This is a genomic window from Xenorhabdus aichiensis (assembly GCF_028598775.1).
Taxonomy (GTDB): domain Bacteria; phylum Pseudomonadota; class Gammaproteobacteria; order Enterobacterales; family Enterobacteriaceae; genus Xenorhabdus; species Xenorhabdus bovienii.
Map to the genome: position 1 here is coordinate 230,686 of NZ_JAQRFO010000001.1, position 50,004 is coordinate 280,689.

The window sequence follows — 50,004 nt, forward strand, 5'->3', positions numbered from 1 at the left end:
AAACAGCGGCGTAAAATAAATTTAAACATTGCCCGTTCCTATTGTTTGACCAAACCATGGCCTTTAATAATTTTACAGTCGGGTGACCTGATTCAGGCCACCCGACTGTTCCTAGTGTTTTATAATGTAAAAATCCTTGGTATGGATGTTATCCAATGGGTCTTTACCGGTATAACCCCCCACATAAGGTTTCACTAAACGGGTACTTACATAGTAATAAAGCGGAACAACGGCGGAATCTTTATCTATCAGAGCATTCGCTTGTTTGTAGATTTCTGCTCGCTCTGCATCGCTCTTCACTTTTAGTGCTTCTTTCATCAAAGCATCAAATGCTTCACTCTTGTAGTGAGCCGTGTTATTGCTGCTATAAGATAATTTAACATTCAGGAAAGTCGTGGGTTCGTTATAATCAGCGCACCAGCCTGCACGAGCGATGTCATAATTGCCTTGATGGCGGGTATCAAGGAAAGTTTTCCATTCCTGATTCTCTAAAGAAACCTCAACACCGATATTTTTCTTCCAGATGGCGGCCGCCGCAATCGCCATTTTTTTATGCAGATCAGAAGTGTTATACAATAAACTGATTTTCAGAGGGTTGTCTTTGCTAAATCCCGCCTCTACCAAGAGTTTTTTGGCTTCTTCATTACGTTGCTGCTGGTTTAATTTGGTGTACCAATCTGGTTTTTCATCTTTAAAATCGGCAATGTAAGGCGGCACCCAACCGTAAGCGGGCGTATCACCCTGATTTTTAACTTTGTTAGTAATCAGATCGCGATCCATACCCAATTTCAATGCAGTACGGACGCGAGGATCATTGAAGGGTGGCTTCTGGTTGTTAATTTCATAAAAGTAAGTACACAAATAAGGATTAACACGTAACTGATCGGGAATTTCTTTTTTTAGTTTTTGGAATAGCTCGATCGGTAGATTGCTATAAGTTATGTCAATTTCACCGCTGCGATAGCGGTTGACATCAGTCACTTCAGACGAAATAGGCAGGAAGGTAACTTGGTCAATGATAGTATTTTTGTTATCCCAATATGTTGGGCTACGCTCGAAAACAAGGCGTTCATTGATACTCCAGCTTTTCAGTTTATAAGCGCCATTACCTACGAAATTTTGCGGCTGAGTCCATCTATCTCCATATTTTTCAACTGTTGCACGGTGCACTGGTGACATTGTCGAATGAATTAATAGTCTGACCAGATAGGGAACGGGTTCGCTGAGTGTTACCTGAAAGGTATGGTCATCCAACGCCTTAACACCCAGTGACTCCGGCTTTTGTTTTCCCTTGATGACATCATCAACATTAATAATATGAGCATATTGGAGATAACTTGCGTAAGGCGATGCCGTATTTGGATCAGCCAGTCGGCGCCAACTGTAAACAAAATCCTGCGCAGTAACCGGGTCACCATTCGACCACTTCGCATCTTTACGCAGATGGAATGTCCAAACCTTGAAATCCTGATTTTCCCAATGAGTCGCTACGCCGGGTAAAATTTCGCCATTAGGGCCATTAATCACAATCCCTTCAAATAAATCACGAGCTATATTGGATTCTGGTACTCCTTCAATTTTATGAGGATCTAAAGATTGCGGCTCAGAGCCATTATTACGCACCAAAACTTGTTTTTCAGCCAACTGCACTCCCGCAGGAACCTGTGCAGCCAATGCCTGCCAACCCATCATCATGCCTAGCGCCGCCGTAATGCCAGCAGCTAACTTTTTCTTTGTTGTGTTTATCATCTTATTATTACTCCAATTGATATCATCCGACTTTTAAAAGCCATATCCACTTTTTGGAATGGTTGTTTTCCGTATCCAAAAGGAACGATTTTGTTTGTAGTAAGACAATCCTTTGCAATAACGATCAGTTATTCACTTTTCTAATATAGAGATTCTTAAAATCGATATAATCAAGGGGATCTTTCCCTGTCAGCCCCCCCACCGTCGGGCGAATCAGACGCACACTGACACGGTAATAAACCGGTATCAGACCTGAGTCTTTATCAAGCTGAGCTTCGGCCTGCTGGTAAAATACTTTACGTGCGGCTTCATCTTTCGCGGCCAGAGCCTGACTAAGATAGTTATCAAAGGCAGCACTTTGATAGAAGCCTGTATTGTTACTGCTATCGGACAACAAAATATTCAGGAAGGAAGAAGGTTCGTTATAATCACCGCACCATGTTGCCCTTGCCACATCATAATTTCCTTGATGGCGGCTCTCCAGTGAGGTTTTCCATTCTTGATTCTGCAACGTCACTTGTGCACCAATGTTCTTCTGCCACATTGATGCTGCGGCAATAGCTTGTTGTTTGTTTTGATCTGACGTGTTGTACAACAAAGTGAATTTGAGAGGATTACGGGCATCAAAACCGACTTCTTTCAATAGATCCTTTGCCCGTTGGTTACGTTGTTTTTGAGTCCAGCTTGCCCATTCTGGGCTGGTAGTAAAGCTACCATCACCAATGTAAATAGGGGTGAAGCCATAAGCCGGAATCTGTCCCTGCCCCATAATCCTTTCAGCGATAATATTTCTGTCAAGGCTCAATTTAATCGCTTCACGCACCCGTTTATCTTTGAACAGTGGATTTCTGTTATTGATTTCATAGTAGAACGTGCACAGGAAAGGTGAAACTTGTAGTTGGTCTGGAATATCCCGCTTCATCTTTTGGTACAGATAAGGCGTAATAGCACTGTTGGTAATGTCTATTTCACCACTGCGGTAACGGTTAATATCACTGACTTCTGAGACGATGGGCAGGAAGGTGCCTTTTTCAATGATGGTTTCTTTATTATTCCAATATTGCGGGTTACGTATTAAGACGATGCGTTCGTTGACAACCCAATCTTTCAGTACATAAGCCCCATTGCCAATATAATTTTCTGGTAACGTCCATTTTTTATCGAATGCCTCAACCACATCTTGCCTGACGGGTTTCATTGCTGTGTGGCTCAACATGTCTACCAGATAGGGAACCGGATGGCTGAGAGTCACTTGAAAACGGTGATCATCCAGCGCTTTGACGCCTAATTGATCAGGCGATTTTTTCCCTTTTAAGATATCCTCAGCATTCTGGACATAAGTATATTGCAGATAACTGGTATAAGGTGACCCCACTTTAGGATCAGCAAGGCGACGCCAGCTATAGACAAAATCATGGGCTGTTACTGGCTTACCATCACTCCATTTGGCATTATCACGTAAATAAAACGTCCATACCTTATAATCTTGATTTTCCCACTTTTCTGCTACCCCGGGTACAGTCTCACCATCAGGCCCTGTCGTAACCAATCCTTCCAGTAGATTGCGAATAATTGCCGTCTCAGGTGCACCCTCGACCTTATGAGGATCAAGTGAAGCGACTTCAACACCATTATTAACGGTCACTTCCTGCTTTTCAGCCAATGCCACTCCTGGAGGAACAGTTGCAGCCATTCCCTGCGCTACAGGAAACGATAATAAAGCAATAGTCGATATTAACTGACTCAACTTTGATGGTGTTTTCCTCATTTTCCGCTCCAAGTTATCAACAGTAAATTAATTGTTTTTTAATTGACCAATCCCAACATCTTACTCATTTTGTTAATAAATGGTAATTCGTCTATTAAAAATCCACATTCGAATAATAATTGTTATAATATTTTTATAAATGGTTTATTAAATAGTTAAAGTAACTTGCCATTTTCGTGCAAAATACATTCACGAAACAAATACAACTAATTGATAATCATTGATTTTATTTTTATTTTTATCGTCTTGGATCCACACAATTCTACCAAAAAAGAAAATAAACATTATTTTAACAAAATGCAATCATCACAGAGTAAAAGTCCACATCCATCACAAAATAGAGAATCAAGACACCCGTTAGTGGAATAATGGAAAGAAAATAGTGTAGAAAATTACAGTATGATTTTGCAGCAATAGCCGATAAGAAAGGAATAAAATATAAATAATTGTTTTTAAAAAATGATGCAGAAACGACGCCATTGATTAATCATGCTTCTCATTGGTTGTTTATTAACTCATTTTTGGTTAATTCATTACCTATTTCAGTAAAAAGTTTCTATTTTTTATATTAACTTTCTAAATCAGTACAAACGTTATCATTACCTGTGCAATATCACAGTAATCCAGGAAACACGGCTTTTGTTCCCGTAACAATAAGCTCAATTCCCAGCGACATTAACAATAGCCCCATAATTCGGGTAATCACATTAATACCTGTTTGCCCCAAAAATTTGACCAGTAAGGTCGCTGAACGAAATAATAACCAGCAACAAAACGTAAATAGCAGGCAGGTTAATGCAAGTCCCAAATAATTTTGCCATCCTTGATAACGTGCACTCCATACAATACAGGAACTGATAGCTCCCGGCCCTGCCATAAGAGGCAATGCCAATGGAACAACCGCAATACTTACCCTAACCGCTGTTTCTGATTTTTCCTGCTTATTTTGTTTATCCTCACCCAGTTTGCCGTTAATCATTGACATCGCAATTGTCACTATCAACACCCCACCTGCAATACGAAATGAATCGATAGAAATGCCAAACATCTGCAGGATAGAATCACCTATCAGCAATGAAATACACAAAATAATGGCAACAGATAAATTTGCGATAAGGTTTGTTTTATTGCTCCCCGCTGGGGTCTGATAATTCGTCATACTAATGAAGACAGGTAAAATTCCGATGGGGTTCACCAAGGCAAACAACCCCATCAAAAATTTAATATACCCAGAAAAACCCAGCAATGATTCGCTCACACATAACCTCTCTTTATATAAATAAACAAAACTTTTAACAACACTTAAGAAAATACCGTAAAAGAAATATTTTTTCGTTACGTTAAATCAATAAACCCAGCGTTCTGATTCAATCAAAGCAACGTCCTACGTAAGACATACTATAAAGATTTAGTTAATCAATTGTGCCATTAAAGTTAAATAGATATTTAAATTCACACTCACCTTTCAATTGATAATTATTCTCAAAGGAATATTAGCTGAATGGAATCAGCTAATATTTTAGTGATCTAAATCACTAAAAAAAAGCTAGCAAGTGATAAGCTGTGCTCAACATTAAATATCAGGCAAGGTGCATAATTAATATATCAACTCATTAATTTAGATAATTTTTTAAGGTAATTAGCGGTGTTCATGATTGAATTTCGAACGATGAATCTCGCTATATTGTTTAATAAATGAATAATCTCACAGCTAATTTCCTTAAAAAATTTAACGTTTATCAGGAGTAATTTTATGGCTGTAACTCAGATTGCCGAACTCAATGAATTAGTTGCTCGTGTAAAAAAAGCCCAGAGAGAATTTGCCCATTTTTCCCAAGAACAAATTGACCGAATTTTCCGTGCGGCTGCTCTCGCGGCAGCAGATGCCCGTATTCCATTGGCAAAGTTAGCTGTAGCTGAATCTGGTATGGGTATTGTGGAAGATAAAGTGATCAAAAATCACTTCGCTTCTGAATATATTTATAACGCCTATAAAGATGATAAAACCTGTGGGATTTTATCTGAAGATAATACTTTCGGTACGATAACCATCGCTGAACCTATTGGCTTGATTTGCGGTATTGTTCCAACCACAAATCCAACATCAACCGCGATTTTCAAGGCACTTATCAGTCTGAAAACCCGTAATGGTATTATTTTTTCACCTCATCCACGCGCCAAAAAAGCAACCAATAGGGCGGCAGAAATCGTTCTTCAAGCTGCTGTTGCAGCCGGGGCGCCAAAAGATATCATCGGTTGGATAGATGAACCTTCTGTTGAGCTATCCAATGCTTTAATGCATCACCCTAATATTAATCTTATTTTGGCAACGGGTGGGCCCGGCATGGTAAAAGCAGCCTATAGCTCAGGCAAGCCCGCAATTGGTGTTGGTGCGGGTAATACGCCAGTGGTGATCGATGAATCTGCGGATATCAAACGTGCCGTAGCATCGATTCTAATGTCCAAAACTTTCGATAACGGCGTCATTTGTGCTTCTGAGCAATCTGTGATTGTCGTCGATAGCGTTTATGATCAAGTCCGTAAACGTTTCTCGACCCACGGTGGTTATCTCCTGCAAGGAGAGGAGCTTGAAGCCGTTCAAGATATCATTTTGAAAAATGGCAGTCTGAATGCTGCCATTGTCGGTCAACCTGCAACCAAGATTGCTGAAATGGCAGGTATTTGCGTTCCTGAAGAAACTAAAATTCTTATCGGTGAAGTCACTCTGGTGGACGAAACAGAACCTTTTGCCCATGAAAAACTTTCGCCACTGCTTGCTATGTACCGTGGTAAAAACTTTGAAGATGCCGTTGAAAAAGCAGAAAAACTGGTTGAAATGGGTGGCATTGGTCACACCTCCTCTCTCTATACTGATCAGGATAATCAAGCCGAACGTATCAAATATTTCGGCGACAAGATGAAGACTGCCCGCATTCTGATAAATACACCGGCATCTCAGGGTGGAATCGGCGATCTTTACAATTTCAAACTCTCCCCTTCTCTAACACTAGGTTGTGGCTCTTGGGGAGGAAACTCCATTTCCGAAAACGTGGGGCCAAAACACCTGATCAATACGAAAACTGTCGCCAAAAGAGCCGAGAATATGTTGTGGCATAAACTTCCCAAATCAATCTATTTTCGCCGTGGCTCCCTGCCCGTAGCACTGGAAGAAGTTGCTACAGATGGCGCAAAACGTGCCTTCATCGTGACAGACCGTTTCTTGTTTAATAACGGCTACACCGATCAAGTTATCAACGTATTGAAATCTCACGGAATAGAAACCGAAGTTTTCTTCGAAGTTGAAGCCGATCCGACTTTAGGCATCGTCCGCAAGGGCGCCGAACAAATGCATCTGTTTAAACCTGATGTCATCATTGCCCTCGGAGGGGGTTCACCTATGGATGCAGCCAAAATTATGTGGGTTATGTATGAGCATCCAGAAACTCACTTTGAAGAATTGGCACTGCGTTTTATGGATATCCGCAAACGCATCTATAAATTCCCCAAAATGGGCGTGAAAGCAAAAATGGTAGCTATTACAACCACCTCTGGAACAGGTTCAGAAGTAACACCTTTTGCGGTTGTTACCGATGATATCACTGGACAGAAATATCCATTGGCAGACTATGCATTAACACCTGATATGGCGATTGTCGATGCAAACCTTGTCATGGATATGCCAAAGTCACTGTGTGCCTTTGGTGGATTGGATGCCGTTACCCATGCACTCGAAGCTTATGTTTCTGTTTTGGCTAATGAATATTCTGATGGTCAAGCATTGCAAGCGCTGAAGCTACTGAAGGATTTTCTGCCTGCCAGTTACCATGAAGGCGCTAAAAATCCAGTTGCCCGCGAACGCGTCCATAATGCAGCAACCATTGCCGGAATAGCCTTTGCTAATGCTTTTCTGGGAGTCTGTCATTCCATGGCTCATAAGTTGGGTTCTGAGTTCCATATCCCACATGGATTGGCGAATGCGTTGTTGATCTGTAACGTTATTCGCTACAACGCTAACGACAACCCAACAAAACAAACTGCATTCAGTCAATATGATCGTCCACAGGCACGACGCCGCTATGCTGAAATTGCAGAACATCTGGGGTTGACGGCATCAGGGGATCGCACTGCCGCCAAGATTGAAAAATTACTGGCTTGGCTGGAAGAGCTAAAATCTCAGTTAGGTATTCCAGTATCAATTCGTGAAACAGGCGTTCAGGAAACCGATTTTCTGGCGAAAATCGATAAACTCGCAGAAGACGCTTTTGATGATCAATGCACAGGCGCCAACCCGCGTTATCCACTAATTTCTGAGTTGAAGCAATTGATGCTGGATTCTTTCTATGGTCGTGAATTCACAGAATATGCCATATCTCAGGAGGCAGAAAAACCAAGCAGAAAAAATAATAAAAAACAGTAGTCAATGATGATGTGATGTAATTTAAAAGGTGCAGAGACCATCCTCTGCGCCTTTTTATTATTTCATTTTCTGGCTTCATGATAATGCAAACATAAAGACGCCAGGTTCATGGAATTTTTTTTGTCTGAGCTTCACGAATAACGTCAGTATAGTGCCTACGACACACGGAGACGTATTTTTCATTGCCTCCAATATCAACCTGTGCACCATCATAAACAACGTTTCCATCGCTGCCAAAACGCAGTACACGGCTGGCTTTTCTTCCACAATGACAAATGGTTTTCAGTTCAACCAATTTATCTGACCAAGCGAGAAGATATTGGCTTCCACTGAATAATTCACCTTGAAAATCGGTTCGTAATCCGTAACAAAGGACAGGGATATCGTCATAATCAACAATTTCGCACAGCTGTTCGACGTGCTCTTTCGTTAAAAACTGACATTCATCAATCAAGACACAATGGACTTTTTCCACCTCGTTTTCACGCCTGATGAGTTCAGCAATATTTATCTCCGGTGAAAACAATAAGGCATCTGCAGATAGACCAATACGGGAGCTGACCCTTCCTTTACCAAATCGAGTATCGATTTCTGCTGTAAAAATCAGCGTTCTCATTCCCCTTTCGTTATAGTTATAGGAAGACTGCAATAAAGAAGTTGATTTCCCTGCATTCATAGCAGAATGATAAAAATAAAGCTGAGCCATTGGCCCGTCCATCCTTTTGTCAAATTTAATCAGGTGATATATCCCCGCAAGTTTACCACAAATTCCGCCTGAAATTATCCCCGGTTATTGACAAATGCGACCTAGCAGAAAGAAATTAGAACAAATAAGAAAAGATTATTTTCATGATAATCATCACATTTGTGCATATAAAATCAACTCCATAAGCACATTCGGCATGATAAACGAACGAATTTAACATCAAAAAGAAATAGTTATTTTCCCTTCCATTCTTTGCATATTAATAATCAAAGTGGTTTACTTTTGTTCAATTCAATCACTATAATCATAACTAATGGATTACCCACAAAAAAACTTTCATCTCATCCTTGTCTTTCACCTTATTTTGAGAAGAACAGTTAACATTCCTTACGGATTGACTATAAATTAGTTTTATACGTAGAAGTTTATCTCCCACTCAGCTTTGTAGTAATCTACCTCAAACGGTTATTGAGAAATGATAAACCCAATAGCAGGATTAAAACGCAATATATCGATTGCTAAAAGAATTGCATTTTAAAATGATATGTTTTAGCCTGAGAAAGTAAATTCGCTATTGCAGAAAATAAAATAGCATTCTATTATTATCCGTACATCAGCCATCATCATCATTATAATTTGAGACCAGGACAATGAGCGAAAATTTAAAATCCTTAAATAACATCCGTACCTTGCGCGCACAAGCAAGAGAATGTGAACTTACTACCTTAGAAGAAATGCTGGAAAAACTAACGATTGTTGTTGAAGAACGTCGTGACGAAGATAGCCAAGCTCGCGCACAAATAGAAGAGCGCAGCCGTAAGCTTCAAGAATACCGTGAAATGCTGGAGAAAGACGGCATTGAATTAAGCGATTTAGTAGATGCTTTAAGCGGTAAAGCCACTAGCAAATCTAAGCGTGCTACACGTCCAGCCAAATATTCATACTTTGACGAAGGTGAAACTAAAACTTGGACTGGCCAAGGCCGTACACCAGCTGTAATCAAAAAAGCAATTGATGAAGAAGGCAAAAAGCTGGACGATTTCTTGATCTAATCAGTTTTTTTGTAAACTTAATAACAAAAATACCCTCTCAAGGGTATTTTTGTTTTATGATTAATATATCTAACTAAGTTATTTATTGGCTGATGTAAGAGCACAGAGGGTTATATTAACGGCCAAATCGCCTGCATATTCACGATGTGCTAAAAACAAATTTAACACTAACTTAGTTTTTTATTAACATAGAATTATAAAAAAGGAGCGAACCGCTCCTTTTTACTGCCTTTTCATTGTTCCGATTTCTGGTAAAAATCCAAATACCAATCGACAAACCGTTTCACCCCTTCCTTCACTGGGGTATCAGGTGAAAAGCCGATCTTATCATAAAGTGTGCTGGAGTCCGCACAAGTTGATAACACATCGCCATCCTGAATTTCCATAAAGTTCTTCTTGGCGTTAATCCCTAATGACGCTTCAATAGCTTCAATAAAATCACCCAATTTTGTCGGCTGACCGTTACCAATATTGTAAATACGATACGGAGCAGAACTGGAAGATATCGACCCATCTTCAACTGACCAGTCTTTATTAGGAGTAGGAATGATATCTTGCAATCTGATTATAGATTCGACAATATCATCAATATATGTGAAATCCCTCACCATATTACCATGATTATAAACATCAATTGACTGGCCCTCTAACATGGCTTTAGTGAACTTAAATAAAGCCATATCAGGGCGTCCCCACGGCCCGTATACAGTGAAAAAACGCAATCCCGTTGTTGGTAGTTGATAGAGATGCGAATAGCTGTGAGACATTAACTCATCAGCTTTTTTCGTCGCCGCATATAAAGAAACAGGATGATCAACCGAATCATTGGTGGAAAACGGTTGCTTTTTATTTAATCCATACACTGAACTTGAAGATGCATATAATAAGTGTTCAACACGATTATGACGACACCCTTCAAGAATATTGATATGACCAACGATATTGGCGTCAATATATGCCATTGGGTTTTGTATTGAATAACGAACACCCGGCTGAGCGCCCAAATGGATGACTCGCTGAAATTGGTGTTCAGCAAACAATTCCGAGATTGCAATTCTGTCGGCCAGATCTAATTTTTCAAATTGAAAACGCGGATGAGGGAGTAATAAATTTAATCTCGCCTGCTTCAAATTAACATCATAATAATCATTGATGTTATCGATACCAACAACTTCATGCCCCATATCCAATAATCGCTGGCTAACATGAAAACCAATAAAACCAGCAGAACCTGTCACTAAAAATTTCATATCATAACTCAAATAACGGGATTGATAGAGGCGCCACGACCAATGCCATAGTAAGTGAATCCACGCGATTGCAGTCGTTCTGGATCATAAAGATTGCGCCCATCAAAAATTATTGACGACTTCATTGAGTCCTTCATTATATCGAAATCAGGCGCTCTGAAGTTCTGCCATTCCGTACAGATAATCAAAGCATCCGCACCTTTTAATGCCGCTTCTTTTGTTCCCATCAAAGAAAGATCATCACGTTGGCCATAAATACGCTGAGCTTCCTGCATGGCTTCTGGATCATATGCCTGCACTTTAGCACCGCTTTCCCACAATGCTTCCATTAATACGCGACTTGATGCCTCACGCATATCATCCGTATTAGGTTTAAATGATAATCCCCAAATTGCGAATGTTTTACCTGATAAATCATCACCAAAATGGCGTTTAACAAAAGTAGGCAGCTTACTCTTTTGTTTTTCGTTAACCAGTTCCACTGCCTGAAGTATTTTAGGTGTATATCCAATTTGCTCGGAAGTCCGTATTAATGCCTGAACATCTTTCGGGAAACATGAGCCGCCATATCCGCATCCTGGATAAATGAAATGATAGCCAATACGCGAATCAGAACCTATTCCCTGACGTACATGCTCAATATCAGCCCCTAACATTTCTGCCAAGTTTGCAATTTCATTCATGAAACTGATCTTAGTTGCCAACATGCAGTTAGCTGCGTATTTAGTCAACTCTGCACTGCGGATGTCCATGACAATCATACGATCATGATTACGATTAAATGGCTCATACAGTTCACGCATCACATCAATCACATTGTCATTATCACAGCCAATAATAATACGCTCAGGCCGCATACAGTCAGAAATCGCTGCTCCTTCCTTCAAAAATTCAGGGTTGGAGACAACATCAAATGGAAAATCTGCGCTGCGTTGAGTTAGTGCCGTTTGCATAACTGCTCTGACTTTATCAGCCGTACCCACAGGTACCGTTGATTTATCAACAACGACTTTGTAGCCATCCATGTTTTCTGCAATGGTACGGGCTACGGCAGTGACATATTGGAGATCTGCTGATCCATCTTCATCAGGAGGCGTTCCTACTGCAATAAACTGTAATTTGCCATGTGCAACACCGGCTTTAGCATCCGTTGTAAAATTCAGGCGCCCTTCCATATAATTTTTCTTCACAAGCGGCACTAAACCTGGCTCAAAAATAGGGATCTGGCCATTTTTCAGGTTTTCGACTTTTTTTGCATCAACATCAACACAAAGTACATCATGCCCGACTTCGGCAAATACAGTTGCTTGAACCAAGCCCACGTAGCCAATACCAAATACAGTAACTTTCATATCACACCTTAAATTACCAATAGATTATTTTTCGATCTGATTCTGCAATGTCATGATCCAATCCTTGAATGCTGTACCTAAGTCCTTATGCTTCATACCATATTCGACGAATGCCTGCATATAACCCAATTTATTACCACAATCATGACTGCGGCCTTGTAAGTGATAAGCTTCAACGGGTTCTTTTTCCATCAGCATAGCAATGGCATCTGTCAGCTGAATTTCATCTCCTGCACCAGGTGCAGTCTTCGCCAATAATGGCCAGATTTTTTCAGACAACACATAGCGACCAACGATGGAAAGATTCGATGGGGCTTCTTCCGGCTTGGGTTTTTCAACGACACGAACAATAGGTTTGCTGTCACCGGGTTGCAAATTTTCGCCAAGGCAATCAACAACGCCATAATTTGCGACGCTTTCCAAAGGAACGGGTTCGACCAAAATCTGGCTCGCTCCACTGCTATTAAAGCGTGACAACATTTCACTCAAATTATATTTCGACAGATCTGTACTGTATTCATCCAAAATGACATCTGGCAGAATGACAGCAAATGGTTCATCACCAATCAGGGGCTTAGCACATAACACCGCATGGCCCAATCCTTTTGCGATCCCCTGACGGGTTTGCATAATTGTCACATGATTTGGGCAAATCGACTGTACTTCATCTAGCAACTGACGCTTGACCCTTCTTTCAAGGATCGCTTCCAGCTCAAAACTGGTATCAAAATGGTTTTCTATAGAGTTTTTGGATGAATGCGTAACCAGAATAATTTCATTAATACCCGCCTTAATACATTCATTAACGACATACTGAATAAGTGGTTTATCAACCAGCGGGAGCATTTCTTTAGGAATGGCTTTAGTAGCCGGTAACATCCTTGTTCCCAAACCAGCAACAGGAATAACAGCTTTTTTTACCTTTTTGTTTATAACTGACATTACATTGTCTCCTACGGCTTTGTTGTCGCTGAAAAAACTCCTTTTGCAGCTTAAACAATAACACTAACTTTCTGAAAAAACGTATGTGTGAAGAAAATCGCCCGCGTAAAACAGACGTAAAAAATGATGCGCTCAAGTATACCAGCTAACTCAGCTAGATATACAGCACGCTGGCGTTTAATTACATTCCCATAATTCAATGTTTAATATCGCCTGAGAATGATGCATAAATGTTATAGGATCACTGATAAAATGGTGGAGAAAACATCAGTTTTATTTGATTTTTGTTATTCCATATGCGGCATTGCCAAAGAGAACTATGTTCACATACCTGATGTGAATGAATTATCTTCAACGTACCAAGAGGAATCCCGCTACCCAGCTGCTGTTGATGATTACCAGATTGAATACGCGCACTTAATCCTGCTGATGACATTAAGATGGTTTTATTATGCGTATTGTAATAGCCCAATAATAATGGAAGTGGTTCCGAAATCTCCGTATCATTTAATATCTGGTTCACCCAGTTCATGATCTCTTGCATATCTGGCAGACCACTTTTTTTATGAAACTTTCGTTTTTTCAATAAATTATTGAAAACCACTCTCAATAGCAGGGCAGATACAGCACCATTATCTTTCGAACGGCCAATATCCAGACAATAGAAAATCATTTCATTATCAGAAAGTGCTGTGATGTCAAAAACCAAACCCATTTTACCTACTGTATTTAATAAGCGGTAATTTACCCTACAGTTAGCAATAATTTGGGAGACAGGTGGCTGTAGTTGTTTTAATAAACACCAGACTGATTCCGTATTTTGTTTTAGTCTCGACAGTTCCTGAATCAGGCGGTTTTGCTCTATCGCATCAGACATAAATACCTTCGGATGTAAATAATCCAAAGCCATTTTCTTTACCTCATTGAGATTGGCTATCGGCTTTAACAGAATGTCTTTAGCTCCAAGGCGCAGCGCATCATCTATCTCCGTCATCTTATTTGTTGCTGAAACAATAATGATGGGAATAGTCAACCCCTTCATCGCCATATGGCCCATAAATTCAATGCCACCCATAATAGGCATGCTTAAATCGCAGAAAATGAGTTCAGGTTTTATCTCTCTATCAACCGTCTGTAATGCCATTTTTCCATTTGATGCACACATCGTTATCGCACCCAGAGAGTTTAGGTAATCTGTTAATAAGGAGCAAAAAACGGGTTCATCCTCTACAACTAATATCCTCTTACCCTGCAATACCTTTTCCACAACAGTAGCCCCTTACCAAGCATTGCGGCTATTACCCATATTCGGGTATCATCAGCCAATGATAGTCCAATAGGTCATTACTATTTGTACTCTTACATATCTTTGCAGTATCGGTCATATTAACAGCAACTACTTAAACAACCGGAGTTATTTTGACAAAAATATGCCCTTGTGGCAGCGACTCACTTTTCGTACATTGCTGCGGCCCCTATCTTGAAAATCACCACTCCGCTCCAGATGCCGAATCTTTGATGCGTTCCAGATATAGTGCTTATGCAACAAAAAATGCAGATTATCTCATCGCGACCTGGCACCCAGATTGTCAAGCTGAAAGCTGGCGTTCTGAAATAGAACAGAGTTTTGCGGATGTGCAGTGGCTAGGTCTAAATGTTATTGGGACAGATGAAGGGCAACATAATAACGAATCTTATGTCGAATTTTCAGCCTGCTTTATTGAGCAAGGAAAGCAAGATAGGCAACTGATTCATGAGCGCTCCCGTTTTTTGCGCATTGACCAGCATTGGTTTTATTTAGATGGCATACGTCCCCAAACAGGCCGTAATAGCCCTTGTCCATGTGGTTCAGGCAAAAAATACAAAAAGTGCTGTGGCTAGATCAATATCCAAATATCAAACACAACAACTCACACACAGTGAAGAACATTTAAGGATCATGTAATCTATGCAAAACGCAAACATACAAAAAAAAATCTTGCGTACAATATGTCCTGATGCCAAAGGATTAATCGCAAAGATCACGAACATTTGCTACAAGCATCAATTGAATATTGTTCAAAATAATGAATTTGTAGATCATCGTACTGGCCGTTTTTTTATGCGCACAGAGCTGGAAGGTATTTTCAATGATGAAACATTTCTAGCCGATCTGGATGATGCCTTGCCTGCGGGTTCAAACCGTGAATTAAATACAGCGGGTCGTCGCCGTATTGTTATCATGGTGACAAAAGAAGCTCATTGTATTGGTGACATCTTGGTGAAAAGCGCTTATGGTGGATTGGATGTCGAAATTGCTGCCGTTATTGGCAACCATACGATCCTGCAACATTTGGTTGAGCAATTTGATATTCCGTTCCACTACATTAGTCATGATGGTTTAACCCGAGAACAACATGACGAAGCATTGATGGCTCAAATCGATCAATATAAACCCGATTATGTTGTACTCGCTAAGTATATGCGTGTCTTGACGCCGGCATTTGTTCAGCATTATCCGAACCAAATCATCAACATTCATCATTCATTCTTGCCTGCTTTTATTGGTGCCCGCCCCTATCATCAGGCTTATGAGCGTGGCGTCAAAATAATAGGTGCGACTGCACATTATGTGAATGATAACTTGGATGAAGGCCCAATCATCACACAGGATGTGATAAATGTGGATCATACCTATACTGCCGAGGAGATGAAGCGCGCAGGATTGGATGTTGAAAAAAATGTCCTGAGTCAGGCATTGCACTGGGTCTTTTCTCAGCGGGTTTTTGTGTATGGTAATCGTACTGTCATTCTTTGATAAAAGATAAAGTATTTTTTGGCTGTCAGGCGCTAATTACTGTTGATGATCTGACCTGATGGAACGGGATTTGAGCATCAAGTTTAAAAAAACAGCATTTGATACTTTATTTTCAATTATCTACTTTACAGCGGCGGCTTATCTGATATTATGCCGTCCGCTGTCAACGATAGCATGCAATTTAAAAATTTGGTGGGGTTCCCGAGCGGCCAAAGGGAGCAGACTGTAAATCTGCCGTCACAGACTTCGAAGGTTCGAATCCTTCCCCCACCACCATCAAAGAAATATTCTTAATTTCAAACAAATCCAAAAGTCAATAAATTACCATCTTGAAAAAGACAAAAACCTTCGATGATCCGTAGGAAGGGGAAAGAAGTGACGAATTATCCTTCCCCCACACCATCAAATAGATGTTCTGTTACTTTCATCAACTGCCACAATCAACAGGTGTCCGCATGGGGAAAGAACAAGTAATTCGCTCAAAGAGCAGATGAATATTACAAAATTAGCGTGTTTGAATAAGCACCAAGAGCGGAGCTGGGGTATGGCATTTCGCTCCGCTTATGCAATCTGATTACTCCATATCGCTGACAGAGTCTATAAAGCGATTTAACACGCTTGAATGAGATTTTGATTTGTAGACATAACACTGATTAACTGCATCAGTTCGTGATATTGGAATGAAGCCTAAGCTTTCTCCCTCTTCCAATGCACCAGAGTGGGAATCTGTAATAAAGATATAATCTGTTGACTGAATAAAATTAAGACAGCACTCGATACTATCCATTTGCCGTATATTGACTTTCTCTCCATTTCTTATCATCTCTTCTTCTAAGTTCTTTATCAAATTACCTTTATAGAGTACTGGATCACATAACCATGTTCTCTTTTTCAGCAATTGAGTAAAGTCGCCATGAACCTCATCCAATAATTCTTTACGGCAGCAGATCCCTAAATTTGGACCTTCAATTTTTCGGACAAGGCTGAATCGATCACTAAGTACTTTTTCTGAACTTAAAATTATCGTATTGCCCTCATAATCAACTATTTCATCGATGTTATCATAACTGAAGCGTAATATATTAACCTGAGCATTATTTCTGTCTGCTGCTTTATAAAGCGAAATTAGATGCTTTTTCTTACCCCAATCATGGTATATATTTACAACATTACAAATACTCCCGCTGATGTGTTTCTTTGTAATTTCTTTCTCTTTCAAATAGAGTTCTTTTAGGTCATTATATAGCTCCACTCCGTCTTTGGTCAGAATCATCCCAAACTTCTCCCTTTTAAATAAGCGCTTTCCTAACGTCGCTTCGAAGTCTTTAATTGATTTAGCGACTGGGGGAGTCGTACGGTTCATCACTCTTGCCGCTTTGCTTAAAGAACCCATTTCCACCACCGCCATGAATGCTTCTAATTTACGAGAAAAAAACATAATTCACCGTTCCTATGTAACTTGTGGCTAAAATAATTTCCTTGAAATGGCCTTCTCATCAGGTAACCGCTAAATCAAACTTGATATTATGAAGGTATAATTTTGTACAATAAAAACAAATGTTTTTCAAATGGCATTTATATAAAAATACCAGTCCCTGATGCAATAATGCGGTTTAGATGAACTATATTATTCATCTATATCATGATGAATATTCCACCGTGATTGTAAGCCATTAATAAATATAAGCATGACCTACACGTTTAATTTTCTATCAGAGATTGATTAACTCTTCTACTTTTTCATTAATTATTTTTTGTAATGCGTGACACAAAATAAATTTCGAAAATAAAAATCCTTGCAAAAATTATAATATCAAATGTTGAATATAACTCATTATAACTAACAGACCGTTATTTATCCATTAATTTACCATTTATTAATTCTGTGGTTTTCATTATTTAAAAACGATTACTCACTCAAAATTTCAGGTAATGAGAGTATTATATTCAGTATAGTATGACATATAGGAGTAAAATAGCGAGATATCTAAGTAATCAGCTAAAAATTATTATTTAATAAATAGTTACATTCTTATTTATATCTGTTAACATTGAAAAACAGCTTATTCTAAAGGTGATTATAACGATATGAAATTTGTCTCATTCAATATTAATGGCCTGCGGGCGCGTCCTCACCAACTTGCTGCCATCGTTGAACAGCACCAACCAGATGTTATCGGATTGCAGGAAACAAAAGTTCATGATGAAATGTTTCCTTTAGAAGAAGTTAGCAAGCTTGGTTACCATATCTTCTATCACGGCCAGAAATCCCACTACGGTGTTGCCCTGCTCACCCGTCAGCAACCCGTTGCTGTTCGTAAAGGCTTTCCTACTGATGATGGTGAAGCACAGCGGCGCATCATCATGGCTGATATCGAAACGCCGCAAGGATTATTGACCGTAATCAACGGTTACTTTCCTCAAGGCGAAAGCCGTGAACATACGGTTAAATTTCCAGCAAAAGAGAAGTTTTATCAGGATCTGAATCGCTATCTGGAAAAAAACCAATCTCCAGATTCACATATTCTCATTATGGGTGATATGAATATCAGCCCAACTGATCTCGATATTGGGATCGGAGAAAATAATCAGAAACGCTGGTTAAAAACGGGGAAGTGTTCTTTTTTACCGGAAGAAAGAGAATGGATGGGCCGTCTTAAAGACTGGGGCTTAATCGATACATTCCGGGCACAGCATCCAGAAGCCAGCGACCAATTCTCTTGGTTTGACTATCGCTCAAAGGGGTTTGATGATAATCGAGGGCTGCGCATTGATTTGCTGCTTGCCAGCCGCCCATTGGCAGAACGGTGCCTCTCTTCTGGCATAGATTACGCTATCCGCAGCATGGAAAAACCATCTGACCATGCACCGGTCTGGGCAGAGTTTGAAATATAATTTTCAAACATGAAACACAGCACCTTCAATGACGGTGCTGTGTTATCATTTCAGTTACTCTTATTCCGTTTTATTCGCTTTTTCTTTGCCCTTTTTTACCTGTTTTGTTTTCCCTTTTTTGCCTTTCATAGGAACAAGAGGCAAGTCCCTAAAAGCTTTCAAGTTTCGATACTGCTTCGCCTGCCAAATTAACTGCTGTAACGTTTCCTGAAGGGGCAGCATAAAATCCTGATAACGAAACTGTTTTTCACTGATTTGCGTTAATCTGGATTCCCAATGTGCAGTCATATCCGGTAATACAGCCATATCCGGCAATACATGAATAAGTGCTCGTCCAGCAGGCGTAGCATGAATATTACGCCCTTTTTTGTACAAGAATTCTCGCTTGAACAGCAGTTCAATAATACCGGCCCTTGTTGCCTCTGTACCTAATCCATCCGTCGCACGTAGCACCTTCTTCAGTGATTTATCCTGTACAAATCGTGCAATACCTGTCATAGCGGATAGTAAAGTCGCATCGCTAAAAGGGCGCGGCGGTTGAGTCTGCCTTTCCACCACTTCCCCTTTTTCACACAAAAGCTCATCCCCCTTGGCAACAACAGGCAATGGAGTGCCTTCATTCTCCTCATCCCGCTCCTTGTTGCCAAGAAGAGTTCTCCAACCTGCTTCGGCCAGAAAACGCGCTTTAGCAATGAATTTGCCACCCGCAATATCAAGTTCAATCGTGCATTTACGGAATACCGCATCTGGTAAAAACTGCATCAGATACTGTCTGGCAATCAAACCATAAATTTGCCTTTCATTCTCTGTCAAATTGACTTGGCTGCTTCGAGCAGTAGGAACAATCGCGTGGTGCGCATCAACTTTCTTATCATCCCAGCAACGGTTCTTCTTATCACTCTCCAGTGCATCCTGCGGAAGTAAATCAGAAGAATGAATCGAAATGGCATTCAAGACAGCATGACGCCCGACGAAATGCTCTTCAGGCAAATAACGGCAATCAGAACGCGGATAAGTGATCAGTTTATGGGTTTCATAGAGTCGCTGACAGATATCCAGTACATTCTGAGCACTTAAACCAAAACGCTTGGCCGCTTCAATCTGCAAGGAAGAAAGAGAAAATGGCAACGGTGCCGTTTCTGATTCCCGCTTATCCTGATAGGCAGTAACATAAGCAGGCTGTCCCGTAATACGAGCCACTACATGCTCTGCCAATGGCTGATGTATGAGCCGCCCTTCTTCATCTTGAAAATCAACGCAGGACTCACTAGGCTGCCATAAGGCCGTAAATCGTTCCTCGTTTGGTGTAACAATATGCGCCTTAACTTCAAAGAAATCTTTCGGCACAAAGTGCTCTATTTCTTCGTCACGACGAACAACCAACCCCAAAACCGGTGTCTGGACACGTCCGACAGATAACACCCCCTGATAGCCAGCATTCTGTCCCAATAATGTATAAGCACGGGTCATGTTAATGCCATAGAGCCAGTCGGCTCTGGCTCTGGCGAGTGCAGAAACACACAGGGGGATGAATTCCCGATTACTCCTCAGACGTTCAATCGCCTTGATTACCGCTTGGGGGTTCAGGTCATTAATCAGACAGCGCTGGACGTTCTGTTTTTTATCATCCCTAAGGCTCAGGAAATCCAGCACTTCGTCCACCAGTAATTGCCCTTCGCGATCAGGATCACCTGCGTGGATAACTTCGTCCGCTTTTTCCAGAAGAGATTTAATCGTGTTGAGCTGTTTAGCCACGGCAGCCCGTGGCTTCAACTGCCATTTTTCAGGAATGATCGGTAAATCAGACAAGACCCAACGCGCATAACGGCTATCGTAGGTATCTGGCTCGGCCTGCTCCAATAGATGGCCTACGCACCAAGTCACAAATTGGTTGTTACCGCATTCAATAAACCCATCCCCCCGACGATGGGGTTTAGGCAAAACATCTGCAATAGCTCGCGCGAGGCTAGGTTTTTCTGCAATAAAAAGACGCATGGAATTTATTCAATAACTTCAATCAATGCCCTGTCTGAGCGTGGTTCAGTCAGTTCACCAATGGCAATCAAATCAATGTTGTGGCTTCGTGCAATGGCCTTCGCCTCTTCCACGGCATCTGGCAGTACTGCCAGCAATAAACCACCCGAAGTTTGTGGATCACACAAGAGATGGCGCTGACGTGCTGTCAGTTCCCCAATCAAGTGTCCATAACTGTCAAAGTTGCGCCCTGTTCCTCCGGGCACGCAGCCTTTTTCAATATAGTCATCAACATCTGGCAATCTTGGGACTTGTGAAAAGTTGACCGTTGCCTGAACGCCGGAACCTTTACAGATTTCCCCCAGATGCCCGAGTAAGCCAAAACCCGTGACATCCGTCATTGCTGTAACGCCATCAATACCAGCGAAATCTGCACCTGCCTTATTTAGCTGGCACATCGTTTCTTTCGCAATACCTTGGTGCCCAGGTTGAAGGAGTCCTTTCTTCTCAGCAGTAGTCAATACCCCAATACCTAAAGGTTTAGTCAGGAACAAAATGCTTCCCGCTTTTGCCTGACTATTGCGTTTCACACGATCGATATTAATGATACCCGTCACGGCCAAGCCAAAAATAGGTTCAGGTGCATCAATCGAGTGCCCACCAGCAAGAGAAATGCCAGCTTCTTTACATACGGCCCGGCCTCCTTCAATAACTTTTTGCGCGATTTCTGGAGATAATTTAGCAATTGGCCAGCCCAAAATCGCAATCGCCATGATTGGCTTTCCCCCCATCGCATAGATATCACTGATGGCATTAGTGGCCGCAATGCGGCCAAAATCAAATGGATCATCGACAATCGGCATGAAGAAATCCGTAGTACTGATAATGCCAATACCATTGCCGATATCGTATACGGCAGCATCATCACGGGTTTCGTTTCCAACCAGTAGATTTGGGTCGAAAAATTTTGCCTGCTCACTGTGCAGAATAGTTTCCAACACTTTGGGTGAAATTTTACAGCCACATCCAGCACCATGGCTATACTGAGTCAGACGGATTTCAGTTGACATAGCTGACTCCACTTAGAAGTAACTAACAAAATTTGTTAAATCTGGTAGTGCTACTTTTGCCGGTGCTTTGAGTTCCGGTGTTCCCAAGTAAAGGAACCCGACGATTTTATCATTCTCTCCACATCCCAGACCTGCTTTGACAACTGGATCTTCTGTCCATGATCCTGAACGCCATATTCCACCAAACCCTTGAGCCACAGCCGCCATTTGCATGGCATGAACCGCACAGCCAGCCGCTACGACTTGTTCCCATGCAGGTATTTTCGTATTCTCAACAACTTTGGCAATAACAGTGATAATCATAGGTGCACGATAAGGTGCATTTCTCGCTTTTTCCTCAACTTCTTGGCCTAAAGCATTCTCAATCGCCGATTTTTCCAACAATTTACTGAATTTATCAATACCCTCGCCCTGCATGACGACAAAATGCCAAGGACGCAATGCCCCATGATCTGGCGCTCTCATCCCTGCTGCCAGAATATACTCCAGCTCATTTCCTTCGGGGGCGGGCGTGGTTAAACGTGAAGCTGAACGACGATTCAACAAAAGTTCCAAAGCATTCATAATTTTCTCCTGTATAAGATAATCTGTCACGGCTCAACATTCTCTGTTTATTCGTTACTAAATGAAAGTACAGAAACTATTTTTTCAGTCATTCCTGTGATTTCCGGCTGACATTTACGGACTAGCTGATTAGGATAACCCTATTTGCTCTTATAACTGGAGACGACATGCGTACTTTATGGAAGTTTATAGCAGTATTATTTAAATGGAGTTGGAAACTGCTAAATTTCGCTCGCCAACTTATTTCAAATCTGATTTTTATCCTATTAGTTATTGTAGTGGCTACTGGCGTTCTGGTTTATCAGCAACAATCCAAATCTGGCGATGATTATCGTGGAGCCTTATATGTCGATCTGTCTGGCATTGTTGTTGACCAAGTCTCCGCCCGTAGTCCATTAGATCAACTTGGCCGGGATCTTATCGGTGCATCCAGTAGCAGCTCGCAGGAAACGTCTCTGTTCGACATTGTTGACAGTATTCGACGGGCAAAACATGATGCTAAAATTACTGGTATGGTATTAAAACTGGATAATTTTCTCGGTGCCGATCAACCTTCCATGCAATATATTGGCAAGGCCATCAACGAGTTTAAGGCCGCAGGTAAAACTGTTATCGCCATCAGTGATAGCTATAGCCAACCCCAATATTATTTAGCCAGCTATGCCAATAAAGTGTATCTTTCTCCACAGGGAGCCGTGTCCCTCCATGGTTTCTCAACCAATCATCTGTATTACAAGTCATTATTGGACAGTCTGAAAGTTTCCACCCATATTTTCCGTGTCGGCACGTATAAATCAGCGGTAGAACCAATGACACGGGACAATATGTCCGAAGAAGCACGTCAAGCAGATAGCCTTTGGCTGAATGAACTTTGGAACAATTACCGCAATACGATTGCAGTTAACAGAAAAATCCCTGTCGATAAAGTGCTGCCGGAACCAACCCAGTTTATTGAAGAATTCCGTCAAGCGGGTGGAGATAGTGCACTGTATGCTGCAAAAAATAAGTTAGTTGACGAAATTAAACCTCGAAATGTCATTGAAACAGAACTAAGCAACAAATTTGGTTGGGATGAAAAAAACAAACACTTCAATTACATCAGCCTCTATGATTATATCGCACAGCAGCCAATCAAAAATTCTGATCAAAGCAATAGCAACATTGCCGTAATTATTGCTGAAGGTGCAATCATGGATGGCAGACAATCCGAGGGCATAGCAGGCGGTGACACCATAGCGGAACAACTTCGTGAAGCACGGCTGAATCCAAATATAAAAGCCATTGTATTACGCGTGAACAGCCCCGGTGGCAGTATCAGTGCATCTGAACTTATCCGCAGTGAACTTGCTGCTATCCGTGAAGGTACAGCGGTAAAAAATAAAGAAGGTAATATTGTTAAAGAAAATCAAAAACCGATTGTTGTGTCCATGGGAGGACTTGCTGCCTCAGGGGGCTATTGGATTTCAACCCCAGCTAACTACATCATCGCTGACAAAAATACGCTAACAGGCTCTATCGGTGTTTTTGGTGTTCTCAATACTTATGAAAAAGGCTTAAATTATCTTGGTGTAAATACCGACGGTATTTCAACGCATCCACTGGCAGACATTTCAGCAACCAAAGGAATAAACCCTATGTTTTCTGATGTCATGCAACTGTCTATTGAAAGTGGCTATCATAAATTTATCGAACTGGTCGCACAATCTCGCCAAAAGACACAGAACGAAATTAAAGAAATCGCTCAGGGTCGAGTCTGGAGTGGCAGTGATGCCAAGAAGAAGGGTCTGGTCGATCAATTAGGTGACTTTGATGACGCAGTCAATAAAGCTGCTGAATTGGCTGGTATCAAAACAGTATCATTGAATTGGATGCAACCAGAACTCTCATTCTCTGAAAAACTCATGCTGGAGTTTTCCTCATCAGCACAAGCACTGCTGCCAAATGCCCTACAATCAATGCTGCCAGCTCCAATTGCCCAAGTTGCGCAAGATATGAAACAGCAAGCTGTATTTTATAACCGCATGAATGATCCTCAAAATATCTATACGTTCTGCCTGAACTGTGCAGATATCCGCTAGAAATAGCGTCAGACAATATCATCAAATTTAAAGCCTGATCCTTACATCAGGCTTTTTTTATTCCATATACTCCCTATAATCCGGCTGAGTATTTTTATTGAGGCGTTAACATGCAGAAGAAATCTATTTACGTGGTTTACACTGGCGGCACAATTGGGATGCAGCGTTCCCCTAATGGCTACATCCCTGTTTCTGGTCATTTACAACGACAACTCACGCAGATGCCGGAGTTTCACCGTCCAGAAATGCCAACCTTTACCATCCGTGAACACCAGCCTCTGATTGATTCTTCTGATATGAGTCCAAGCGACTGGGGAATTATCGCCAACGATATCTACCAGAATTACCACGATTACGATGGCTTTGTGATCCTACATGGTACTGACACCATGGCTTTTACCGCCTCAGCACTCTCTTTCATGTTTGAAAATCTTAAAAAGCCTGTGATCGTGACAGGGTCACAAATTCCACTGGAGGCTCTGCGTTCTGATGGCCAGACAAACTTGCTTAATGCGCTATATCTAGCTGCTAACTATCCCATCAACGAGGTCGGTTTATTTTTCAGCAATAAATTGTTTCGCGGGAATCGAACAATTAAAGCCCATGCCGATGGCTTTGAGGCCTTCACATCCCCCAACTGTCGGCCACTGATCGAAGCAGGGATCAACATCCGTACGTTCAATACAAGCCCGATACCCGCCAGTCATGATGAGTTTACCGTACACCAGATCACATCACAGCCTATTGGTGTTGTGACTATCTATCCGGGATTATCCAGCCAAGTTGTTGAAAATATCCTGATGCAACCCGTCAAGGCACTGATATTGCGCTCCTATGGTGTTGGTAATGCCCCACAGCACGCTGATTTATTGAAGATCTTAAGGGAAGCGACTGAACGGGGTATTATCGTGGTCAATTTAACACAATGCATTTCTGGACGAGTCAACATGGAAGGTTATGCAACTGGCCACGCTCTGGCTACATCAGGTGTAATCAGTGGCTATGACATGACTTTTGAAGCCACCCTGACCAAATTGCACTATTTATTGAGCCAACCCTATGAATCCGAAGAGATCCGCCGACTTATGCAACAGAATCTACGTGGCGAATTGAGCTATTCAGATGAATAATAAAAAAGAAATCGGAAATATGATAAAAACAGCATTATTACTTATCGACCTGCAAAATGATTTCTGTTCGGGAGGAGCACTGGCAGTCAAAGGGAGTGAAGAGGTCATCGTAATAGCGAATAAGGTTATTAGCCTTTGTCAGAAAAACAATATCACTGTTATCGCAAGTCAGGACTGGCATCCCGCCAAGCATATGAGTTTTGCAGTTAATGCCAGCCAGCCTGTTGGAGAATCTGGGCTGCTCAATGGCATTCCTCAAATATGGTGGCCCGTTCATTGTGTACAAGGGCAATTCGGCGCAGATTTTCATCCTGCGTTGAATCAATCCGCTATCCAAGAAATTTTCCGTAAGGGTGAGAATCCGCAGATAGACAGCTACAGTGCCTTCTTTGATAATGATCATAAGAGCGCAACCCGGCTGCATGGATGGCTGGCGGATCAAAATATTCAACGACTGATTGTGTTGGGTATTGCTACGGATTACTGCGTAAAATTTACAGTACTAGATGCACTGGAACAAGGCTATGAAACCTACGTGATTACTGATGGTTGTCGTGGGGTCAATCTTCAGGATGATGACAGCTTAAAGGCATTTAAGGAAATGGCTGCTAAAGGCGCTAAACTAATCCCACTGCATGAAATAACAACACTTTTTTAAACCGGCAACCAATACTTCTGGACATAATATTCCAGAACATAACCTCGTCGAATCACTGCACAAGACGAGGTTATTTCCTCATTCTTCTGGCTGTGGTTTTAGTTTCACGACCATTTCTGACTGGAACATGGCCTTCAACTCTTGTTTGCTTTTTATGGTAATTTGGCCATCCGTACCAATCGTCATGTGTTCAGGATCGTGATTATGCTTGGCTTGCCAAAGCATCACCATCTGTAAACTGTGCTCTTTCTGTTCCGGCGTTAGCGGTACACCATCCTGCCACTTGCCTAATTCAACAGCCTGAACCAATCTCTGATAAATTTCAGGTGTCATGGCGGAGAGTAAATCATCCAACTTCATCGATATTTCCTTACGGCTACGTACATTATGCTGAATCGTTTCTTCTTTAATTACTGATTTACGTTGCTGTTTTGTCAAAAAAACAGGCCCAGTAACGACACTAACCTTCTGTTTCATCCCCAGTTTCCTCGTCAATGAAGCGCAGTGCCGCAGAATTGATGCAAAAGCGCTCTCCTGTAGGTTTGGGGCCATCGGGAAAAACATGCCCTAAGTGTGCCTGGCAGTGACTGCAACGCACTTCTATTCGATGCATGTTGTGAGAATAATCATCAAGACAATTGATAGATTTATCATTGAACGGCTGGTAAAAGCTTGGCCACCCACAGCCAGAATCAAATTTAGTGTCAGAAACAAATAATGGCTGACGGCAGCACAGGCAGTGGTAAATGCCACTTTTTTTGTTATGCAGCAGTTTTCCTGAAAATGGCGGTTCGGTTCCTGCTTTTTGCGTAACATAGAGCTGAATTTCACTAAACTGTTCTATAGAAAGGGAAATATTTTTAGTTTTAGCCATAGCGACCACCTTTTAAGGCCAATATTTTCAATAAAAAAGCATCGAAAACAACAAAAAATCAACATCAAAATGTTGAGAAGCATTCTAACCCATTCAACATCGCAATTTGCTCTACTAATTGTGATAAGTCTCACATATCTAACCGATGGTAACTTTAAATATCTACTTATGCCCCGATAATGGAAGGCGTAGAGTTGTCTTGGCTGTCTAACAAGCGTTCAGATAGTGATTTCTAAATTGATCTTTTTCAATTGTTGACACGATTCCGCTTGACGGCTGACAAGATTTTGGTAACTTTAGAAACAACTTTTAATTCACTAAAAAATAGCTGGTGGAATACTATGACTATCAAAGTAGGTATTAACGGTTTTGGTCGTATCGGCCGTATTGTTTTCCGTGCCGCACAAGAGCGTTCAGATATCGAAATCGTTGCTATCAATGATCTGCTGGATGCAGAGTACATGGCTTACATGCTGAAATACGATTCAACCCATGGCCGTTTCAACGGTACTGTTGAAGTTAAAGATGGTCAGCTGGTTGTTAACGGCAAAACCATCCGCGTTACATCTGAAAGAGACCCAGCTAACCTGAAATGGAACGAAGTGGGTGTTGATGTTGTTGCGGAAGCAACCGGTATTTTCCTGACCGACGAAACTGCACGTAAGCACATCGCTGCCGGCGCGAAAAAAGTTGTTCTGACTGGCCCATCCAAAGACGACACGCCAATGTTCGTTATGGGTGTCAACCACAATGCCTATGCAGGTCAAGAGATCGTTTCCAACGCATCTTGCACAACCAACTGCCTTGCTCCACTGGCTAAAGTTATCAATGACAAATTCGGTATCGTTGAAGGTCTGATGACCACTGTTCACGCAACAACTGCAACTCAGAAAACTGTTGATGGCCCATCAGCAAAAGACTGGCGTGGTGGCCGTGGTGCAGCACAGAACATCATCCCATCTTCTACTGGTGCCGCGAAAGCTGTAGGTAAAGTTATCCCAGAACTGAACGGCAAACTGACGGGTATGTCTTTCCGTGTTCCTACTCCTAACGTTTCTGTTGTTGACCTGACTGCTCGTTTGGCTAAGCCAGCAACTTACAAAGAAATCTGTGATGCAATTAAAGAAGCTTCAGAAGGCGAACTGAAAGGCATTCTGGGTTACACCGAAGATGATGTTGTTTCCACTGATTTCAACGGCGAAAAACTGACTTCTGTATTTGATGCAAAAGCAGGTATTGCACTGAACGATAACTTTGTAAAACTAGTTTCTTGGTATGATAACGAAACGGGTTACTCTAACAAAGTTCTGGATCTGGTTGCTCATATCTCTAAGTAATTGAATAGCATCCGCGTTCATAAAGGCCACCTTAAACAGGTGGCTTTATTTTTATCTATTCCGATTTATCTCTTAAAAACATTGAGCTATTCTTGCTCCTAGCCAACCGCCAATTCAGGTTTACATAAGGTCATGACAGATGCTTGATAAAATTTTCTCATTACCGGTTGTAGAACAAATATCTCCTTATATCAGTCAGCGAAATATTGAAGGATTTCCGCTGATTGTTGTTTCACACCCTAAAGTGCGCGGCGCAATCAGTATTCAGGGCGCACATCTTATTACATGGCAGCCCAGTGGCGAAAAACCTGTATTATGGTTAAGCGATAACACTGAATTTAATACAGGTACAGCCATTCGTGGTGGCATTCCCATCTGCTGGCCTTGGTTTGGTTCGACAAGCGCTCCCAGTCACGGTTTTGCACGGATCTTGCCTTGGGAATTCAGGGCACACCATGAAAATGAAAACGGCGTGATCTTAACATTTACGCTACAAGATAACGCCGATACACATAAGTTATGGCCACACGAGTTCACACTCATTGCCCGTTTTAAGTTAGGGGAAACCTGCGAAATAGAGCTGGAGTCTCACGGAGAATATCAAGCAACATGTGCTCTCCACTCTTACTTCAATATCAGTGATGTCAATCAAATTCGTGTCAGCGGGCTTGGTGCTCATTTTATCGATACCGTTGCCGATAAAAAACAGTATGTTCACGAAGATCTGATTTTTAAAGGACGAATTGACCGTATTTATACTGAACCAGAAGATTTCAGCCTACTCAGTGATACACCGTGGAAACGAACTATTGAAATTCACCATTATCACCATAGTGATGTAGTTTGCTGGAATCCCGGTGCCGAACTTTCCAGTAGTATGAAAGATATGAGTAAAGAAGGTTATAAGAATATGGTTTGCATCGAAACTGCACGTATCAATTCCCCACAGCTATCCAGAAATAACAACCCTGCCAGACTTTCTGTGGTTATCCGTTGCCGCAAGAATCCTTGATGGAAATAAACGATAAGCTGAACTCTATCATGACTATTTTGCTACAGCTATCTTGAAGAGTTCAGCTTTACACCTTTCTTGACATGAACAATATCTGTCAGAAAGTATAAGTAATACCCGACCAGATAGTACCGGAGTATGAGCGATTGGTCATTGGGCTGTTTTTAACTTCGCTTGGTAAATGTTCTACACGCCCCATCATGAAAGCAGTCCAATTCTTATCGAAGGTATAATAACCAGATAATTCAAGATAAGGGCTCCAGCTATCGCCCGGTGTATATTCAGCCAGACCGCTACGCACAGATTCGCTCTTTTTGATGCCATAACTATAACGGTTCTGTTTTTTGCTATCCCAGACAACGCCTATCCCTGGTTCCAATAACCAGCCGCTCTGCTGGAAACTATATAAATAGGCGAAATCAGCACTGATACCGTTACTTTCGCCCAGTATATCGGCAGCTAATGAGGCACGCAGCACCCCCCAATCTTCATGATGTTTATAAGTGAAACCACCCATAACCGTGTCACGACGACGATCCAGTTTTTTCATCTGCTCATCTGTACTATCCTTGGGATGGAAAGCTTGTGGAGAATAGAACAGATCTACAGAAAGTTTATCCTTTGGCTGGTTCCAGAGGTAATAACCTGCCGCCAAAGTCTGAAAATAAAAGTTTTCACTCTCATAAGATACCATGGGAACCGGTAGTATTTTATCTTTTGTTTTCAATCCCTTGTAAGGTTTAGCTTCATACAATGCCGACAACCCAATAGACCATTCGCCAGCATATGCCACAGAAGAAGACAGGCAAAGCCCCACTACTGCAATAAACACCTTATTAGTCATTATAAGTTATTTCCTGTCAGACAAATTGTTGTGAAATCAGGCATAAAGTGTATGTATCCGGTGATTTATTGCCAAGCAATTGATAATGATTTTTGATTTAATCGCACTATATGCATAAAATCCGGAACTGGCAGCTTGATGTTACCATTGGTTAAAAGTCATCAAGTTACAACGTCACACTTAGATATTATCTGAATATTAATTTTTCTGATGCGATAAAGAAAAATGCAGGCATTTATTCCAAATTTCGGTACGGAAAAATGCCTGAAAGAGATAAGATCAGTTAACAACTACCGGAACACGTATAGCTAAAGCACAGAGCAGTTCATAACCAATGGTTCCTGCGGATTCCGCCACTTCATCCACTGGCAAGTTTTCCCCCCACAACTCCACGGTGCTACCTATTTCTGTTTGTGGACACGGCGTCAAATCAACCGTCATCATATCCATCGATATGGCACCCAGTAACTGTGTACGGACGCCATCAACAAGGATGGGGGTACCCGTTGGGGCGTGCCTTGGATAACCATCAGCATAACCACATGCCACCGTACCTACACGGGTAGGATACTGGGTTGTATAACGGCTGCCATAGCCAATTTTTGCCCCTATGGGTAGGTCATGAACCGCAATGATTTCACTGTGCAAACTCATCGCTGATTTCAAACCCACATCAGCAATATCACGCCACTTTCCACTCGGGGATGCACCATACAGAATAATACCCGGCCTAACCCAGTCACCATGTGTCTTCGGATGCCACAAAATTGCACCAGAATTGGCTAGACAGCGAGGAAGTGAGCCCATTTGCAGACATTCAACAACCGCAAATTGCCCATCAATACCAATCTCATTATCTGAATTAGCAAAATGAGTCATCAACGTGACTGAATTGATATTTTTTATGCGATTCGCCATTGAGACCACCTGTGAATATTCTTCGCGGGTAAAACCCAGCCGATTCATTCCGCTATTGAGTTTCAAATAGATATCAATGGGGTTATTCAGTCTGGCCTCTTCTATTGCTTTGAGTTGCCAGTAACTATGCACTGTAGTTGTCAGGCCATATTGATCAATGAGCTGCAAATCCGAAAGTTTGAAAAAACCTTCCAATAGCAGGATTGGCCCTTGCCACCCGTGTTCCCTTAAATAAATAGCTTCATTCATATCAAGCAGTGCAAATCCATCCGTTTGCATGAGTGACTGCCATATTCTGTCCAATCCATGCCCATATGCATTAGCTTTCACTACTGACCAGATTTTGCTGTCACCGACTTTCTGGCGGATAACCGCCAAGTTATGGCGGAATGCATCGAGATGGATCGTCGCCAAAATAGGACGTGGCATGACGACCCCTTATAATTTATGCCGTATGTAAACGATGCTTCACTCGAAGCACTTTTGTATTGAATCCATTGATATATCTAAATACCGAGAGATCATCTGCCACGATTTCCGGCGTCTTGCCAGAAATTAAATCAGACAATAACTTCCCTGAACCACAGGCCATCGTCCAGCCTAGCGTTCCATGCCCTGTGTTTAAATAGAGATTACTATATTTGGTTGGGCCGACGATAGGAGTACCATCTGGCGTCATTGGGCGTAGCCCCGTCCAGAATGTAGCTTCAGCAATATTGCCACCGCTGTGGTAGAGATCCTGCACAACCATTTTTAACGTTTCACAGCGATTATTCGGCACATTCATATTGAAACCGACCATTTCTGCCATGCCACCAACGCGAATACGGTTATCAAAACGAGTAATAGCTATCTTGTAAGTTTCATCCAGCACAGTTGAGGTCGGCGCTCTTGCTTCATCCATAATCGGCATCGTCAAAGAATAGCCTTTCAGCGGATAAACAGGGATTTTAACGAGTTCTTTCAGCATGTCGGTAGAATAAGACCCCATCGCCACCACGTAGTTATCCGCTGTCATGATGCCATCATCACACTGGACACCCGTGATTTTGTTTCCATCCACCAGAATCTGTTTAACCTGATTGCTAAACACAAACTTGACTCCCGCCTCTTCTGCCATTTTTGCCAGTGCCTTGGTAAATATCTGACAATCACCCGTTTCATCATTCGGCAGTTGTAACCCACCCGCCAATTTATGGGAAACATGGGCAAGTGCAGGCTCCACTGATACCAGTTGTTCTGCGGTCAATAATTGGTAAGGAACACCTTCTTGTTCCAATACTGCGATATCATTGGCGGCATTATCAAACTGTTTGGCGGTTCTAAATAATTGCAGAGTTCCCCCCTGACGCCCTTCATATTGAATGCCAGTATCTGCCCTTAACCGTTTAATGCAATCACGGCTATATTCTGCCAATCGCACCATCCTGCTTTTATTCATGGCGTAATGGTCTGCATCACAGTTGCGCAGCATTTGCCACATCCAGCGTAGCTGAAACAGTGAACCATCAGGGCGAATAGCCAGTGGTGCATGGCGTTGAAACATCCATTTTACTGCTTTCAGTGGTATCCCCGGTGCTCCCCATGGCGTTGCATATCCCGGTGAGATCTGACCGGCGTTACCTGCACTCGTTTCTTCAGCGGCACTATTCTGGCGATCAACCACAGTCACTTCATGACCTTCCTGTGCCAAATACCACGCACTGGTGACGCCAATAACGCCACCGCCTAAAATAAGGACTTTCATTCTGCCCCCTATTGGATATGAGTAATATGTGCAAGCATAATATGCTGAATATAAAAAGCCAATATAGAATAATAGACTGCAACATTATTAATTTAATTTTAGGATTTGAATCACATTTTCATTACAAAACATTGATAACATCGTCATTCTAAATTTGATCAAAAATCAATAAAAATTAAATTAATTCAATAAATTAAATAAGGATTTAATGCTGACAATCACCTTATTTCACTACCTGTTAAAGTGATTTTTGCGGGAAAAAAGAAACATAAAATTTACAATTCAAAATTACATTAAACTACTGACAAACTAAAATAATCAGAATTAAATCTCTCGGCAAGAACAATTGGGCAGAATAATAATTTAAAAAATTGAATTTTACAGTTTGCGTAAATTTTCAACATCAATTGAAAAATAAAAATATTGGAGCGTGAATAAGATGGAAAAACAACCAAATGTAAAAAAGCGCACTAACTAAACTAGTGCGCTTTTAAAATATGATGACAGATAAAAAACAGAAATTAGAAATGCAATTTGATCAGCTGTGACGTGCTTCTGTTAAATCATTCAACATAACACTCTGCATGCCATGCCAAATGATTCCGCTTTCTTTACCATAACTACGCACACAATCCATGATTTTTTCATAGGATTGTTCCCGACACATCGTACTCAATTGCTGATAGAAATTCAGTGCCAGCATACGGGCATCAGGGTTTGAGAAATAATAGCGGCCAACGCGAGTATAAAGCCCTCTTAATCCATTGATAATCAAACCGTAAATTGGGTTTCCTGACGCAAAAGCCAGCCCACGAAAAATATCATAATCCACAGCACTGAAAGATTCGGCGGTATCTTCCACATTCTCTTTTTCTGCCAGTACTTCCAATGATTTTTCAGGATTATGTCTAAATGCAGTACGAATAAAAATAGCAGCGATATTGGTACGAACCGCCAGTAGATTATCAATTAACTGGGGAACGCGATCATGATCAAGCCGTGCCAGCGTTTCCAGAATATTAAGACCGGATGTTTCCCAGAAGTTATTGACCTTTGTTGGCTTTCCATGCTGAATAGTCAACCAGCCATCACGGGCAAGGCGCTGCAACACTTCACGTAAAGTAGTACGGGTGACACCGATCAACTCAGATAATTCACGCTCTGCTGGCAGCATGGAACCTGGTGGAAAGCGATTATTCCAAATGCTTTCAATGATATACTCTTCCGCGAAACCCGCAGGGCTTTGAGCCTTAATTACCATATTTTAACTATTCCAAAGCAATTTTCTTAGCTAATAATAATCATCGATCATACCAGAATGCGTCTGATCGACATAGTTACATAGTAAATAAACAGCGAAAGAGTGAAAGGAATCATAAAAAACGGAATTATTCGCTGATTAATTATGTCCTGATACCCTTAAATTGCTATCGTTTAGCGCGTACTATGACTCTTTAGATTTGTCCCATGTATCCACAAAGAGGAATATTAATAATAATGGAAATCAGTATTCGACATGCAGTGGTGAAAAACTTTCTCGGCAACTCGCCGGATTGGTACAAATTGGCTATCATTGTTTTTCTTATTATCAATCCACTGGTTTTTTTCTTTGTCAATCCCTTCGTTGCAGGGTGGATGCTCGTTGTCGAGTTTATTTTCACGTTGGCAATGGCGTTAAAATGTTACCCTTTACAACCCGGAGGATTACTCGCTATTGAAGCGGTCATCATCGGGATGACTTCGCCAAAACAAATAAGTCATGAAATCTCCAACAATCTCGAAGTTATTTTGCTGTTGATTTTCATGGTTGCCGGCATCTATTTCATGAAGCAACTGCTACTGTTTGTTTTCACGAAGCTGCTGTTAACTATTCGCTCCAAAAAAATGCTGGCACTCGCATTTTGCCTGGCGAGTGCCTTTCTGTCTGCGTTCCTCGATGCCTTGACCGTTATTGCCGTCGTTATCAGTGTCTCGGTAGGGTTTTACTCCATTTATCACCACTTCCTTTCCTCCAGCCAAAATGACAATTCTGACCTGAACGATGATCAGTTTATTGACAGCGAAGATAAAAAGCAGACTCTGGAACAGTTCCGGGCATTTCTGCGCAGCCTGATGATGCATGCAGGTATCGGCACAGCTTTGGGTGGTGTAATGACCATGGTGGGCGAGCCACAAAACCTGATTATTGCTAAACACGTTGGCTGGGATTTCGTGACGTTTTTTGTTCGTATGTCTCCTGTCACCATACCGGTATTTATCTGCGGTCTGCTGGTCTGCTTGCTGGTCGAGCATTTTAAATTGTTTGGTTACGGTGCTGAATTACCCGATCACGTTCGTTCGGTTTTAGAAGATTACGATAAAAAAACCAGTGAAAAACGTACTCGGCAGGAAAAAACTCAACTTGCCGTTCAGGCATTAATTGGTATCTGGCTGATTTTTGCATTGGCTTTCCATTTAGCAGAGGTCGGGCTGATTGGTCTGTCGGTAATCATTCTGGCTACGGCATTCTGCGGTATCACCGAAGAGCATGCTTTAGGTAAAGCGTTCGAAGAAGCTCTTCCGTTTACTGCACTGTTAACCGTTTTTTTCTCTGTCGTTGCCGTGATTATTGATCAGCAATTGTTTACGCCATTCATTCAATATGTGCTGCAATCTTCGCCAGCCTCACAATTGTCATTATTCTATCTATTCAATGGATTGCTTTCTGCCGTTTCTGACAACGTATTCGTAGGTACGGTTTACATTAATGAAGCGCTAGTTGCCTTGAAGAATGGTTTAATTTCACAGCAACAATATGAATTTCTGGCAGTCGCTATCAATACAGGCACCAACTTACCATCAGTGGCAACACCAAATGGACAAGCAGCATTTCTGTTCTTGCTAACATCTACCCTGTCTCCATTGATTCGTCTGTCTTATGGCCGCATGGTGGTGATGGCGCTGCCTTATACCATTGTGATGACATTGGTCGGTTTGTTGAGTGTGGAATTCTGGCTTGTTCCAGCGACTGAGTATCTGATAAAACTCGGTCTGATCACTCCACTTTAATTGCTCCGCAATTTACCTCAAACTAAACCGGATAGTGAAAATGTGCACTGTCCGGTTTTTTATTGCTCCCTTTTTTAAAAAGATAATGCGATTAATTTTATTTTTTTATGGTTTTTAAAACGGCAAAATAAGCCATCATTTATAGTTAAATTTAAACGATGGGGAAAACAGAAAAAATGTTTCGATTTTTAAAACAGAGTTCCCAAGGGCAAAGCGCATGGTTACTGATGGCGTTAACAGCTCTTATATTAGAATTGACAGCACTTTATTTTCAACATGTGATGAAGTTACAGCCCTGTGTGATGTGTATTTATGAGCGAATTGCGCTATTTGGCATTTTGGGAGCTGCTCTGCTCGGTGCCATTGCACCAAAAACACCACTACGTTGGCTGGCAATCCTGCTGTGGCTGTATAGTGGATGGCAGGGATTACAACTGGCGTGGGATCATACCATGATGCAGCTCCACCCCTCCCCTTTTAATACCTGCGAATTTTTTGTTAGATTCCCGTCATGGCTACCCTTGAATGAATGGCTGCCTTCTGTATTTCAAGCCACTGGTGACTGTTCGATGAAACAGTGGTCATTTCTGACGCTGGATATGCCGCAATGGTTAATTGGTATTTTTGCTGCTTATTTGGTAGTGGGTGTTTTGGTTCTGATCAGTCAGTTTTTTACTGTTCGGGGTAAAGACTGAAAACATAACTTAGTTGCAAAAAGTTATTTACTATTATCAGCTTAACAAGCTTCCGAGATATCAGGAATCATTGCACCACAATAATAAGAGACAGCCCGTAAGGGCTGTTCCTTAAGAAAAGATATCGTATAAGCTAACAAAATAGCAAACACACTACCCAACATCGTCGTCGGTGTGTTTACAATAATTATGGGTTATTTTTGACAACAAGAAAACTCAAATAGACGTGCAGCCACCATCCAACAGGGCTCGTTCATCACAGCGCCGCCCATTTGCTAATTGGCAAACCGGCGTTTGATTTCCATTAAGCTGTACTGCCAGCGCTAGAATTCCCCCTGCATCAAAGCAGGTCGTACTGGCATTTTCACTCAGGTTGATCCCCAGATCAGAATATTGATAATTTTTGTGGCGTTTAAATGAATGATCAGTTTGTTGCCCACTGCAACCCGCTAATACCCATCCCATCAGAAAAAAGCTGCCCAAAACGGGCCTACGTTGCAAAAACATTTTTTCTCCCACTGCATTACCGATACATTAGATATTTCTGTCTCTTAGTTCATAATAACGCTCGCAAACTAAGCAATAAATCAATGTCCAGTGCTTTTGGAAAACAGGTTTTTACCAAAATTTGGTTTTTGATTAATATCTGGTTATTATACAAGTAGTTATTAAATACTTCATAATCCATCAGGTAATAAATGTACACACATATGTACAAACAAAAAAGCACTCAAAGCATCCTAGGACTCTATAGTATTAGACATATTTTACGCTTGCCACAACTTTGAAAAATTCACATTAAACACTACGACCGCTACAACTACCTGAAAGAGAAATCGGAGATTGTGGAGAGGTGGGAAAGCAAGCTATTGTCACTATAGGGCAGAAACTTGCCCTTAAGATGGGATATCACACCTTGCGGCAACCGTAGTAATTTCCACCCTAGTTGATTAACTCATTGATTTTTCCGAGGTCCTCACTTTGACCTCCCCGACATCTCTTCCGTAAATTCGCCTTTATTCCAACTGTTGGGGAAATCCCAATGGTTACTTTATGTGCTGGACAAAAGGAATAAATTCATTGTGTTTCAACGTATTACTTGTGCGCAAGGGGCTGGGCAAAACGCATTAACCCTTTGTTTCTAGCTCACTCTTTTGTGCGCACCTCTTATTGAGTTGTGCAAATTTTGTGAGTCAGTATTACTGCCGCGCAAAGTTTGCAAGTAACTATCAGTTACGCCGAAAGTCCGATTATCGGATATTGGATTTTGCATACCGATATTATCGGCGCTCAAATTATAAGCAGAAGCCAAATCTGGCGTCTGATTAAATATCAATGAGTTATCACTAAAATGGGCATTCTCACTAAAATGGGCTTTCAAATCCCAATTGGCGCGATCAGCCAAAAATTTGTCCGATTGGAACTGAGCCAAAGTGAGGACCTCGACTACAGGTTGGTACGTTAAATATACAGAGCTGTTTTTAACCTACCCTCTTAAAGATGGTAGCCTCTCAAATTGGAGGCTCCTTAAACTAAAGGAATCCCTACAGTTAGTTTTTACTGCCTCCGTTTCAAACGGAAGGATGCCGGCACCATGCAGAGGTTAAAGACGGGAAATCCCGCTTTTAGCTAACTTGTTGATTTTACTTATTTCCTGCACAGAGACGGAATTCAATTAAATCAATCAGTTAAAATGGTGTAATTCTCCCATTTATCTAAGTGATTGATTTTACGTAATTCTGTCACAGGGACAGAGATTAATGAAATCAAAGAGTTAAGTTAAAGGGGAGAATTGTCCCCTTTAAACTCATAGTTTTATCAGTGGGATATGGATTTTATTAATTTCCAAACAGCCATTCCGTGCCATCCTAATCAGACGTTCTCTCCAGTATTGATGAACCTTTTTATTGATGTTCACAGGCGGAGAAGTAGCCCGCCTTCATAGACTGATAAAGTCGCTTTCAAAGCATAATGATTGGAGGTAATACTATGTACGATTGGTCTGGAGCTGTTCCTGCTAAACTTGAACAAGGTCAACCTACAGGACTTATTCTCAAAAAGGGAGATGTTATATCTATTGTTGCTAAGGGATGGGTGAAGTATGGCCATCCAGATAACTACTGGGCAGCACCCCAGGGTACTCTACCTAAAAAACCAACGCTACACGACACACTCATTGCTAAAATCGGTAATAAAACCTATGGAATAGGAAACGGCGTGCTTCATAAAACGGTTCCTGAGGATGGGGAGTTAATATTTGTGTTCTTTGACTCCCCAGGTGATTACGGTGATAATTCTCGTGAATTCCTTGTTAATGTAAAAATAGAGTCACGCTATTCTCCTCTCGAAGAAATAAGTAGATAGCAAAATTACTCAACCCGCAACTTTCTGCGGGTTCATATCAATCATGAAAATCACCCATTGATAATATAACCAACGATACTGTTTCAAATTTAAATAATCATTTTTAGTTGATATCTATGCGAATTAATTACGTCCATAATCTCACAAATTAAGCAATTTCTGATCAACATATTAGCGGGAGTGATTTAGTATGAAGGGTCATACATAAACATTAAACTGTTATTCCTGCTGGGTAATGACATATTAAAACTTATCTTGAAATGTGGGATTATGAGCGCTGATGATGAATTACATGTTATTGAATTAGTAAGAAAAATGGATGAGGGTTCAACTCAACCATTCTTGTGTCGATGCAATGATGATCAGTTGTATGTAGTTAAAAGCACGGCATCAATGCCACGAATTGAACTCATTCATGAAATTACGGCTTCAATATTGGCTCAGAGCATCGATCTACCAATACCTGACTTCAAGATTGTATATGTCTCTGATGACTTCGTTGAGTATCTTCCCACTCTGTACAAAGGCGGGATAAGTTCAGGCTATGCATATGCATCAAAATTTATTGAGGATTCAGCAACTATAAATTTTGGATTAGCTCATGAAGCCATTGATATACAAAAGCAAAAACTAATTTACCTTTTTGATAGGTTAGTAAATAACTCCGATAGAAACCTGTCAAAACAGGGCGGAAATGTAAATATCATTTATAACTATAAGAAACAGAGATATTATCTGATCGACCACAATCTAGCATTTGACTCAGAATGTACTTTGTCACAATTCGAATACCATGTTTTCTCACCTCGTCACAGGGATTGGGTTTTCGATATGCTGGATTGTGAAAATGTAGTAGATATAGTTTCAACACTAAAAAAGAAACTTACGGAATCCATATCATCACTACCAAGTGACTGGGCTAACGAGCTACCAGATAAGGACGCTGCATTAAATAACATTACATCATTAATTGATAGAGGTTTTAACCAAGAGTTTCGGAGTACGATTGTATGAGCACCCCATGTCTTTACAGTATAATAAGATATGCACCCTATGCGGAAACTGAAGAGTTTGCCAATATTGGTGTAATTGTGTGCGCTCCAAAACTTGGTAAAATGTCTTTCAAATTAACCAAGAGCAATGACACTCGTGTAAAAAGTTTCTTTAAAGATGATACCATTTTTCATGTAGTTAAGCCCAGTATAGAAAAAGAGTTGCAAACCGCATGTAATTTAGTATCTCGGATAAATAATCCTCATAAAATAGCTGATTTCTTCAATACATTAACATCGCCGAGAGAGTCTATTTTCTACTATAGTACCCCGCGAATTTTATTAACAAGTAACTATGATACTGAGTTAATGAGACTTTATAGAAAATTTATAAAGCACACCGAGCACACGAAGGAAAGAAGAGAAGAAATTCTAGCTAGGGAATTAAAAGAGAGATTTCAATCATATCAAGATCTTAAAAATTTATTCAGAAAAGAAGTAATTGGCGGAGAACTTACTCGATTTTCAATGCCTTTAGTTGCAAGAAATGATGAACATGTACTGTGCGCAATCAAACCATTAGCATTTACTCAAGATGAGCCAAGTAAAATGTTGGAACATTGCGATACGTGGGTGTCTAGGGTCAAACGAGCCATTAGTGAAGACATCTTTAACTTGGAATCCGTACTATTTACTATTGATTCTCATAAAAAACCATCAATTGCGGAACAAAAAGCAATTGACGAAATACGAAAAACTTTAGACAGCAATAAAATACCCCACTTTAAATATAACGATGACAGTTCAATCGTGCAGTTTGCAAAAAGCTCGATATAGATTTTATTCTTTCCAGCCCTCCTTTGAGGGCTTTTTTGCGCCTACTTCACACCCCACACCGCCCACATTTTCCCCAATTCACCCAACTACCCGCTAATCTTCCCTATTGGCTATTTATTGAATGAAGATAGGGGCTATGCTCCTGCTGAGGATCGGACACCAATACCTGTTTCTGATTCCAGATAGAATCCTCCGGCATCTGGACACGGACGTCTAATCGGGTTCCTGCGGGTAAATCACAGGGTTCATCATCCGTGTAGTGCGTCTGCTCATCCTGTGACTTCATGCGCCTGTTCTGCAATCGGGCAGGCATATGGGCGTTCTGTCGGTGAGTGACCCTGATTTCAATAGCCCCATCCGACAGCACCTTATCATCGACATACACTAACTCATTGCCATTGACGTCACGGGGAACACTGATACCGCCATGAACTCCCCATGCCCCATCAGCGTTATAGCCAAGGATACCGGATAGTTTGTAGTGGCCAAGGCCGAGTTTGGTGACTGTCGCACCTTCGGATTCGTCGTTGGTAGTGAAGGTGCCATCGGGGTAGATTTGGATGATGGGGGAGGATTTTTTATAATATCCGCTGCCATCCACAGTCCACATATTGGAGGTCATGACGGTGAAATTCTCCCATACACTACCCGCCACCCTTTTGACACACATGACATTCCTACCATAATTAGGGAGTACAATTAGTTGCTGGTTGTATGCATTGTCATAGCAGGTTTTAATAACAGATCCCCACTCTACATCGCCGATTTGATTGGATGTAGCATGCGTGTACGAATAAAAACCCGTCTTATACCCTAAATTCTCCATGTTATCTATATGTGACTGCCAATACATACCGTCACTACCCAGCCCATAGTCCCTAATTTTCACTACTTCCCCTAAACCAAGGTTTTTCACAAACTCCAGTTTATTAGGAATGTCTGCCCCGTTCTGGCTCTTAACCAGCTTCCCATCCATAGCCGCCTGCAATGCCCGGATGGAGTCCAGTGTGACTTTCTGGCCGTTCGGCATCTCCACTTCAACCTTGCCATTTTCATTCATCCACCGGTCCATGTTTTGCAGGAACAGGATGATATAGGCGTTAATGGCCACCATATGCCGGACACCATCGGAAACGGTATCGGGGACAGTGGTTGAGATGACATATTTCGCATTGTTAAGACTGACTGAGGGCGCAAAGGCCAGCACCAGTTCCGTGTCTGAATTCACCGACTGGATGACATTCTGAATCACCGTATTACCGGATTGAATAGAGATAATCTGGCCGGCTGCAATGCCGTTAATATTGGATTTCCATTGGGTGCCCGTTCCGCGAACCATAGCAGAGCCGGACACGATATTAGTTGTGCCATCTGAGTAGATCATGTTGTTATCCTGAGAGGTTAGAAATTGAAGTTTAATCGTAGAGCGATGTGTCTATATAAACGTTTTTACCCATAACACCACTGAACCACCCCGGCGAATTGCCCCCATAAAAAGCATATTCTTTGGCGTAATAACGAATGATTGTGTGATCCCCGTTTTTTACAGCCTGTGGTGACCATGTAGAATAAATAGTTAATGTCTGTCCCCCGTGTGGGCCACCCACGTTTATTATATACTCTCCATATCCCGCTATGGTCGCCATCACAGCAACATCTCCCCGTATCGTTTCAGCGTAATTAAAATAGGTATGAGGCGGAGTGGTTGAGGGGAATTCCTTCATCACACCTTTGATTGCCAGTGCCTTACTGAGGTGATGCAGGATGCATTTGCCATTTTCTCCCCATACGCACACCCCCCATTCCCCTATTGGCGGGCGTTGTTCTTCATCGGTGAAAACATAGATTTTTAGCTTTTCGCCATGAGGTGAACCGTCAATGACCAAACTCCACTTACCGTTCCCGCTGCCCTGAAAAACATCAGGCAAACCATACCGCGTTTTCTCTACCCAACGGGTAAAAACCAAACAACGGGTTGACGTCGGTATCCCCAAATCAATATCCGTTCTGGGGAGTGTGCCACTGACCGTAATAACCCGTGTCTCCCGCAAACAGAGGGGGGTGCTATTTGGCATAATCCACGGCGTACCGTCAGGGGCTGTTAATAATGCACCAAACATCAGGCCCCCTTTTTCTTGTAGAAAACCAATATTGTTCTGGGCGTATCCGCCGAGATCGCAAAATTGGACTGGGATGGCGATGCTGTTATTGTCCCCTGGTTTATCGATAGAATGTAACTGGGCGCATTTATCCAACCTGTCACACTCATCACTGTACTGAGTATGGTGTAATCAAGTTCATACCCATCAGGCAGAACATAAGTCCGGCTGAATGACAAGGTGTTGGCTGGCATGTCAATAATACCGGCCATTAAAAATGGAATAACCCCCGAGTTATTAGGCCGCCCCTTCTCATCCCATGTCTGAAATCCCCACATTAAAATACCCCCGTAATTTTTCCGAATTGCCCTCTCAGCCTTCCTTTCTCGTCTGCAATACTAATCGTCGTATTGGTCTGCTTCATTTTTCCCTGACTGTCTGAGCCGATATTTTCCATCTGTCCCGTTTGCATATTCCAATAAAAGCCCGATTTACCCGGGATATAATTAACTGATTTGATTTCGGCACCAATTAACAGTTTTTGGATGGTGGTTTTATCAAAAAACGCCTCCCTCACAAACAACTGTCCATTCTTCACCATCATGAACGGCTCCATCTTGCCACTGGCCGGATTAAACCAGCCGAAGTTCTCGGCATTAAAGCCGATGGAAGTTGTCACCTGTCCATTTTTCACCTCAGCACCAATCACCATCCCGGCTTTATAGAACTGGTTGTTGTACTTCACTCCTGCTCCGACATAGTTAATGGCATAACCATTCCCGTCGATATCAAAGACCGCCGTCGCCTTCGTCTGCACCGCCGCTGCATTCTCTCCCACTTCGGCCTGCACTTTCTTCATGTCCTCAGCAAAGGCTTCCCGGTCGCTAACCTGCGTGGTCTGAACGTGCAATATCTCGGCCTTAAGATCACCATTCACTTTAAACTGTCGCTGAACAACAGCACCAGTAAGGGCGGCGTTCTCCATGATGGCTTCGGAGTTAAAGTCCATTTGAGACTGCAAACGCTGCCCGGCTTTGTTGGAAAGAAATTCCTTACCTGCTGCATCGATGATCCAGTTCGTATCCGAAGAAGACTCCCCACGAATGAACGCCGTCCACGGGGATTGATTACCGGACTTGTCCACCAGCCGCGCACGGAAATAGAAAGCAACGCCGGCCGCCAGTCCCTGCATCGTATGCGTTCGCTGGGGATAAGGAATATCGGCCAGCAACATTAAACCCTCACCGTCATTCGTCTTGCTGTACTGGATTTCGGTTTTTAACGTGTCGTCCGTCTGGGGAGCAAAGCCCCAATCTAGCTGGATACCGAAGATGATCGGAATAGTCCTGAATGCCAGCGGAGCCGGAGGGTTACCCTCTTTCCCCTTCAGATGAGTTTCGGGGGCGTTTGCCCAGAGGCTGGATATCTCAGCGGCATTGATCGCCCTCACCCGCGCCTGATAACGTCCGGCATAAATATTGGGAATTTCAAAGCCCTGTGTAGAGGTTCGGGGCGCAGATATCCAGTTGCCATTATCCCGTCGCCATTCAGCTTCATACGCAATCGCACTTTCGGCGGCATCCCAAGTCACTCTCAATGTCGTGACGGCAATCCCCTGATTGACCACAGAATAACTGCTGATACCGACATTTTTCGGCGGCGGCTGAACACCGGGCGGAATAACGGAAATCGGACGCTCGTCTATTCGGGTGCCGGTGTCGATATGGTCATATTTATCGGGATTATGCTCAACGGCGGTGATATCGAATGACACCCCGTCCTCACCTTCTTTAATGCCGGTCACCCTGAATTGCTGGATAACCAAATCCGTCGCATCAATGGCCCAGACATTTTCAGTGGCGGGAGTTTCTGAGTATTCCGTGGTGACCGTGATAACATGCTCATTGACGGCCTGGATAGTTCGCCCTTCCGCTTTACCAGAAGGCAGGTTCAGAATTAACCGCTCACCCACTTTCGCAGACGATACCCTGTCGAGAGTGATATTACGCCCATCCACCACACTGATACGTCCACCCAGCACGCGACCGGAAAACATTTCATCCGCCACACCGATAATGTAACCGGGTAAGGGGATCTTCCCATCCAATCCCACTGTAAACGACACCATGCGGTCATATTCATTAGTATGCAGCACCCATTTTCCGCGCCGGATAGCCTCACTCTGGCGGGTGCAACCAATCGCGGTAATATCGGCCTGTTTAACCCCAAATCGGCGTATCAGGCGATTTTCGAAGACGGGTTCTACCGCATCCTGATAACCATTCTGCGGATCTGACCAGCTCACCATCGCGGTACTGTAATGGGTCTTCTCGCTGGCACTGGCATAAGTAAACTTACCGTCCCGAACATTGGCGCGGGTGTAGATGTAATCCATATCCCGCGGCATATCGGCCAGCGCATTCATATTGTTGTTCGCCCAGAACGTCATACCCCGAAAGATACCGGCAATGTCTTTCAGGACTGTCCAGGCATCCTCTTGTGACTGGATATACACATTACAGGTAAATCTCGGCTCCTGCCCGCCCTTACCATCAGGCACAAGCTGATCACAATACTGCGCAATACGGTACAAATCCCATTTTGCCAGGGCAAGGTTCTCAGCCTTCACCCGTGTACCGATGCTGAACCGGTCATTAATCATCAGGTCATACAGTACCCACGCCGGATTATCTGTCCATGCCCATTTAAACGACCCGTCCCAGACACCGGAATAATGGCGGCTTTCAGGGTCATAATTGGCCGGAACGCGGATGATACGCATCTTCGGCTCACACGATACCTGGGGGATATTGCGGAACTGCTTGGCGTCAAACTGAACAAAGAGTAGTGCGGTTTCGGGGTAACTCAGCTTGGCATCAATGACCTCAGTGATCGCTTCTACCACCATCGCATCCGCAATCCGGTTAGTGGTCTGTTTTGGGGTCAGACGGCGTACACGAACCTGCCAGCCTGAATGTGCCTTGGGCAGATCAATACGGTGTGAGCGCTCATATTTGGTGGTTGTTTTGCCATCGGCGGCTGTCTTCAAAACTTCCTGATAAGCCCCGCCATCGGTGGCAACATCTATCGCATAGTCAATAACATAGCCGACCGTATCGCCGTCATCCTTCTGTTCCTGCAACTGTGGACAAGATAACCTAAGACGTACCGCCGACAATTGGGTATTAGTGACCGAGCGTACCCATGACTCCGTTAGCTCCGTGCCAACTGTAATATCATTTTCTACCGCAGGCATACCGGGGATATAATCCTGATGGGGTGTGCCGGGGCGAAATTCCCACTTCACCCCCTGAAAATTTGCCTGACCATCAGGGCCAATAATCGGCGTGTTATCCAAAAAGATATTGGTGCCGTCCAGACCGCCCGCAAACTCTCCTTCGCCCAAGGCCAATAAGATTTTGGCGTAAGAGGTCGATTGCAGGGAATCCGGCGATTCAACCGGAGTACGCGGACTTTCACCGCCGCCTTTACTGCCCCGAATAAACTGATTAGCCATATTTCACCCATAAAAAAAGCCGCCGTAGCGACCGAGTTAAAAACATGAAGACTTATTGCTGATCTTCTGCATAGATACCCGCCGAGATAATGGCACCCCCGATACGACGCTTACCATATCCAATCGGAACCGGATTCCCCTGCGCGATGGAGTTGACTGGCCCACCAAACGCGTAACTGGGTTTATTATCGGGATCTTCCCGTCGTGCCAGTCCACCCGGCATCGGTGACAGCATCTGCACTACGCCCCCCAGCATCATAGAGACACCGGACATCACGAGCGGAACACCCCACGGAGTCGCCCACATAAACGCCCCGGCCACCACCATCACTGCGCCGAGAATAGTCTGGAAGATACCCGCCTTTTTGCTGCCAATGATCACCGGGGCAATACGGATATCTGAATCACCGGACAATTCCAATTCGTCACGGCTGATATTGCGCTTCCCATTGAACACAGCAAAGGTCAACCCGCGCTCTTTAGCGGTGAGCAGGAACTTTTCAAAGCCGTCGATAAGGACAGAGAGTGCGTGAATGGCTTCCTTGGGCGAAGAGACGGCCAGCCTGTGCTCGCGTCCGAACTGGGCACCCAATATCCCGTATAAGCGTATTGTTCGTAGTGTATTCATTCTATCGCTCCTTATACCTGACAGTTTTCACCGTTCTTTCTTGCCAATACCCACTATATGGGACTCGATTGCTGAGTTGTCCGTACATATGGTGGATCATCACCCCATCACCGATATACACGCCCGCATGATTGGGTTCATTGGCCTGTACCTGCATAATGATCACATCACCCACCTGCAATTCACTACTGCATTCAGTAAACCCAGCATCCGCATAGTTCTTCATATACAGATTTTCGCCACGCTCCCACCAGCCATCTGAGCGCTCAAAATCGGGGATATCAATATCACGTTCCAGCCGATACCAGTCACGGACAATGGCGTAACAATCCCAAATACCATGTACGAACGGGCGACCCAACAAGGGCTTTATTCCCTCAGTCGGCATAATGGTACGAATATCGCCCTCCGGCCACGAGACAATAATCCACGGCACTTGTGACAAGTCACATTGTGCAATATCTAACTGACTGGGTTGTGTGGTGGCGTCGGGGTGACTGTGGACAATAGCTATAATAGTGCCTACGTCTTCGGCTTCTGCATAATCTTCTGGGTGGATGCTGAACTGTTCTGTAGGAGACGGTGCGGTATTACGGCAACGGATATATTGCTGCTTGCGGCTATTTTGAATCACCAGACCACAGCATTCATTGGGATATTCTGCTTTAGCGTGATCCATGACGGTCTGAACAATACGCTGGTACATGTCGAATTCTCCAGATAATAAAAACCCCGTCGAAACGAGGTTTTTTTATGCAGGTTTTCTGTTTGCAAAAATTATATTTCCAATGAAATATTCATTTCTTTACTATTTCTAATAACCGTAAAAGTTGCTTTATCACCCGCATGATGGGATTCCATAGCGGAAATATAATCACTAACAATTGTAATTTTTTTACCATCAATAGCGATCACAATATCTTTTTCTTTTAACCCACCTTTCTCTGCTATTCCTTGTGGAGTCAAAGTATTTATATATAACCCAACTGACTCAAATGAAGACTGTACCAGATTGCCACTTTTATCAGACATACCCCACATAACACCAATCATTTTAGGGGAAAATTGCTTAATGTAATTCCCGACATATTTATTAAATGCAATTACTGATTCATACTGATCGGGAACACAACGAATGAAATTAGAGCACGAAACTCTAATATTAATTAATGAAAACCCATTAGGAAGAGGTGACTTAGTAACTTGGCATGCCGTATTGGTACTATTGCCAAGTGTATTATAGGTTTCCATATAAGAGTCACTGTAATGTTGAATTTTCATTCCGCAATTCTGATTGACCCATTCCCTAGCGGCAGCCCAGCCTGCATTACACTGCTTCTCTGAAGCGCAAGTCGGAATTGTTTGATTCATTATATCTTGCTGTTTTATTCTGTCCCCCTGAGAAACGCAGCCCGATATAGATGCTATTGAGATAATAAAAAGTAGCAATAATTTATTCATTTTACCTGTACGTCCTTTAACTGAAGTAGATAAACATTATTGCTTTATTTTATTTGTAAATAAATGCCGGAGCATCTTTTTTTGCTATCTCAGTAAACAACGATCACGTTACTACCGCCTTAACAACGCAGAACCGGGGAAGCCACCAAAGGGAAGTTGATTTCCTTTCCCGAAGCGCAGCTCACATCCTGTTGACAATAATCCAGAACAGGCATCTTTTGATGGATCATCTGTCGGGTTGCCGTCTTCGTCAAAATAACGATCACCCGTGTAGTTGCAGGGGGATTTTCGATATAACCCGCGCATACACCATGTACAAAGGCTGTGAATTTGCCGCGTCGGAATTTGAATCCCTTGCAGGTCAGCCGGAGAAGACAAGGCAAACTTGATGGCCGTATTGTCCTCATGCGTCTTACTGTCAATATAGTAGACGTCTATTTTCTCCTGTGTCGGGTTAGCTTCTGGATTACCTTCGGGGAAATTACGGGCATCCAGATAATGTGCAAAGGTCATGCGAATAGTGACACGCGCCTGAGCCATATTCTGATAAGCTAAACACATGGCACTAATAGTGCCGTCTAGATTAGCTACACTGAGTGTCGGTGAAGCCGCCCTGCCATCACTGCTGACCTCCAACCCTTCAATTTTAACAGGCCACGGCTTATACTCCACCCCTTGCCACCAGATAGATTTTATGGGTAACTGATCGGTGTTTTCCAGTTCATTTTCTGTATACGGAATGGGCTGATTATGAAAATACAGTTCTGGCCCACCAAAGGCCGAGCCATCAACAACAAACAATAGAATCTTATCCCCCGGCGCAAGACGCTGGAGATCGGCATTAATTGTCATGAGATATCCTAGGGTTGATAGGTAGTTTCAAACGTGGCGGTGAGTTGATACATCTGTTCATGCATGCCATTCATGCCCAAAGCTGTTACCCGGTGTCCCTGACAGACATATAACCCTAACTCAGATAAGGGATTACACCACTTGAAGGAGCGCCACCCCTGATGACGAAGCAAGAACTGGCGGATTTCGCCAATATATTGCTGGTTGCCAACGAAAGTTAACGGCCAGCTTTGATGATTACTGTTGATGCCGTCACCACTCCGCTGACTGTATCCATCCCCAAACTGAACAGTGCGCACTCGCTGAGTAATATCACCCGTCGGATTGACACGGGGAACATAAGTAAACTCTTCTAATTTCATTATCGTCCTCCTTTA

General features: G+C 42.4%; 45 protein-coding genes and 1 tRNA gene (1 of these 46 only partly in view). 16 read left to right on the top strand and 30 right to left on the bottom strand.

Annotated elements, in window-relative coordinates:
- The 4 genes from oppB to PSI22_RS01090 all read right to left on the bottom strand — a co-directional run.
- Positions 1 to 29: the 5' portion of an oligopeptide ABC transporter permease OppB gene (gene oppB / locus PSI22_RS01075; protein ID WP_273577915.1), read on the bottom strand. Its footprint begins 892 nt before the window's first position; 29 of the gene's 921 nt are visible here — the first part of the coding sequence; it begins with the start codon at positions 27 to 29; the stop codon falls past the left edge of the window.
- Between the two features lie 82 nt (positions 30 to 111).
- A complete protein-coding gene (gene oppA, locus PSI22_RS01080) occupies positions 112 to 1,749 on the bottom strand; it encodes an oligopeptide ABC transporter substrate-binding protein OppA (protein WP_273577916.1) in 1,638 nt (545 codons plus the stop codon).
- Positions 1,750 to 1,873: 124 nt separating this feature from the next.
- Positions 1,874 to 3,517 (bottom strand): ABC transporter substrate-binding protein, encoded by a 1,644-nt coding sequence (locus PSI22_RS01085; RefSeq protein ID WP_273577917.1) that lies wholly within the window; start codon positions 3,515 to 3,517, stop codon positions 1,874 to 1,876.
- 613 nt (positions 3,518 to 4,130) lie between these two features.
- On the bottom strand, positions 4,131 to 4,775 hold the full coding sequence (locus PSI22_RS01090; RefSeq protein ID WP_273577918.1) for a YchE family NAAT transporter: 645 nt from the start codon (positions 4,773 to 4,775) through the stop codon (positions 4,131 to 4,133).
- 495 nt (positions 4,776 to 5,270) lie between these two features.
- On the opposite strand from PSI22_RS01090, the gene adhE reads away from it, so the two are divergent.
- Entirely contained in the window at positions 5,271 to 7,934 is a 2,664-nt protein-coding gene (gene adhE, locus PSI22_RS01095; RefSeq protein WP_273577919.1) for a bifunctional acetaldehyde-CoA/alcohol dehydrogenase, read from the top strand.
- Between the two features lie 106 nt (positions 7,935 to 8,040).
- On the opposite strand, the gene PSI22_RS01100 is transcribed toward adhE, so the two are convergent.
- Positions 8,041 to 8,640: a thymidine kinase gene (locus tag PSI22_RS01100; RefSeq protein WP_273577920.1), complete on the bottom strand. Its 600-nt coding sequence runs from the start codon at positions 8,638 to 8,640 to the stop codon at positions 8,041 to 8,043.
- Positions 8,641 to 9,290: 650 nt separating this feature from the next.
- On the opposite strand from PSI22_RS01100, the gene hns reads away from it, so the two are divergent.
- Positions 9,291 to 9,692, top strand: coding sequence for a histone-like nucleoid-structuring protein H-NS (gene hns / locus PSI22_RS01105; RefSeq protein ID WP_254852098.1), 402 nt, complete (start codon positions 9,291 to 9,293; stop codon positions 9,690 to 9,692).
- Positions 9,693 to 9,925: 233 nt separating this feature from the next.
- Here the strand turns inward: hns and PSI22_RS01110 are convergent, their stop codons facing one another.
- From PSI22_RS01110 to rssB, 4 genes are all read right to left on the bottom strand, one after another.
- Positions 9,926 to 10,942: an NAD-dependent epimerase gene (locus PSI22_RS01110; protein WP_273577922.1), complete on the bottom strand. Its 1,017-nt coding sequence runs from the start codon at positions 10,940 to 10,942 to the stop codon at positions 9,926 to 9,928.
- An 8-nt stretch (positions 10,943 to 10,950) separates the two neighbouring features.
- Positions 10,951 to 12,294 (bottom strand): UDP-glucose dehydrogenase family protein, encoded by a 1,344-nt coding sequence (locus PSI22_RS01115; RefSeq protein WP_273577924.1) that lies wholly within the window; start codon positions 12,292 to 12,294, stop codon positions 10,951 to 10,953.
- Between the two features lie 24 nt (positions 12,295 to 12,318).
- The gene (gene galU, locus PSI22_RS01120; RefSeq protein ID WP_273577926.1) at positions 12,319 to 13,236 is read right to left on the bottom strand and encodes a UTP--glucose-1-phosphate uridylyltransferase GalU; all 918 of its coding nucleotides are present in this window, start codon (positions 13,234 to 13,236) and stop codon (positions 12,319 to 12,321) included.
- A gap of 241 nt (positions 13,237 to 13,477) precedes the next feature.
- The gene (gene rssB, locus PSI22_RS01125) at positions 13,478 to 14,503 is read right to left on the bottom strand and encodes a two-component system response regulator RssB (protein WP_273577928.1); all 1,026 of its coding nucleotides are present in this window, start codon (positions 14,501 to 14,503) and stop codon (positions 13,478 to 13,480) included.
- 152 nt (positions 14,504 to 14,655) lie between these two features.
- Between rssB and PSI22_RS01130 the strand changes: the two genes are divergently transcribed.
- The 3 genes from PSI22_RS01130 (at position 14,656) to PSI22_RS01140 (ending at position 16,309) form a co-directional block, all read left to right on the top strand.
- Positions 14,656 to 15,117, top strand: a complete 462-nt coding sequence (locus PSI22_RS01130) for a YchJ family protein (protein ID WP_273577930.1) — start codon at positions 14,656 to 14,658, stop codon at positions 15,115 to 15,117.
- A gap of 67 nt (positions 15,118 to 15,184) precedes the next feature.
- Entirely contained in the window at positions 15,185 to 16,033 is an 849-nt protein-coding gene (purU, locus tag PSI22_RS01135; protein WP_273577932.1) for a formyltetrahydrofolate deformylase, read from the top strand.
- A gap of 191 nt (positions 16,034 to 16,224) precedes the next feature.
- A tRNA-Tyr gene (locus PSI22_RS01140) sits at positions 16,225 to 16,309 on the top strand.
- Positions 16,310 to 16,607: 298 nt separating this feature from the next.
- Here PSI22_RS01140 and PSI22_RS01145 read toward each other — a convergent pair.
- Complete coding sequence (locus PSI22_RS01145; protein ID WP_038188925.1) at positions 16,608 to 17,471, bottom strand: helix-turn-helix domain-containing protein; 864 nt, start codon at positions 17,469 to 17,471, stop codon at positions 16,608 to 16,610.
- A gap of 650 nt (positions 17,472 to 18,121) precedes the next feature.
- Here PSI22_RS01145 and xthA point away from each other — a divergent pair.
- Positions 18,122 to 18,928: an exodeoxyribonuclease III gene (xthA, locus tag PSI22_RS01150; RefSeq protein WP_273577936.1), complete on the top strand. Its 807-nt coding sequence runs from the start codon at positions 18,122 to 18,124 to the stop codon at positions 18,926 to 18,928.
- Positions 18,929 to 18,988: 60 nt separating this feature from the next.
- On the opposite strand, the gene PSI22_RS01155 is transcribed toward xthA, so the two are convergent.
- The 3 genes from PSI22_RS01155 to PSI22_RS01165 are packed head-to-tail and all read right to left on the bottom strand — an operon-like array spanning position 18,989 to position 22,536.
- Positions 18,989 to 20,923, bottom strand: a complete 1,935-nt coding sequence (locus PSI22_RS01155) for a DNA topoisomerase III (protein WP_273577938.1) — start codon at positions 20,921 to 20,923, stop codon at positions 18,989 to 18,991.
- A 5-nt stretch (positions 20,924 to 20,928) separates the two neighbouring features.
- Entirely contained in the window at positions 20,929 to 21,972 is a 1,044-nt protein-coding gene (gene selD, locus PSI22_RS01160; RefSeq protein WP_273577939.1) for a selenide, water dikinase SelD, read from the bottom strand.
- Between the two features lie 12 nt (positions 21,973 to 21,984).
- A complete protein-coding gene (locus PSI22_RS01165) occupies positions 21,985 to 22,536 on the bottom strand; it encodes an NAD(P)H nitroreductase (protein ID WP_273577941.1) in 552 nt (183 codons plus the stop codon).
- Positions 22,537 to 22,703: 167 nt separating this feature from the next.
- Between PSI22_RS01165 and sppA the strand changes: the two genes are divergently transcribed.
- From sppA to pncA, 3 genes are all read left to right on the top strand, one after another.
- Positions 22,704 to 24,614: a signal peptide peptidase SppA gene (gene sppA, locus PSI22_RS01170; RefSeq protein WP_273577943.1), complete on the top strand. Its 1,911-nt coding sequence runs from the start codon at positions 22,704 to 22,706 to the stop codon at positions 24,612 to 24,614.
- Positions 24,615 to 24,724: 110 nt separating this feature from the next.
- Positions 24,725 to 25,744 (top strand): asparaginase, encoded by a 1,020-nt coding sequence (gene ansA / locus PSI22_RS01175; RefSeq protein WP_273577945.1) that lies wholly within the window; start codon positions 24,725 to 24,727, stop codon positions 25,742 to 25,744.
- 22 nt (positions 25,745 to 25,766) lie between these two features.
- Positions 25,767 to 26,402, top strand: coding sequence for a bifunctional nicotinamidase/pyrazinamidase (pncA, locus tag PSI22_RS01180; RefSeq protein ID WP_273578012.1), 636 nt, complete (start codon positions 25,767 to 25,769; stop codon positions 26,400 to 26,402).
- Between the two features lie 78 nt (positions 26,403 to 26,480).
- Here pncA and PSI22_RS01185 read toward each other — a convergent pair whose 3' ends face one another.
- Positions 26,481 to 26,762: a YeaC family protein gene (locus PSI22_RS01185; RefSeq protein ID WP_038188948.1), complete on the bottom strand. Its 282-nt coding sequence runs from the start codon at positions 26,760 to 26,762 to the stop codon at positions 26,481 to 26,483.
- Between the two features lie 100 nt (positions 26,763 to 26,862).
- Positions 26,863 to 27,276, bottom strand: coding sequence for a peptide-methionine (R)-S-oxide reductase MsrB (gene msrB, locus PSI22_RS01190; protein ID WP_273577947.1), 414 nt, complete (start codon positions 27,274 to 27,276; stop codon positions 26,863 to 26,865).
- A 341-nt stretch (positions 27,277 to 27,617) separates the two neighbouring features.
- Between msrB and gapA the strand changes: the two genes are divergently transcribed.
- Positions 27,618 to 28,613, top strand: a complete 996-nt coding sequence (gene gapA / locus PSI22_RS01195) for a glyceraldehyde-3-phosphate dehydrogenase (RefSeq protein WP_038192158.1) — start codon at positions 27,618 to 27,620, stop codon at positions 28,611 to 28,613.
- A gap of 139 nt (positions 28,614 to 28,752) precedes the next feature.
- Positions 28,753 to 29,625, top strand: a complete 873-nt coding sequence (locus PSI22_RS01200) for a D-hexose-6-phosphate mutarotase (RefSeq protein ID WP_273577950.1) — start codon at positions 28,753 to 28,755, stop codon at positions 29,623 to 29,625.
- Positions 29,626 to 29,722: 97 nt separating this feature from the next.
- On the opposite strand, the gene PSI22_RS01205 is transcribed toward PSI22_RS01200, so the two are convergent.
- The 4 genes from PSI22_RS01205 to fadR all read right to left on the bottom strand — a co-directional run bounded on the left by PSI22_RS01205 (position 29,723) and on the right by fadR (position 34,395).
- The gene (locus PSI22_RS01205) at positions 29,723 to 30,469 is read right to left on the bottom strand and encodes a MipA/OmpV family protein (protein ID WP_273577952.1); all 747 of its coding nucleotides are present in this window, start codon (positions 30,467 to 30,469) and stop codon (positions 29,723 to 29,725) included.
- Between the two features lie 279 nt (positions 30,470 to 30,748).
- A complete protein-coding gene (dadX, locus tag PSI22_RS01210) occupies positions 30,749 to 31,816 on the bottom strand; it encodes a catabolic alanine racemase DadX (RefSeq protein ID WP_273577954.1) in 1,068 nt (355 codons plus the stop codon).
- 16 nt (positions 31,817 to 31,832) lie between these two features.
- On the bottom strand, positions 31,833 to 33,134 hold the full coding sequence (locus tag PSI22_RS01215; RefSeq protein ID WP_273577956.1) for a D-amino acid dehydrogenase: 1,302 nt from the start codon (positions 33,132 to 33,134) through the stop codon (positions 31,833 to 31,835).
- A 538-nt stretch (positions 33,135 to 33,672) separates the two neighbouring features.
- On the bottom strand, positions 33,673 to 34,395 hold the full coding sequence (gene fadR, locus PSI22_RS01220) for a fatty acid metabolism transcriptional regulator FadR (protein ID WP_273577959.1): 723 nt from the start codon (positions 34,393 to 34,395) through the stop codon (positions 33,673 to 33,675).
- Positions 34,396 to 34,631: 236 nt separating this feature from the next.
- Here fadR and nhaB point away from each other — a divergent pair, with 236 nt between their 5' ends.
- Positions 34,632 to 36,182 (top strand): sodium/proton antiporter NhaB, encoded by a 1,551-nt coding sequence (gene nhaB / locus PSI22_RS01225; protein WP_273577961.1) that lies wholly within the window; start codon positions 34,632 to 34,634, stop codon positions 36,180 to 36,182.
- A gap of 176 nt (positions 36,183 to 36,358) precedes the next feature.
- Positions 36,359 to 36,877 (top strand): disulfide bond formation protein DsbB, encoded by a 519-nt coding sequence (gene dsbB, locus PSI22_RS01230; RefSeq protein WP_273577963.1) that lies wholly within the window; start codon positions 36,359 to 36,361, stop codon positions 36,875 to 36,877.
- A gap of 216 nt (positions 36,878 to 37,093) precedes the next feature.
- On the opposite strand, the gene PSI22_RS01235 is transcribed toward dsbB, so the two are convergent.
- Together PSI22_RS01235 and PSI22_RS01240 are read right to left on the bottom strand one after the other, a co-directional pair.
- Positions 37,094 to 37,384, bottom strand: a complete 291-nt coding sequence (locus PSI22_RS01235) for a putative hemolysin (RefSeq protein ID WP_273577965.1) — start codon at positions 37,382 to 37,384, stop codon at positions 37,094 to 37,096.
- A gap of 634 nt (positions 37,385 to 38,018) precedes the next feature.
- Entirely contained in the window at positions 38,019 to 38,282 is a 264-nt protein-coding gene (locus PSI22_RS01240) for a hypothetical protein (RefSeq protein WP_273577967.1), read from the bottom strand.
- Positions 38,283 to 38,866: 584 nt separating this feature from the next.
- Here PSI22_RS01240 and PSI22_RS01245 point away from each other — a divergent pair.
- The 3 genes from PSI22_RS01245 (at position 38,867) to PSI22_RS01255 (ending at position 41,070) form a co-directional block, all read left to right on the top strand.
- A complete protein-coding gene (locus PSI22_RS01245; protein ID WP_273577969.1) occupies positions 38,867 to 39,241 on the top strand; it encodes a LecA/PA-IL family lectin in 375 nt (124 codons plus the stop codon).
- Positions 39,242 to 39,511: 270 nt separating this feature from the next.
- Positions 39,512 to 40,255, top strand: a complete 744-nt coding sequence (locus PSI22_RS01250) for a HipA family kinase (protein ID WP_273577970.1) — start codon at positions 39,512 to 39,514, stop codon at positions 40,253 to 40,255.
- Positions 40,252 to 41,070 carry a DUF3037 domain-containing protein gene (locus PSI22_RS01255; RefSeq protein WP_273577972.1) on the top strand — a complete coding sequence of 273 codons (819 nt, stop codon included), beginning with the start codon at positions 40,252 to 40,254 and terminating at the stop codon, positions 41,068 to 41,070. Before PSI22_RS01250 ends, PSI22_RS01255 begins: the two co-directional genes overlap by 4 nt.
- Before the next feature lie 103 nt (positions 41,071 to 41,173).
- Here the strand turns inward: PSI22_RS01255 and PSI22_RS01260 are convergent, their stop codons facing one another.
- The 9 genes from PSI22_RS01260 to PSI22_RS01300 all read right to left on the bottom strand — a co-directional run bounded on the left by PSI22_RS01260 (position 41,174) and on the right by PSI22_RS01300 (position 49,989).
- Positions 41,174 to 42,454 (bottom strand): phage tail fiber protein, encoded by a 1,281-nt coding sequence (locus PSI22_RS01260; protein WP_273577974.1) that lies wholly within the window; start codon positions 42,452 to 42,454, stop codon positions 41,174 to 41,176.
- A 31-nt stretch (positions 42,455 to 42,485) separates the two neighbouring features.
- Positions 42,486 to 43,190 carry a hypothetical protein gene (locus PSI22_RS01265; RefSeq protein ID WP_273577976.1) on the bottom strand — a complete coding sequence of 235 codons (705 nt, stop codon included), beginning with the start codon at positions 43,188 to 43,190 and terminating at the stop codon, positions 42,486 to 42,488.
- The gene (locus PSI22_RS01270; RefSeq protein ID WP_273577978.1) at positions 43,190 to 43,507 is read right to left on the bottom strand and encodes a hypothetical protein; all 318 of its coding nucleotides are present in this window, start codon (positions 43,505 to 43,507) and stop codon (positions 43,190 to 43,192) included. Before PSI22_RS01270 ends, PSI22_RS01265 begins: the two co-directional genes overlap by 1 nt.
- Positions 43,507 to 46,686, bottom strand: coding sequence for a TipJ family phage tail tip protein (locus PSI22_RS01275; protein WP_273577980.1), 3,180 nt, complete (start codon positions 46,684 to 46,686; stop codon positions 43,507 to 43,509). Before PSI22_RS01275 ends, PSI22_RS01270 begins: the two co-directional genes overlap by 1 nt.
- A 52-nt stretch (positions 46,687 to 46,738) precedes the next feature.
- On the bottom strand, positions 46,739 to 47,314 hold the full coding sequence (locus PSI22_RS01280) for a tail assembly protein (RefSeq protein ID WP_273577982.1): 576 nt from the start codon (positions 47,312 to 47,314) through the stop codon (positions 46,739 to 46,741).
- Between the two features lies 1 nt (position 47,315).
- Positions 47,316 to 48,020: a C40 family peptidase gene (locus PSI22_RS01285; protein WP_273577984.1), complete on the bottom strand. Its 705-nt coding sequence runs from the start codon at positions 48,018 to 48,020 to the stop codon at positions 47,316 to 47,318.
- A gap of 71 nt (positions 48,021 to 48,091) precedes the next feature.
- The gene (locus PSI22_RS01290) at positions 48,092 to 48,775 is read right to left on the bottom strand and encodes a PDZ domain-containing protein (RefSeq protein ID WP_273577986.1); all 684 of its coding nucleotides are present in this window, start codon (positions 48,773 to 48,775) and stop codon (positions 48,092 to 48,094) included.
- A 111-nt stretch (positions 48,776 to 48,886) separates the two neighbouring features.
- Entirely contained in the window at positions 48,887 to 49,627 is a 741-nt protein-coding gene (locus tag PSI22_RS01295) for a phage minor tail protein L (RefSeq protein WP_273577988.1), read from the bottom strand.
- Positions 49,628 to 49,635: 8 nt separating this feature from the next.
- Positions 49,636 to 49,989 (bottom strand): phage tail protein, encoded by a 354-nt coding sequence (locus PSI22_RS01300; protein ID WP_273577990.1) that lies wholly within the window; start codon positions 49,987 to 49,989, stop codon positions 49,636 to 49,638.
- Between the last annotated feature and the right edge of the window lie 15 nt (positions 49,990 to 50,004).

Excerpts from the sequence above, each read along its gene's own strand:
- PSI22_RS01155 (WP_273577938.1), bottom strand. The coding sequence starts at position 20,923 with ATGCGTCTTTTTATTGCAGAAAAACCTAGCCTCGCGCGAGCTATTGCA.
- galU (WP_273577926.1), bottom strand. The coding sequence starts at position 13,236 with ATGTCAGTTATAAACAAAAAGGTAAAAAAAGCTGTTATTCCTGTTGCT.
- ansA (WP_273577945.1), top strand. The coding sequence starts at position 24,725 with ATGCAGAAGAAATCTATTTACGTGGTTTACACTGGCGGCACAATTGGG.
- PSI22_RS01275 (WP_273577980.1), bottom strand. The coding sequence starts at position 46,686 with ATGGCTAATCAGTTTATTCGGGGCAGTAAAGGCGGCGGTGAAAGTCCG.
- dsbB (WP_273577963.1), top strand. The coding sequence starts at position 36,359 with ATGTTTCGATTTTTAAAACAGAGTTCCCAAGGGCAAAGCGCATGGTTA.
- PSI22_RS01250 (WP_273577970.1), top strand. The coding sequence starts at position 39,512 with ATGAGCGCTGATGATGAATTACATGTTATTGAATTAGTAAGAAAAATG.
- PSI22_RS01235 (WP_273577965.1), bottom strand. The coding sequence starts at position 37,384 with ATGTTTTTGCAACGTAGGCCCGTTTTGGGCAGCTTTTTTCTGATGGGA.
- PSI22_RS01110 (WP_273577922.1), bottom strand. The coding sequence starts at position 10,942 with ATGAAATTTTTAGTGACAGGTTCTGCTGGTTTTATTGGTTTTCATGTT.
- PSI22_RS01115 (WP_273577924.1), bottom strand. The coding sequence starts at position 12,294 with ATGAAAGTTACTGTATTTGGTATTGGCTACGTGGGCTTGGTTCAAGCA.
- PSI22_RS01300 (WP_273577990.1), bottom strand. The coding sequence starts at position 49,989 with ATGAAATTAGAAGAGTTTACTTATGTTCCCCGTGTCAATCCGACGGGT.
- adhE (WP_273577919.1), top strand. The coding sequence starts at position 5,271 with ATGGCTGTAACTCAGATTGCCGAACTCAATGAATTAGTTGCTCGTGTA.
- PSI22_RS01200 (WP_273577950.1), top strand. The coding sequence starts at position 28,753 with ATGCTTGATAAAATTTTCTCATTACCGGTTGTAGAACAAATATCTCCT.
- msrB (WP_273577947.1), bottom strand. The coding sequence starts at position 27,276 with ATGGCTAAAACTAAAAATATTTCCCTTTCTATAGAACAGTTTAGTGAA.
- PSI22_RS01280 (WP_273577982.1), bottom strand. The coding sequence starts at position 47,314 with ATGAATACACTACGAACAATACGCTTATACGGGATATTGGGTGCCCAG.
- PSI22_RS01295 (WP_273577988.1), bottom strand. The coding sequence starts at position 49,627 with ATGACAATTAATGCCGATCTCCAGCGTCTTGCGCCGGGGGATAAGATT.
- PSI22_RS01270 (WP_273577978.1), bottom strand. The coding sequence starts at position 43,507 with ATGTGGGGATTTCAGACATGGGATGAGAAGGGGCGGCCTAATAACTCG.
- fadR (WP_273577959.1), bottom strand. The coding sequence starts at position 34,395 with ATGGTAATTAAGGCTCAAAGCCCTGCGGGTTTCGCGGAAGAGTATATC.
- PSI22_RS01290 (WP_273577986.1), bottom strand. The coding sequence starts at position 48,775 with ATGAATAAATTATTGCTACTTTTTATTATCTCAATAGCATCTATATCG.
- PSI22_RS01165 (WP_273577941.1), bottom strand. The coding sequence starts at position 22,536 with ATGAATGCTTTGGAACTTTTGTTGAATCGTCGTTCAGCTTCACGTTTA.
- PSI22_RS01245 (WP_273577969.1), top strand. The coding sequence starts at position 38,867 with ATGTACGATTGGTCTGGAGCTGTTCCTGCTAAACTTGAACAAGGTCAA.
- oppA (WP_273577916.1), bottom strand. The coding sequence starts at position 1,749 with ATGATAAACACAACAAAGAAAAAGTTAGCTGCTGGCATTACGGCGGCG.
- hns (WP_254852098.1), top strand. The coding sequence starts at position 9,291 with ATGAGCGAAAATTTAAAATCCTTAAATAACATCCGTACCTTGCGCGCA.
- dadX (WP_273577954.1), bottom strand. The coding sequence starts at position 31,816 with ATGCCACGTCCTATTTTGGCGACGATCCATCTCGATGCATTCCGCCAT.
- purU (WP_273577932.1), top strand. The coding sequence starts at position 15,185 with ATGCAAAACGCAAACATACAAAAAAAAATCTTGCGTACAATATGTCCT.
- PSI22_RS01185 (WP_038188948.1), bottom strand. The coding sequence starts at position 26,762 with ATGAAGTTGGATGATTTACTCTCCGCCATGACACCTGAAATTTATCAG.
- nhaB (WP_273577961.1), top strand. The coding sequence starts at position 34,632 with ATGGAAATCAGTATTCGACATGCAGTGGTGAAAAACTTTCTCGGCAAC.
- sppA (WP_273577943.1), top strand. The coding sequence starts at position 22,704 with ATGCGTACTTTATGGAAGTTTATAGCAGTATTATTTAAATGGAGTTGG.
- xthA (WP_273577936.1), top strand. The coding sequence starts at position 18,122 with ATGAAATTTGTCTCATTCAATATTAATGGCCTGCGGGCGCGTCCTCAC.
- PSI22_RS01255 (WP_273577972.1), top strand. The coding sequence starts at position 40,252 with ATGAGCACCCCATGTCTTTACAGTATAATAAGATATGCACCCTATGCG.
- PSI22_RS01205 (WP_273577952.1), bottom strand. The coding sequence starts at position 30,469 with ATGACTAATAAGGTGTTTATTGCAGTAGTGGGGCTTTGCCTGTCTTCT.
- PSI22_RS01260 (WP_273577974.1), bottom strand. The coding sequence starts at position 42,454 with ATGATCTACTCAGATGGCACAACTAATATCGTGTCCGGCTCTGCTATG.
- PSI22_RS01265 (WP_273577976.1), bottom strand. The coding sequence starts at position 43,190 with ATGTTTGGTGCATTATTAACAGCCCCTGACGGTACGCCGTGGATTATG.
- PSI22_RS01285 (WP_273577984.1), bottom strand. The coding sequence starts at position 48,020 with ATGTACCAGCGTATTGTTCAGACCGTCATGGATCACGCTAAAGCAGAA.
- selD (WP_273577939.1), bottom strand. The coding sequence starts at position 21,972 with ATGTCAACTGAAATCCGTCTGACTCAGTATAGCCATGGTGCTGGATGT.
- PSI22_RS01215 (WP_273577956.1), bottom strand. The coding sequence starts at position 33,134 with ATGAAAGTCCTTATTTTAGGCGGTGGCGTTATTGGCGTCACCAGTGCG.
- gapA (WP_038192158.1), top strand. The coding sequence starts at position 27,618 with ATGACTATCAAAGTAGGTATTAACGGTTTTGGTCGTATCGGCCGTATT.
- PSI22_RS01145 (WP_038188925.1), bottom strand. The coding sequence starts at position 17,471 with ATGTTTTTTTCTCGTAAATTAGAAGCATTCATGGCGGTGGTGGAAATG.
- PSI22_RS01100 (WP_273577920.1), bottom strand. The coding sequence starts at position 8,640 with ATGGCTCAGCTTTATTTTTATCATTCTGCTATGAATGCAGGGAAATCA.
- PSI22_RS01085 (WP_273577917.1), bottom strand. The coding sequence starts at position 3,517 with ATGAGGAAAACACCATCAAAGTTGAGTCAGTTAATATCGACTATTGCT.